This is a genomic window from Streptomyces sp. NPDC001532 (genome assembly GCF_040298625.1).
Classification (GTDB): domain Bacteria; phylum Actinomycetota; class Actinomycetes; order Streptomycetales; family Streptomycetaceae; genus Streptomyces.
Map to the genome: position 1 here is coordinate 1 of NZ_JBEPAL010000006.1, position 57,671 is coordinate 57,671.

The 57,671-nt window shown below is 73.0% G+C and carries 45 protein-coding genes (1 of these 45 running past the window's edge); 16 read left to right on the forward strand and 29 right to left on the reverse strand.

What is annotated here, in order from left to right; translation table 11 throughout:
• The first annotated feature begins 454 nt into the window (after positions 1-454).
• On the forward strand, positions 455-1,465 hold the full coding sequence (locus ABT232_RS07950) for a tellurite resistance/C4-dicarboxylate transporter family protein (protein ID WP_351837453.1): 1,011 nt from the start codon (positions 455-457) through the stop codon (positions 1,463-1,465).
• Here the strand turns inward: ABT232_RS07950 and ABT232_RS07955 are convergent.
• On the reverse strand, positions 1,443-1,796 hold the full coding sequence (locus ABT232_RS07955) for a hypothetical protein (RefSeq protein ID WP_351837456.1): 354 nt from the start codon (positions 1,794-1,796) through the stop codon (positions 1,443-1,445). The genes ABT232_RS07950 and ABT232_RS07955 overlap by 23 nt on opposite strands.
• Positions 1,797-2,163: 367 nt before the next feature.
• On the opposite strand from ABT232_RS07955, the gene ABT232_RS07960 reads away from it, so the two are divergent.
• Positions 2,164-3,228, forward strand: coding sequence for a C40 family peptidase (locus ABT232_RS07960; RefSeq protein WP_351837458.1), 1,065 nt, complete (start codon positions 2,164-2,166; stop codon positions 3,226-3,228).
• A 120-nt stretch (positions 3,229-3,348) separates the two neighbouring features.
• Positions 3,349-3,981 (forward strand): hypothetical protein, encoded by a 633-nt coding sequence (locus ABT232_RS07965; protein ID WP_351837460.1) that lies wholly within the window; start codon positions 3,349-3,351, stop codon positions 3,979-3,981.
• A gap of 24 nt (positions 3,982-4,005) precedes the next feature.
• Here ABT232_RS07965 and ABT232_RS07970 read toward each other — a convergent pair whose 3' ends face one another.
• Together ABT232_RS07970 and ABT232_RS07975 are read right to left on the reverse strand one after the other, a co-directional pair.
• The gene (locus ABT232_RS07970; RefSeq protein ID WP_351837463.1) at positions 4,006-4,752 is read right to left on the reverse strand and encodes a LuxR C-terminal-related transcriptional regulator; all 747 of its coding nucleotides are present in this window, start codon (positions 4,750-4,752) and stop codon (positions 4,006-4,008) included.
• Positions 4,749-6,044, reverse strand: a complete 1,296-nt coding sequence (locus ABT232_RS07975) for an ATP-binding protein (protein WP_351837465.1) — start codon at positions 6,042-6,044, stop codon at positions 4,749-4,751. Before ABT232_RS07975 ends, ABT232_RS07970 begins: the two co-directional genes overlap by 4 nt.
• 179 nt (positions 6,045-6,223) lie before the next feature.
• Between ABT232_RS07975 and ABT232_RS07980 the strand changes: the two genes are divergently transcribed.
• Together ABT232_RS07980 and ABT232_RS07985 are read left to right on the forward strand one after the other, a co-directional pair.
• Positions 6,224-7,807, forward strand: a complete 1,584-nt coding sequence (locus ABT232_RS07980) for a PspC domain-containing protein (RefSeq protein ID WP_351837468.1) — start codon at positions 6,224-6,226, stop codon at positions 7,805-7,807.
• Positions 7,794-8,021, forward strand: coding sequence for a hypothetical protein (locus tag ABT232_RS07985; RefSeq protein ID WP_351837470.1), 228 nt, complete (start codon positions 7,794-7,796; stop codon positions 8,019-8,021). Before ABT232_RS07980 ends, ABT232_RS07985 begins: the two co-directional genes overlap by 14 nt.
• 88 nt (positions 8,022-8,109) lie before the next feature.
• Here ABT232_RS07985 and ABT232_RS07990 read toward each other — a convergent pair whose 3' ends face one another.
• The 3 genes from ABT232_RS07990 to ABT232_RS08000 form a co-directional block, all read right to left on the reverse strand.
• The gene (locus tag ABT232_RS07990) at positions 8,110-8,634 is read right to left on the reverse strand and encodes a DoxX family protein (RefSeq protein WP_351837473.1); all 525 of its coding nucleotides are present in this window, start codon (positions 8,632-8,634) and stop codon (positions 8,110-8,112) included.
• A gap of 189 nt (positions 8,635-8,823) precedes the next feature.
• Positions 8,824-10,113 (reverse strand): hypothetical protein, encoded by a 1,290-nt coding sequence (locus ABT232_RS07995; protein WP_351837476.1) that lies wholly within the window; start codon positions 10,111-10,113, stop codon positions 8,824-8,826.
• A gap of 288 nt (positions 10,114-10,401) precedes the next feature.
• Positions 10,402-11,205: a class II aldolase/adducin family protein gene (locus tag ABT232_RS08000; RefSeq protein ID WP_351837479.1), complete on the reverse strand. Its 804-nt coding sequence runs from the start codon at positions 11,203-11,205 to the stop codon at positions 10,402-10,404.
• A gap of 204 nt (positions 11,206-11,409) precedes the next feature.
• Between ABT232_RS08000 and ABT232_RS08005 the strand changes: the two genes are divergently transcribed.
• Together ABT232_RS08005 and ABT232_RS08010 are read left to right on the forward strand one after the other, a co-directional pair.
• Positions 11,410-12,036 (forward strand): hypothetical protein, encoded by a 627-nt coding sequence (locus ABT232_RS08005; RefSeq protein ID WP_351837482.1) that lies wholly within the window; start codon positions 11,410-11,412, stop codon positions 12,034-12,036.
• 169 nt (positions 12,037-12,205) lie between these two features.
• Positions 12,206-12,682 (forward strand): pyridoxamine 5'-phosphate oxidase family protein, encoded by a 477-nt coding sequence (locus ABT232_RS08010; RefSeq protein ID WP_351837485.1) that lies wholly within the window; start codon positions 12,206-12,208, stop codon positions 12,680-12,682.
• Between the two features lie 3 nt (positions 12,683-12,685).
• On the opposite strand, the gene guaA is transcribed toward ABT232_RS08010, so the two are convergent.
• Positions 12,686-14,266 carry a glutamine-hydrolyzing GMP synthase gene (guaA, locus tag ABT232_RS08015; RefSeq protein WP_351837487.1) on the reverse strand — a complete coding sequence of 527 codons (1,581 nt, stop codon included), beginning with the start codon at positions 14,264-14,266 and terminating at the stop codon, positions 12,686-12,688.
• Between the two features lie 467 nt (positions 14,267-14,733).
• Between guaA and ABT232_RS08020 the strand changes: the two genes are divergently transcribed.
• Both ABT232_RS08020 and ABT232_RS08025 read left to right on the forward strand, forming a co-directional pair.
• On the forward strand, positions 14,734-15,024 hold the full coding sequence (locus tag ABT232_RS08020; protein WP_351837490.1) for a chorismate mutase: 291 nt from the start codon (positions 14,734-14,736) through the stop codon (positions 15,022-15,024).
• An 846-nt stretch (positions 15,025-15,870) separates the two neighbouring features.
• Entirely contained in the window at positions 15,871-16,890 is a 1,020-nt protein-coding gene (locus ABT232_RS08025) for an LPXTG cell wall anchor domain-containing protein (RefSeq protein WP_351837493.1), read from the forward strand.
• 111 nt (positions 16,891-17,001) lie between these two features.
• Here ABT232_RS08025 and ABT232_RS08030 read toward each other — a convergent pair whose 3' ends face one another.
• From ABT232_RS08030 to ABT232_RS08070, 9 genes are all read right to left on the reverse strand, one after another.
• Positions 17,002-18,789, reverse strand: coding sequence for a GMC family oxidoreductase N-terminal domain-containing protein (locus tag ABT232_RS08030; protein ID WP_351837494.1), 1,788 nt, complete (start codon positions 18,787-18,789; stop codon positions 17,002-17,004).
• A 47-nt stretch (positions 18,790-18,836) separates the two neighbouring features.
• Positions 18,837-20,456, reverse strand: coding sequence for a succinic semialdehyde dehydrogenase (locus ABT232_RS08035; protein WP_351837497.1), 1,620 nt, complete (start codon positions 20,454-20,456; stop codon positions 18,837-18,839).
• 143 nt (positions 20,457-20,599) lie between these two features.
• Entirely contained in the window at positions 20,600-22,702 is a 2,103-nt protein-coding gene (locus ABT232_RS08040; protein WP_351837499.1) for a serine/threonine-protein kinase, read from the reverse strand.
• Positions 22,703-22,767: 65 nt separating this feature from the next.
• The gene (locus ABT232_RS08045) at positions 22,768-24,474 is read right to left on the reverse strand and encodes a serine/threonine-protein kinase (protein ID WP_351837501.1); all 1,707 of its coding nucleotides are present in this window, start codon (positions 24,472-24,474) and stop codon (positions 22,768-22,770) included.
• 81 nt (positions 24,475-24,555) lie between these two features.
• On the reverse strand, positions 24,556-25,656 hold the full coding sequence (locus ABT232_RS08050) for a serine/threonine-protein kinase (RefSeq protein WP_351837504.1): 1,101 nt from the start codon (positions 25,654-25,656) through the stop codon (positions 24,556-24,558).
• Positions 25,657-25,934: 278 nt separating this feature from the next.
• Positions 25,935-27,581 carry a serine/threonine-protein kinase gene (locus ABT232_RS08055; protein WP_351837979.1) on the reverse strand — a complete coding sequence of 549 codons (1,647 nt, stop codon included), beginning with the start codon at positions 27,579-27,581 and terminating at the stop codon, positions 25,935-25,937.
• Positions 27,582-27,770: 189 nt separating this feature from the next.
• Entirely contained in the window at positions 27,771-30,422 is a 2,652-nt protein-coding gene (locus ABT232_RS08060) for a serine/threonine kinase C-terminal domain-containing protein (protein ID WP_351837507.1), read from the reverse strand.
• A gap of 167 nt (positions 30,423-30,589) precedes the next feature.
• On the reverse strand, positions 30,590-32,605 hold the full coding sequence (locus tag ABT232_RS08065; RefSeq protein ID WP_351837982.1) for a protein kinase domain-containing protein: 2,016 nt from the start codon (positions 32,603-32,605) through the stop codon (positions 30,590-30,592).
• A gap of 281 nt (positions 32,606-32,886) precedes the next feature.
• Positions 32,887-34,593, reverse strand: coding sequence for a glycerol-3-phosphate dehydrogenase/oxidase (locus tag ABT232_RS08070; protein ID WP_351837510.1), 1,707 nt, complete (start codon positions 34,591-34,593; stop codon positions 32,887-32,889).
• A 272-nt stretch (positions 34,594-34,865) separates the two neighbouring features.
• On the opposite strand from ABT232_RS08070, the gene ABT232_RS08075 reads away from it, so the two are divergent.
• Together ABT232_RS08075 and ABT232_RS08080 are read left to right on the forward strand one after the other, a co-directional pair.
• A complete protein-coding gene (locus tag ABT232_RS08075) occupies positions 34,866-36,074 on the forward strand; it encodes a nucleotide sugar dehydrogenase (protein WP_351837513.1) in 1,209 nt (402 codons plus the stop codon).
• Between the two features lie 128 nt (positions 36,075-36,202).
• Positions 36,203-36,709 (forward strand): hypothetical protein, encoded by a 507-nt coding sequence (locus ABT232_RS08080; RefSeq protein ID WP_351837515.1) that lies wholly within the window; start codon positions 36,203-36,205, stop codon positions 36,707-36,709.
• Between the two features lie 67 nt (positions 36,710-36,776).
• Here ABT232_RS08080 and ABT232_RS08085 read toward each other — a convergent pair whose 3' ends face one another.
• The 4 genes from ABT232_RS08085 to ABT232_RS08100 form a co-directional block, all read right to left on the reverse strand.
• Positions 36,777-37,901 carry a GuaB3 family IMP dehydrogenase-related protein gene (locus ABT232_RS08085; RefSeq protein ID WP_351837518.1) on the reverse strand — a complete coding sequence of 375 codons (1,125 nt, stop codon included), beginning with the start codon at positions 37,899-37,901 and terminating at the stop codon, positions 36,777-36,779.
• A 106-nt stretch (positions 37,902-38,007) separates the two neighbouring features.
• Positions 38,008-39,513: an IMP dehydrogenase gene (gene guaB / locus ABT232_RS08090; RefSeq protein ID WP_351837521.1), complete on the reverse strand. Its 1,506-nt coding sequence runs from the start codon at positions 39,511-39,513 to the stop codon at positions 38,008-38,010.
• A gap of 167 nt (positions 39,514-39,680) precedes the next feature.
• The gene (locus ABT232_RS08095) at positions 39,681-40,268 is read right to left on the reverse strand and encodes a sigma-70 family RNA polymerase sigma factor (protein WP_351837524.1); all 588 of its coding nucleotides are present in this window, start codon (positions 40,266-40,268) and stop codon (positions 39,681-39,683) included.
• Positions 40,269-41,108: 840 nt separating this feature from the next.
• The gene (locus ABT232_RS08100) at positions 41,109-41,720 is read right to left on the reverse strand and encodes a response regulator transcription factor (RefSeq protein WP_003948568.1); all 612 of its coding nucleotides are present in this window, start codon (positions 41,718-41,720) and stop codon (positions 41,109-41,111) included.
• Positions 41,721-42,100: 380 nt separating this feature from the next.
• Here ABT232_RS08100 and ABT232_RS08105 point away from each other — a divergent pair, with 380 nt between their 5' ends.
• Positions 42,101-42,430, forward strand: a complete 330-nt coding sequence (locus ABT232_RS08105) for a WhiB family transcriptional regulator (RefSeq protein WP_351837527.1) — start codon at positions 42,101-42,103, stop codon at positions 42,428-42,430.
• Positions 42,431-42,631: 201 nt separating this feature from the next.
• Here ABT232_RS08105 and ABT232_RS08110 read toward each other — a convergent pair whose 3' ends face one another.
• Entirely contained in the window at positions 42,632-43,528 is an 897-nt protein-coding gene (locus tag ABT232_RS08110; RefSeq protein ID WP_351837530.1) for a LysR family transcriptional regulator, read from the reverse strand.
• Positions 43,529-43,607: 79 nt separating this feature from the next.
• Between ABT232_RS08110 and ABT232_RS08115 the strand changes: the two genes are divergently transcribed.
• Both ABT232_RS08115 and ABT232_RS08120 read left to right on the forward strand, forming a co-directional pair.
• Entirely contained in the window at positions 43,608-44,300 is a 693-nt protein-coding gene (locus ABT232_RS08115) for an MOSC domain-containing protein (RefSeq protein WP_351837533.1), read from the forward strand.
• A gap of 51 nt (positions 44,301-44,351) precedes the next feature.
• The gene (locus tag ABT232_RS08120) at positions 44,352-45,140 is read left to right on the forward strand and encodes an SDR family NAD(P)-dependent oxidoreductase (protein ID WP_351837536.1); all 789 of its coding nucleotides are present in this window, start codon (positions 44,352-44,354) and stop codon (positions 45,138-45,140) included.
• Here the strand turns inward: ABT232_RS08120 and ABT232_RS08125 are convergent.
• On the reverse strand, positions 45,088-48,672 hold the full coding sequence (locus ABT232_RS08125) for a hypothetical protein (RefSeq protein ID WP_351837539.1): 3,585 nt from the start codon (positions 48,670-48,672) through the stop codon (positions 45,088-45,090). The genes ABT232_RS08120 and ABT232_RS08125 overlap by 53 nt on opposite strands.
• 102 nt (positions 48,673-48,774) lie before the next feature.
• Between ABT232_RS08125 and ABT232_RS08130 the strand changes: the two genes are divergently transcribed.
• Positions 48,775-49,482 carry an ester cyclase gene (locus ABT232_RS08130; RefSeq protein ID WP_351837542.1) on the forward strand — a complete coding sequence of 236 codons (708 nt, stop codon included), beginning with the start codon at positions 48,775-48,777 and terminating at the stop codon, positions 49,480-49,482.
• A gap of 163 nt (positions 49,483-49,645) precedes the next feature.
• On the opposite strand, the gene groL is transcribed toward ABT232_RS08130, so the two are convergent.
• From groL to ABT232_RS08150, 4 genes are all read right to left on the reverse strand, one after another.
• Positions 49,646-51,274, reverse strand: a complete 1,629-nt coding sequence (gene groL, locus ABT232_RS08135; RefSeq protein ID WP_351837545.1) for a chaperonin GroEL — start codon at positions 51,272-51,274, stop codon at positions 49,646-49,648.
• Between the two features lie 125 nt (positions 51,275-51,399).
• Entirely contained in the window at positions 51,400-51,708 is a 309-nt protein-coding gene (gene groES / locus ABT232_RS08140; RefSeq protein ID WP_053135717.1) for a co-chaperone GroES, read from the reverse strand.
• A gap of 241 nt (positions 51,709-51,949) precedes the next feature.
• Positions 51,950-52,744, reverse strand: a complete 795-nt coding sequence (locus ABT232_RS08145; protein ID WP_351837549.1) for a polysaccharide deacetylase family protein — start codon at positions 52,742-52,744, stop codon at positions 51,950-51,952.
• Entirely contained in the window at positions 52,741-53,664 is a 924-nt protein-coding gene (locus ABT232_RS08150; RefSeq protein ID WP_351837552.1) for a polysaccharide deacetylase family protein, read from the reverse strand. Before ABT232_RS08150 ends, ABT232_RS08145 begins: the two co-directional genes overlap by 4 nt.
• 102 nt (positions 53,665-53,766) lie before the next feature.
• Between ABT232_RS08150 and ABT232_RS08155 the strand changes: the two genes are divergently transcribed.
• Complete coding sequence (locus tag ABT232_RS08155) at positions 53,767-54,945, forward strand: class I SAM-dependent methyltransferase (RefSeq protein WP_450871666.1); 1,179 nt, start codon at positions 53,767-53,769, stop codon at positions 54,943-54,945.
• A gap of 76 nt (positions 54,946-55,021) precedes the next feature.
• Here the strand turns inward: ABT232_RS08155 and ABT232_RS08160 are convergent, their stop codons facing one another.
• The 3 genes from ABT232_RS08160 to ABT232_RS08170 all read right to left on the reverse strand — a co-directional run.
• Positions 55,022-56,278: an RNA polymerase sigma factor gene (locus ABT232_RS08160; RefSeq protein WP_351837558.1), complete on the reverse strand. Its 1,257-nt coding sequence runs from the start codon at positions 56,276-56,278 to the stop codon at positions 55,022-55,024.
• 48 nt (positions 56,279-56,326) lie between these two features.
• Positions 56,327-56,683: a YciI family protein gene (locus ABT232_RS08165; protein ID WP_351837561.1), complete on the reverse strand. Its 357-nt coding sequence runs from the start codon at positions 56,681-56,683 to the stop codon at positions 56,327-56,329.
• A 118-nt stretch (positions 56,684-56,801) separates the two neighbouring features.
• Positions 56,802-57,671, reverse strand: the 3' portion of a protein-coding gene (locus ABT232_RS08170) for an LCP family protein (RefSeq protein ID WP_351837564.1). Its footprint extends 180 nt past the window's final position; 870 of the gene's 1,050 nt are visible here — the last part of the coding sequence; its start codon lies beyond the right edge, outside the window; its stop codon occupies positions 56,802-56,804.

Consider the following 57,671-nt stretch of genomic DNA (forward strand, 5'->3'; position numbering starts at 1 on the left):
GTGCGGTGAAGATTCGACACCTCCACCACACACGGGGGTCTTCGCCACGATCAAGACCGACCCGTGTCAACAACGCTCGTGATCAATACAGCTAGGCGCTGGAGGCCGGGCATCGGGGGCCGGACGCCCAGCGGCGGGCACTGAAGGCCGGACGCTGGGCGCCGGAGGCCAAGCGGTGGAGGCCGACCGCCGCGCGGCGGGTGCTGAGGGCCGGGCGTCGGGGGCGAACGCCAGGCGTCGGACGCCGGACTCCGGGCGGCGGGCGCTGAAGGCCCGGCACTGAGGGCCGGGCAGCAGGCGCTGGGAGCGGTGCTGGTGCCGTGTGCTCGCCGAGCGTGGGCCTCGGCGCTCGCCGCGGCGTGCGTCTGCCCCGCTGCCCGCGCCCGCGTGGTTTTCACCCCGCCCGCGCGCGTGGCCCGCCCGCGGCGCGCGTGCGGCTCCTTAGCATCGCCCCATGCCCGGCACCTCCCCCCTCCGCGCCTGGTGGGCGCAGCGTCCACCGGCGGCCGGAGCCGCCGTGATGGCGACCGGCATCATCTCGATCGGCCTGGGTCTGACGGGCCACGCGGTGCTGTCGCGCGTCTTCCTCGCGGTGGCCTGCGTCGGCTGGCTCGCCCTCGCGGCGGACTTCGTCGTACGGCTGCTGTGGCAGCGGGAGCGCTGGCTGCGGGAGGCCGGCACGCCCGCCGCGCTGACCGCGGTGGCGGCGACGACGGTCCTCGGAGCGCGCTTCTCGACGCTGGGCCGGCAGCCGGTGGCCGAGGCGATCCTGGCGCTGGCGGCCGTGCTGTGGCCGGTACTGCTCGTGCTGGTCCTCAAGCACCGGCGTCGGCGGATGCCGGGCGCGGTCTTCCTGACGTGCGTGGCGACCCAGGGGCTCGCGGTGCTCGCCGCGACGCTCGCGCAGGCGGAGACGGTGGCCTGGCTCGCGTACACCGCGATGGTGCTGTTCTGGCTGGGGATCGTGATCTACGGGTTCGCGCTGTCGCGTTTCGATCCGCGGCAGGTCGTCGAGGGCGCAGGGGACCACTGGGTCGCGGGCGGCGCGCTCGCCATCTCGGCGCTGGCCGGCGCGAAGCTCATCGCCGCCGACGGGCCGGACCTGTATCTGTGGAACCTCGACGACCTCGGCGTCCTGCGCACCGTGACGCTCACGCTGCTGGTGCTGGATCTGTGCTGGTACGCCGTACTGCTGGCCGCGGAGGTGGCGAGGCCGCGGCCGCGGCACGACGTACGCCGCTGGGCCACCGTGTTCCCGATGGGGATGACGGCGGCGGCGATGCTGTCGGTCGCCTCCGCCCTGGACCTTCCCGGGTTCGAGGTGCCGGGCGAGGTGCTGCTGTGGATCGCGGTGGCCGCCTGGCTCGCGGTCGCCGCGCGCGCGGCCACGGCCGCCCGGGCCGCCGTACGGCCCTCGACCGCGCGGCACCGCGGGCCGAAGCTCAGGTCCAGAGCACCGCGATGAAGATGTTCGCCGTGGTCAGCAGGCCCACCAGGCCGAAGAGGCCCTTGTCCACCCTGTCATCGTCCCGCTTCACGTAGACGAGGCCGAGGATCACGATCAGCAGGGCCAGCTTCACGCCGATCTTGATGTTGTCGACCGGCTGGTCGTCGGCCTGGTTGAGGCCGACCAGCACCACGCCGGTGACCAGCATCGTCAGGGCGCCGTGCAGCATGGCCGGGACGAAGCGGGCGGTGCCCTGCCCCATCGCCTTCATCTGCGTGAGGAAGCCGCCGAGCAGCGCCGCGATGCCGATGATGTGCAGGCCGACGAAGAGATGGATGAGTACGTCCATAGGGCCGGAGCCTAACGAGGTCCCTCCCGGCCGTCCGACACCGGCCCATAGCATCCCGTCAACACACGAGTTCCAGAATCGTCACTTCGGTCAGCTCCCTGCGATGTCGACGACCCCGTCAGGAAAACGCGGTCACAGACGGACACCGGACGGTCCACTCCCATCACTTCCGTACATCCCGTTACCGCTCCGACACACAGCGGCCTAGCGTCCTCCCCCAGGTGTCCGGCCTCCCACCGCCGTCCGGGCCAGGGGCGGCAGCCGGACACCTCCGCCGAGAAGGTCCGGCGGCGGCCCCGCTCCCCTGTACCGGGCCGCCGCCGGACCGCGCAGACCTCCCGGCCGTAGGAAAGGACGTGCAGTCCACGTGGCAGCGCACCGCAAGCTCCGGCACCGCTCGATCGGCGGCCATCGGGCCCGTACGGCGGCGACCATCGCCCTCGCGGGCGCGGCGACCGCGACGGCGTTCGAGGGCACCGGGCAGGCCGCACCGGAGCTGACACCGGCGCAGGTCAAGGCCAGGGTGGACAAGCTGTACCAGGAGGCGGAGGCCGCCACCGAGAAGTACAACGGCGCCAAGGAGAAGGCCGAGGCGGCCGAGAAGCGGCTCGCGACCCTCCAGGACGAGGCGGCCCGTAGGCAGGACCGGCTCAACTCGGCACGGAACGCCCTGGGTTCCATCGCCGCGGCACAGTACCGCGGCGGCGGCCTCGACCCGGCGCTGCAACTGGTGCTCTCCGACGATCCCGACCAGTACCTGGAGGGCGCCGCCTTCGCCGAACGGGCCGGCGACCGGCAGTCCGCCGCCGTCACCGGGGTCCGCGAGCAGCTGCGGGAGATCGAGCAGCTGCGCGGCGCGGCCCGCGTCGAGCTGACGTCGCTGACCTCGCGTCAGGCGGAGCTGAAGCGGCACAAGCAGACGATCACCGGCAAGCTGGACGCGGCCCGGCTGTTGCTGTCCCGGCTCACCGCCGAGGAGCGGGCCCGGGTCACCCAGGACGGCACGGACCGCGCCTCCCGGGGCGCGTCGGCCGCGCGCGAGGCCCTGTCGGCGCCCGGCGGTCCGGGGACGGCGGCGCTCAACTCCCGTGCGGCCGCGGCCGTCTCGTACGCCTACTCCAAGCTCGGCAGTCCCTATGTCTGGGGCGCCACCGGCCCCGACGCCTTCGACTGCTCGGGCCTGGTCCAGGCCGCCTACCGCTCCGCCGGCGTCTCCCTGCCGCGCACCACCTACGCCCAGATCAGCGCCGGCAGCCGCGTCGCACGCTCCGAACTCCAGCCTGGAGACCTGGTGTTCTTCTACTCCGGCATCACCCACGTCGGCCTCTACGTCGGCAACGGCCAGATGGTCCACGCCCCCAACCCCTCCGCTCCGGTCCGGGTCGCGCCGATCGACGAGATGCCGTTCGCGGGGGCCACCCGCGTGGTGTGAGAAGCGCCGCGCACGGGGCATGCGCAATGGCATGAGCACGGCGGCACGGTAGCGTCACACGTCGAAGCGGCGGTGCGCCGCCTCGTACGTCCCCGCCGTCCCGCCTTCCAGAAGGACCTGATGCCCCGCTCGCCGCTGCCCCCGCCGCCTCCGCCGCCGCACGTCCGGACCTGGCCGGACCGGGCGTCGCTGCTGGCCGACCGGGGACGGGCGCTGGAGGAACTGCGGCGGCGCAGCCTCGGGGTGCACCGGATCCTGCTGCTGTGGCTGCTGGCGCTCGCGGCGATCATCGGCTGGTCGCTGCTGGTGCTGCCGTTGCAGCAGATCGAGGAGAAGGACCCCCTCGGATTCATCCTCGGCCCGGTCTTCGGCCTTCTCGGCCTGGCCTCCCTCGCCCCGTCGGTCATCGCGGTGGTCCTCGCCGTCCGCCGCGACCGCCAGATCGGCCAACTCACGGACGCCTGGCTGTCGCTGGACACCCACCCGCCGACCGACTCCCGCCTGCGCTCCCCCGGTCTCAGCCTCTTCTGGCTGCTGTCCTCCTTCGCGGTCGGCGCGATCGGCCTGTGGGCCTCCTTCGCCGCCGCCGCGGAGGCGAGGCCCGGCCGGTCGTCCTACGCCGACGTCACCCTCGGGATGGGCATCGGCATGATCCTCTGGCTGACCGGACTGATCGGCGCAGTGAAGGCCGTACGGCACTACCGGTGGGCGCTGCGCCTGCTGGGACGGGCGGCCCGGCCGAGCCACCACTGACGGGTGCCGCGCCGGCGCGCCCGCTCAGACCAGTCGCCGCGCCGTCGCCCAGCGGGTCAGCTCGTGCCGGTTGGACAGCTGGAGCTTGCGGAGGACGGCGGAGACATGGGACTCCACCGTCTTCACGGAGATGAACAGCTGCTTGGCGATCTCCTTGTACGCGTATCCCCGGGCGATGAGCCGCAGCACCTCGCGCTCGCGCTGGGTGAGACGGTCCAGGTCCTCGTCGACCGGCGGGGCGTCGGTGGAGGCGAAGGCGTCGAGCACGAACCCGGCGAGGCGCGGCGAGAAGACCGCGTCGCCCTCCTGCACCCGGAAGATCGAGTCGATGAGGTCCGAGCCGGTGATCGTCTTCGTCACATAGCCCCGCGCACCGCCCCGGATCACGCCGATCACATCCTCCGCCGCGTCCGAGACGGACAGCGCGAGGAAGCGGACAGGCCGCTCGGCGTCGGACATCAACGGGGCGCAGCGGCGCAGCACTTCCACACCACCGCCGCCCGGCAGATGCACATCGAGGAGGACGACCTCGGGCCGGGTCGCGGTGATGACGGTGACCGCCTGGTCGACGTCCGCGGCCTCGCCGACGACCTCGACACCGGTCTCCTCGGTCCGGCCGATCTCGGCCTGCACGCCCGTGCGGAACATCCGGTGGTCGTCGACCAGGACGACACGCACCCGACGCCCGCCGGTGCCCTGGCCGGCCGTCTCCGCGGTCTCGGCCGGCTGTGCCGCTCCCGCTGTTCCGCTCGTCTCGGTCGGGTCGCTCATGACGTCTTCTCCGCCCTCTCCATCTCCAGCTCGACCTCCGTGCCGCCGTCGGGTACCGCCCGCAGCCGGGCCGTACCGCCGTTGCGTTCCATACGGCCGATGATCGATTCTCTGACACCCATGCGGTCGGCGGGTATCGAGTCGGGATCGAAGCCGGGGCCGCGGTCCCGCACGGACACGAAGACCGTTCTTCCCTCGACTTCGGCGTAGACCTGCACGGCGCCGCCCTCGCCACCGTACTTGGCGGCGTTCACCATCGCCTCGCGCGCGGCCTGCATCTGTGCGCTGGTCCTCTCGTCGAGCGGGCAGTCGCCGACGACCACGACCTCGATCGGGACGCCGTGCTTGTCCTCCACCTCGGCGGCGTTGCGCCGCACCGCGTCGGCGAGGGTGCTGGGCTCGTCCTCCTCGTCCTTGCCGGTGCCCTCCGGTTTGTAGAGCCAGGTGCGCAGGTCGCGCTCCTGGGCGCGGGCGAGCCGGCGCACCTCGCCGGCGTTCTCCGCGTTGCGCTGGATCAGCGTCAGGGTGTGCAGCACCGAGTCGTGCACATGGGCGGCGACCTCGGCGCGCTCCTGAGCGCGGATGCGCATCAGACGCTCCTCCGAGAGGTCCTGGGTCATCCGCACGAGATACGGGCCGGCGAGGAGCGTGATGCCGACGAGGACCGCGAGGGCCGCCTGGAGGACCGAGCCGAGGTGGGCGGCGGAGCCCTGCAGGACGAAGATGCCGGAGACGCCGGCCGTGACCAGCAGGACTCCGCCCACGGCACGCAGCAGGGTGAGCGTGCGCCGACGGCGGCCGACCTCCACCCAGCGGGCCCGGCGGGCGTTGTCCGCCTGGCGCCAGACCAGGGCGACACCGGCTCCGACGAGGACGGCGGGCAGGAGGTAGGCCTTGGCGCCGCTGCCCAGGTTGACGCTGCTGACGAAGACCATGGCCACGACGACCATCAGCAGCAGCGCGACGATCTGGCCCTTGTCGGGTTTGCGGGTGAGTCTGCGGCGGCCGTCGGCCGAGCCGTCGGTGGTGACGAGCGACGGCGGCCTGTCGGCGTCCACACCGCCGACGCCGAGCGGCACGAAGAACCAGAACGCGGCATACAGCAGCGCGCCGAGACCGTCGGCCATGAACAGGCCGACGAACACCAGGCGGACCCAGATCACGGGCAGCCCGAGATGTCCCGCCAGCCCCCGCGCCACACCACCGAGCCAGCGTCCGTCACTGCTGCGGTAGAGCTTGCGCGGCGGCTGCGGTTCGGCGAGTGGCGCTGCTGCGGTTGCGGCTTCCGGCATGCCATCGATGGTCACACGGCGGCCGGGCCCGAGCATCAGGGTCGACCCCCGAGACTCCCCTGATCTTCGGCGGGGCGGCCGGTCGCACGGATCCCACGCCTCGCGTCAGGGGCGATATCAGGGTTCGGCCAGGGTCGTTCCGACTGCCGCCGAGGCCCCTCGACCGTCACCATGGACCCATGACTGATCACCAGCACGCCGCGGATCCCGGGCCCGACGCGGGCGCCGCGTCCGACCCGGCGACCACGGCCTCCGCGGGTGCGGACCCACGCGCACAGGAGCGCGCGGGCTCGCACGAGCGGGCGGGCGGGCGCGATCAGGAGAACGCGCCGACCGAGCTGGGCACGGACGGACAGCGGGGCACACCCGACGAGGCGGGCCGGACCAAAGGAGCGAGGGTGAGCGGGGTGCCGACGACGGACCAGCCCGGAGCACCGGACGACGCCGGACGGCGGACGGGACCCGACGCCTCCGAGGAAGCGGGGGCGGTCGAAGGGCTGCGGCACTTCCGGCGGGACCGGCGGCACAAGACGATCGCCGGCGTGTGCGCCGGGCTCGGACGGCAGTGCGACATGGACCCCGTCATCTTCCGGATCACCCTGGCGGTGCTGGCGGCCACCGGCGGAATCGGCCTCATCTTCTACGGCTTCGCCTGGCTCTTCGTCCCGTACGACGACGAGGACGAGAACGAGGTCCACAAGCTGCTCACCGGCCGGGTCGACGGCCAGGCCCTCGCCGCGGTGCTGTTCGCACTGGTCGGCTGCGGAGTCTTCCTGTCGATGCTGAACAACGGCGGGGTGCTGACCTTCGCCGTCGTCCTCTCCCTGCTGCTCGCCGGCGCCGGATACTGGTCGCAGCGGCGCGGCGCCGAGGACCCGGATCCACTCGCCGCGCAGGCCGCCGCCGACGCCCCGCCGGAGGCGCAGGCCCCGCCGGCGCCCATCGCCTACTCCTGGTGGCGCGACCCGATAGTCAAGGACGGCACGCATGTCGGCGGCACCGGTTATCTGTGGGGCCCGCGCGACTCCAGGGACCGAGACATCGCGCTCACCGTCGCTGTCGACCTCGACTCCTACCCGCACGGCCGCGAGCATCCGCGCGACGTGCGCCGGGAGCCGACGAAGCCGCGCGGCCCCCGCTGGATCGGCGGCTGGGTCTTCCTGCTCGCCCTCGTCGCGGGCGGTCTCGGCGCCAGACTGACGTGGGACGAACACCCGCTCGGCACCAGCCTCCAGACCGGCCTGTCCTGCGCGCTCGCCGTCCTCGGTCTCGGCATCGCGATCAGTGCCTTCCTGGGACGGACGGGCGCGGGGTCGGTGTTCCTGGCGCTCGTCACGGCCGCGCTGCTCGCCGGCTCGGCCGCGCTGCCCAAGGACATCGGCACCCAGTGGGTGCGCACGACTTGGCAGCCCACGGTGGTGGCGGACATACGGGAGAAGTACGACCTCGGCACCGGCGTGGGCACCCTGGACCTGTCCGAGCTCGACCCAGGCAAGGGCCAGACGCTGACCACGGCGGCCGAGGTGGGAGTGGGCCGGCTGCATGTGATCGTGCCGAGGGACGTGAAGGTGACGGCTGACATCGATGTGGGCGTGGGTGACATCCAGCTGCCGGGCGACCGGAAACAGGACGTGGATGTGGCGCCGGGCAAGTACAAGCAGGTGACCCTGGAGCCGGCGAAGGGCACGAAGGGGGCCGGCACGATCGATCTCGACCTCCAGGTCGGGGTGGGACAGGTGGAGGTGAGCCGTGCTGCGTCATGAGTTCCAGCCGGGAAGGCTCGTCGCGGGGTTCTTCCTCGTCGTCGCGGGCGTGGTCTACGCCGGGGACGCGGGCGGCGCGTGGGAGACACCGTGGTTCGCGGTGATCCCGCTGGTCGTCGGCGGCCTGTGCCTGGCCGGCGCGGCAGGCGTCCTGGGCCGGGCGATACGCCGCCGCGACACCGCGGCACCGCGCACGGGCGAGCCCCGGGGCTGACCCGGGCCGGGAAGCCCGGGCTCGCCGGCTCCGGCCACTTCGCTACTGGTGAGGCCGGCCAGAGGCAGCGGCGCGCGGGCGCTCGCGCCTATGCCACCACCTGATCCCGTCGCCGCGCTCGCAAGGCGGCGTCCAGGGAGAGGTACGGGGCACCGGCGAGGACGAGGGGGATCCAGGCCATGAGGTAGGCCAGGTCGTTGCCGTAGTAGTAGGGGTCGGAGGCCCAGCTCACGGTCAGCCACAGGCTGAGGGAGATCAGGGCGCCGCCGAGGGCGGCGATCCGGGCGAGGAGGCCGAGCAGGGTGCCGATGCCGACGGCGAGTTCACCGAGGGCGATGGCGTAGCCGAAGCCGACGGGGCTCTTCAGGGCCAGGTCGACCAGAGCCGGGACGGCCGAGGAGTCACGGACGGTCCGCATCAGGTCGCCGACCGAGCCGGATCCGGCGCTCTGCATGAAGGCGCTGTCGGTGAGCTTGTCGAGGCCGGCGTAGGTGAAGGTGACGCCGAGGAAGATCCGCAGGGGCAGCAGGGCGTAGTGGGTGGCGGTGCTCCGCCAGTCCCCGCCTCCACCGGTCTGCGATGTGTGGGTGTCCGGACGAATACCGTGAGTCATCGCAGATCGCCGCCTCTCGCCCGCCGTGCCGTGACCCCTCATCAGACGATACGTACGAAAGGGAGGAGCCGCTCACTCATGTACCGGACTGTTTCGCGGATCCGCGCGGTCGGCCGCACCGTGCTGCGCCCTCTCCTCCCCTTGCTCCCCCTGCTCGCGCTGCTCTCCCCGCTCCTCCTATTCCGTCATCTACTCCGTCACCTCGATCACGTACGGGTTGGTCTCCGCGCCCGCCGCCGTGACGACCTGCACGGTCACCCGGCCCGGCTCGACGTCGACCGGCACGGGCACGGTGAGCAGCGTGTCCGTGGGGTTGCTGAAGCCACCGGCGACGGGCACGAGCGGCACATGGACGTGGACCGACCCGATCCGTACCGCCATCCGCGACAGCCGGTCGGCGCCCTGGGCGCCCGGCGGGACGAAGCCGGCGCCGCGGATCTCGATGTCCTCGCCGGTGCGGATGGGCGCGTCGAGGTCACCGGCCTCCCGGGCGCGGACGACGGAGAGCACCACGGGCCGGCCGCCCTCGCTGTACTTGCCGGCCAGGTAGGTCGCGGCCGAGATCAGCACAACCACCGCGAGACCCCACGGCAGGTCGGGCAGCTGGTCCGGGCGGCGGGCCAGCCGTACCGCGCCGAAGACGAGGGCGACCGTGCTGATCACCACGTACTGGAGGTCGGCGAAGTTGCCCCGGCCGGCGTCGTCGGTGAGCAGATCGGCAGCCCGTGGCCGGTCCGCGCGGACCTTCTGCAACCGCTGGGACAGCACACGCAGCCCGACCACCCGCCGTACCAGCACCGCGATCCCGCACACCACCGCGAGCACGGTCACCACACCGGCGCCGCGGGCGAGTTCGAGCCCGGCGATCAGCGCGTCCCGCTCGTCGTGGTCCGAGGCGGCCGCCAGCTGTGCGGCCAGCACCAGCACCGCGTAGGCGACGAACAGCACCCAGGCCGCGGCCACGGCACGGGAGGTGGACAGCCGGTTGTCCTCGCCGATCACCGGCGCGAGCGCCCCGCCGCGCGCCCGGTGGAACCAGGAGGCGGCGGTCAGCGCCCCGCCCACCACCAGCGCGGCGAGCAGTCCGGCCGTGCGGGCCGCCGACCAGCCCGCGCCGATCGCCGTGAACGCCTGCACCAGCAGCAACAGCAGGACCAGCGCCCACACCACCGCCGCCGTCCACCGCCACAGCCGGGCCAGCCAGGCCTCGCCCTCGGCGCGGCCGCGCGCGGCGACGAGCTGGGCGGACTGGGTCAGCTCGTCCGAGACCCACTGGCGGGAGGCGGAGACGGAGTGCGCCACCGCCGCCGGCAGCCCTTGTCCGGCCGCGAACTCGTCCCGTTTCGACAGGAACGCGGCGACGGCCCGCCGATGTCCCTCGCGTGCCCCGTGCGGGCAGTCCCCGCAGGTACAGCCGCCCCCATGGGCGCCGCCGTACGTTCCCGGCTCCGCGCCCTGTCTCGCCTCCTGCACCGCCACGCCCGACGCCCGTCCTTCCCGGCCACCGCCCCGCGACGCCCGTGCGACGCCGCCGTACAACTCCGCTTCGACGAGAGCGAATTGTGCCCTACGCCACGCCGTCCGCGTCCGCTCGGTCTGGTCAAGGCGGGTGAATTCGCGCTCGGTGTGTTGACCCGGCTGGAGGAGCTTCGATATGGCCGGGATCGTCCGGCGCGGCGATCCCCCGGTCCTCGGCGGCGGAACGGTGACGGCGAGGCCGCGCGGGTCCGCGGCGGGCGCGCGTCAGGTGAGCAGGTCGGGCACGCGTCAGGTGAGCAGGTCGGGTTCGCTGCGGCTGATGTCCTGCCACAGCGGCTGGTAGTTGATCCACGCCACCAGGTCGCCGCCCAGTTGCTCTCGGGTCGCCACGGCCGCCTTGTGGTCGATCAGCACCGGCCGGCCCGCCGCCCGCGCGGTCAGCTGCACCTGACAGGACCGCTCCATCGACAGGAACCACCACGCGGCCGCGTCGACGGAGTCGCCGACGGTCAGCAGTCCGTGGTTGCGCAGCACCAGCGCCTTGCCGGAGCCGAGCGCGGAGGCGATCCGGCGGCCCTCCTCGGTGTCGACGGAGACGCCGGTGTAGGAGTCGTAGAGGGCGTGGTCCTCGTAGAAGGCGCAGCTCTCCTGGGTGATCGGGTCCAGGAGGTCGCCGAGGGCGGACAGGGCGCGGCCGTGCACGGAGTGGCAGTGGGCGACCGCGACGACGTCGGGGCGGGCGGCGTGCACCTGGGCGTGGACGGTGAAGGCGGCCTGGTTGACGTGGTAGCGGCCCTCCAGGACCTGTCCGTCGGAGTTGGCGAGGACCAGGTCGCTGACGGTGATGTGCTTGAAGGGCATGCCGAAGGGGTTCACCCAGAAGCAGTCGGAGAACTCCGGGTCGCGGGCGGTGATGTGCCCGGAGACACCGTCCTCGAAGCCGGCCCGCCCGAAGATCCGCAGGGCGCCCGCAAGCCGTTCCTTGCGGTGCCGGCGTTCCTCCTCGACCGTCTCGTGCATCGGCGGCATGGCGAACCGCAGCCGATCGGTGGGCAGGGGCGGGGGCGGAGTGGGCCGGGGGGTCCCGTGCATCGCGTCCTCCAGCACTGGTTGCTCTACGGGGCGGAAGTTACCGTCGGTCCGCTCGGAAGGACAGGCCGTCCCGGGAAGATGACGTACGCAACACAGCGACGAACGACGGGACGGCGTGCAACCCTCGCGCGGGTTCACCGGTCTGGTTTCCGGAATCAGAAGTTCAGTGCCATTTTTTCGGCCTTCCAGAGCCAGGAGCCACCCGTGAGTCTCGCCGAGCAGCACATCACGGCCGTCATGCGACAGGTCGCGTCCCAGGACGTCGTCCAGCTGGACCACCCGTTCGCGAAGGCGCAGACCGTCGGGTCGCTCGCGTACCTCGCCGAGGCCTACGGTTTCCGCTACGCGGACGCCCGGGTCGAGGGCAAGGAGAAGACGCTGCGCGTCTATCTCGTGCGGGACGCCGGGGACGCGGCGCGGCAGCGGGCGGCGGCCAACGCGGCGGCGTTCCCGCTGGCCGGCGCGGGCGGTCCGGTGCCGGGCATGCAGCCGGGCACGCTCACCCCGCTGCCCGCGGCGCAGCCGGAGGTCGACCTGCTGATGGCGCTGATCCGGTACGACGCGCTCGGTTCCGCCGTCGACCGCAAGAAGTTCCTGGCCATGTCCTGGTCGTTCCCGCTGGTCCTCCTGCTGGTGGCGGTGCTGACCGGGAAGTACGCCGTGCTGCTGCCGCTCACCGTCCTGCCGCCGGTGGTGCTGCTGGGCGCCCTGCGCATCAACGCGGCCCGGCGCGCGAAGCTGGCCGAGCGCCTCGCGGCGGCGGGGTGCGCCCCGGTGCGGGACGAGACGGGGCGGGAGCGCTTCATACGGCCGGCGGCCCTGAACGCCTGACCGGCAGGCCCGCCTGACCGGCAGGCCCGCCTGGCCGCCCCGCCCCGGCCGACCCACCTTGGGCGACCAGCCCTCGCCGACCCCTCCCGCCCTCTCCTGGCAGGCCACCACCCGACGGCCCGGTGAATACCGGACAGCGGATGTCGGGTATCGGCGCCACACTCGTCGTATGGCAGCGAACAACTGGGAAACCTTCGTCACGGCGGAACCCGAACTGGCGAAGACGGTCGAGGCGCGCTTCGGCGCGTTCACCCATCACGTCCTCGCGACGCTCCGCAAGGACGGCTCGCCCCGGACCACCGGCCTGGAGGTGCGTTTCCTGAACGGCGAGCTGTGGCTCGGCATGATGCCGGGCTCGCTGAAGGCGCTCGATCTGCGCCGCGACGGGCGGTTCGCGCTCCAGGCGAACCCCGGCGAGGGCACCGGGATGGGCGGCGGCGACGTGCGGATCGGCGGGCGGGCGATCGAGGTGGAGGATCCGCGGGTGAAGGCCGCCTACACGAAAGAGGTGGAACCGCCGGAGCCGTTCCACCTCTTCCGCACCGAACTGACGGAGGTCGTCCGGACCTCGGTCGAGGACGACACCTACCTCGTCGTCCAGGTCTGGAGGCCCGGCGCGCCCCTGCGCACGATCAAGCGCACGTAGGGGTCACTCCCACTCGATCGTCCCCGGCGGCTTGGAGGTCACGTCGAGGACGACGCGGTTGACGTCGCGGACCTCGTTGGTGATCCGGGTGGAGATGCGGGCGAGGACGTCGTAGGGCAGCCGGGACCAGTCGGCGGTCATGGCGTCCTCGGAGGAGACGGGGCGCAGCACGATGGGGTGGCCGTAGGTGCGGCCGTCGCCCTGGACGCCGACGCTGCGGACGTCCGCGAGCAGGACCACCGGGCACTGCCAGATGTCCCGGTCGAGGCCGGCCGAGGTCAGCTCCTCGCGGGCGATGGCGTCGGCCTCGCGAAGCAGGTCCAGCCGCTCCTTGGTGACCTCGCCGACGATCCGGATGCCGAGGCCCGGGCCCGGGAAGGGCTGGCGCTGGACGATCTCCTCGGGCAGGCCCAGTTCCTGGCCGACCATCCGGACCTCGTCCTTGAACAGCTTGCGCAGCGGCTCGATCAGCTTGAACTCGAGGTCCTCGGGCAGGCCGCCGACGTTGTGGTGCGACTTGATGTTGGCGGTGCCGGTGCCGCCGCCGGACTCGACGACGTCCGGGTAGAGGGTGCCCTGGACCAGGAACTCGACCGCCGGGCCCTCGTCCGCGATGATCTCGGCCTGGGCCTGCTCGAAGACGCGGATGAACTCGCGGCCGATGATCTTCCGCTTCTCCTCGGGGTCGGAGACCCCGGCGAGCGCCTTGAGGAACCGCTCCTCCGCGTCCACGACCTTCAGCTGTACGCCGGTCGCGGCGACGAAGTCCTTCTCGACCTGCTCGGTCTCGCCCTTGCGCATCAGGCCGTGGTCGACGTAGACGCAGGTCAGCTGGGAACCGATGGCCTTCTGGACCAGCGCGGCGGCGACCGCGGAGTCCACGCCGCCGGACAGACCGCAGATGGCCCGCTTGTCGCCGACCAGCTCGCGGATCGCGGCGACCTGCTCGTCGATGACGTTGCCGGTGGTCCAGTTCGGCTGGAGACCCGCGCCGCGGTAGAGGAAGTGCTCCAGGACCTGCTGGCCGTGCGTGGAGTGCATGACCTCGGGGTGGTACTGGACGCCGTAGAGCTTCTTCTCGTCGTTCTCGAAGGCGGCGACCGGGACGACGTCTGTGGAGGCCGTGACGGAGAAGCCCTCGGGGGCGGCGGAGCAGGCGTCGCCGTGCGACATCCACACGGCCTGCTCGTCCGGGGTGCCCTCGAAGAGGGTGGAGGAGGAGCGGGAGACGTGCAGGTCGGTGCGGCCGTACTCACGGGCGCCGGTGTTGTCGACGGTGCCGCCGAGGGTCTGCGCCATCAGCTGGAAGCCGTAGCACATGCCGAAGACGGGGACGCCGGCCTCGAAGAGGGCGCTGTCGAGGCGCGGGGCGCCCTCCTCGTACACGGACGAGGGGCCGCCGGAGAGGATGATCGCCGCCGGGTTCTTGGCGAGCATCTCCTGGACCGGCATGGTGCTCGGCACGATCTCGCTGTAGACCCGGGCCTCGCGGACTCGACGGGCGATGAGCTGGGCGTACTGCGCACCGAAGTCGACGACCAGAACGGTGTCGGGGGCGGCGGCAGCGGGAGTCGCTGATGACACGGGGGCCTTCCGGCGGTTTGGGCGGGGTCTCTGTGCTGTCCAATTCTACCGAGACGGCCGTCGGACCGATTCCGTCACTTCCACCGAAGGCCGCTGCGGGACCGTCCCGTCACCGATGCCGTGGCCGACGCCGTCGCCCGCCGCGCGGCCCCCGCCCCGTCTCCTCGGCCCTCGGCTCGTCCTGGCTCGCGCGGCGCTGAGAGGTTCGTCTCAGGATCCGAACGGCTTTGGCCGCCGGCCCGGCCCCGTGCATACTGGCCGCATGCTCACGCACCCGACCTTCCTCTTTACCTATGGCAACCGGCCCGCCGGATGCCATGGTCGTGCTGCTTGAGCAACTGACAAGCGACTTCCCAGGCGCCCCGGGCCGACAAGGCCCGGGGCGCCTGGCGTTTTCCGGTTCCTGTCGGCCCGGGGCTCCGCACCCAGCCGGGGCGAGACCCCGAGACCGCGACAAGGAGCCCAGTATGACCGCCACCACCGCCCAGCAGCAGACCGGCGCCCGTACCGCCGAGGCCGCCGATGTGATCACCGGCGCCCGGGAACGCGTGGACGCGCTCGACGACCGGATCATCGGGCTGATCCAGGAACGGATGGCCGTCTCCGCGGTGATCCAGGAGGCACGGATCACGTCCGGCGGCCGCCGGGTGAACCTCTCCCGCGAGATGGAGATCCTGGGCCGCTACCGGCAGGAGCTGGGCAAGCCCGGCACCGCCCTCGCCATGACGCTGCTGGAGCTGTGCCGGGGCAAGATCTGAATCCGCGTTCCTTGCACGTACGTACGCATCCGCTCTCACCCGTACGGCGCGTGACCGCCCGGCGGACCGCTTCGTTGGTCCCGGTGTCCGTGCCAGCCAGGGGCGGGCCCGAAAGAACCACGCGTGGCTCGCTGGAGCGATGAGACGTGCGGATCGTGCCGTGCGTCGTGGGACCTCGCTCCAGGGAAGTGACCGGACGGCAGGGGACAGCAGCCCGGTCACCCAAGAGAACGGTCGGCTCCGGGGACGCCCGGGGTCGACCGGCGGAACATCCGTACGACCCGAGAGCGGCCCTCGTCTCCCTCCCGTCCCGGAGCTGACAGGGCCTCGCCTCTCACCCACCGCTCGCGTCCCATGCAGCCATCCCGCATGCACCGCGAGCACCCGCACTGCGCACTGCGATGTCTTACCGCCGAACATTCGAGACCAGCGGCGCGACCCCCCGGCGCCGCTTCCCAGGCACCGGCGCTGCCCTGACGCCGGTGCTGACGAAAGAAGGGCCCCGCGGCTCCGTCCCGCGGGGCCCTTCGTCATGCCCGCGGCAAGACCCGGCCGACGTCCCATCAACGTCCCCTGAGGTCCCGTCGACGTCCCCTCGGCGTCCCGTCGGCGTCCCCTCGACGCCCCATTGCGGCCCGCCGAGTCTGGCCGAGTCCGGCCGCGCCTCCTGTGATCCAGGACACATAAAAATTCCGTGAGGGGCGGGACAACCTTTCGCCGCGGTCGTGGATCAAACCTCCTGAAATCAAGGGTCACGACGCGCCACACGCGAGGCCCGCCGCCCCACGCGTGCTGCGCCACCGCAGCACCGGACATCTTGAGGTCATCATGAAGCTTCGCCGCGCCATGGCAGCAGCGGCCGCGACGGCAGCGATAGCCCCGCTGGCGCTGCTCGCGGCACCGGCCGCGTTCGCGACCGAGGACCCGTCCTCCGCGTCCCCGACCGTGACCGCGACCGAGACGGTGTCCGAGTCCGCGACCCCGACCGAGATCCCGTCGGCCACGGAGAGCACGCCCGAGGCGACCGCTACCGCCCCCACCGAGACGGCCAGCGAGACCGCTCCGGCGCCGACCGGTTCCGCCTCCGCCACGGAGACGACCGAGCCCACGCAGTCGCCGTCCCCGACCGCCTCCACGTCGGTCTCGCCCTCGCCGTCGGCGAGCGAGTCCACCGACCCGGGCGAGGACCCCGAGCTCTGCACCAACCCCGACGACTCGGTCGGCCTCAGCGAGGACCTGCACAGCGGTCTCTCCGGCCTGGCCGCCAAGGTCGTCGCGGGCAGCGGCTGGGAGGAGTTCTCCTTCGACGTCTCCAACACCGGTGACGAGGAGATCCAGGACATCGTGCCGCTGATCGGCGTCGCCGCCATCGGCTGGGACGAGGAGGACTACTCGGGCGAGATCACCGTCCAGGTCTACGACAAGGGCGCGGGCTGGACGACGATCGCGGGCGCGGCGGGCGAGGGCGGCACGTTCCCCGCCTTCACGCTCGGCGCCGGCCAGTCGATCTCGTACCAGATGCGGCTGAGCGTCAGCGGTGACGTGCCGGACGCGATCGGTCTGACCGGTGGCTTCGCGCAGTACGCGGACGACGAGGGCTGCTGGATCGCCGACGACCCGAACGGCTGGCTCTACGAGTTCGACATCCTGGCCGCCGGCTCCGAGCCCGGTGACACGGAGGACGCCAAGCCGCAGACCGGCGGTTCGACCGAGCTGGAGAGCGTCAGCCAGGTCGAGGCCACCGGCAGCCTCGCCGAGACCGGCGCGGGCTCCGCGCTGCCCATGATCGGCCTGGTCGGCGGTGCCGCCGTCGTCGCCGGTGCGGGCGCGGTGTTCGTGGTGCGCCGGAAGAAGGCCGAGGCGTAAGCCTCGGCGCCGCATCTCACAGACCAAGAAGGACCTGCGCTCGGAGGGGGGCGCAGGTCCTTCTTCATGTCCGCCGTCGGCTCGATTCGCGTCCGTACGGCCTCCGCCTGGCTATACGGCGGTCTCCTTCTTCGGTGGTACCGCCGGCATGCCCAGGAACGGCAGCCGCAGCGCGCCGAACGCCTCCGCCGGCACGGCCGGCTGCTGCGGCTCGACCGGCTTCAGACGCTCGTACGCCGCTCCCTGCCGCGGGCGTGGGTCGGCCTCGCCCTTGTTGGGCCAGAACGACATCGCCCGCTCGGCCTGCGCGGTGATCGTCAGCGACGGGTTGACGCCGAGGTTCGCCGAGACGGCGGCACCGTCGACGACCGAGATGCCCGGGTGGCCGTAGAGCCGGTGGTACGGGTCGATGACGCCGCTCTCGGGGGAGTCGCCGATCGGGCAGCCGCCGAGGAAGTGGGCGGTGAGCGGGGTGCCCATCAGCTCGCCGACGTTGGATCCGGCGAAGCCGTTGATCGAGGCCGCGAGCGCAGAGGCACCCTCGGAGGCGGCCTTGATCTGCTTGGGGTTGGGGGCGCCGTGGCCCTGGCGCGCGGTGAGCAGGCCCTTGCCGACGCCGGCCGGCTTCAGATACGTCGTCAGGGAGTTGTCCAGCGACTGCATCACCAGGCCGATGATCGTCTTCTCCGACCAGCGGCGGTTGGACAGCGAGCGCATCATCTGCACCGGGTGGCGGACGGCGTTGCCGAGCCAGGCCAGGACGCGGGAGGAGCCTTCGGCGTAGGGGACCTGGAGGATCGACAGGCCTCCCATCGAGTTGGAGCCCTTGCCGTAGCGCACCGGTTCGATGTGGGTGCTGTCGTCCGGGTGGATCGAGGAGGTGATGGCGACCCCGCGGGTGAAGTCGGGCTTCGTCCCGCCGCTGACCTTGCGGTAGCGCCGGTCGGTGGTCTGGGCGCCCACCAGGGCCTCGGAGTTGGTGCGGGTCAGCATGCCGAGGCGGTCGGATATGTGCGGCAGCCGGCCGTCGGCCTTCATACGGTGCAGGAGGGTCTGGGTGCCGTAGGTGCCGGCCGCGAGGACGACCTTGCGGGCGGTGAAGACGCGGCCCTCGCCCTTCTTCTGGTTGTCGGTGGGCAGGGTGGCGATCGCGTAGCCGCCCCGGGAGTCGTCGGTGACGGAGACGACCGTGGTCATCGGGTGGACGACCGCGCCCGCCTTCTCCGCGAGGTGGAGGTAGTTCTCGTTGAGGGTGTTCTTGGCGCCGTGCCGGCAGCCGGTCATGCACTCGCCGCACTCGGCGCAGGCCCGGCGGGCGGGTCCGGCGCCGCCGAAGTACGGGTCGGGGGCCTCCTGGCCGGGCTCGGCCGTCACCGATCCGTCGGCGTCCTTGCCGTCGCCGAAGAACACGCCGACCGGCGCCATGTGGAAGGTGCCGCCCACGCCCATGCGCTCGGCGGCGTCCTTCAGGTGCACGTCGGAGGGGGTCATCGTCGGGTTGAGGCGGACGCCGAGCATGCGCTGGGCCTGGTCGTAGTACGGCCGCAGCTCGTCCTGCCAGTCGGTGATGTCCCGCCACTGGGGGTCCAGGAAGAACGGTTTGGGCGGGACGTAGAGCGTGTTGGCGTAGTTGAGGGAGCCGCCGCCCACGCCCGCGCCTGCCAGGACCATGACATTCCCGAGCAGATGGATGCGCTGGAGGCCGTACATGCCGAGCTTCGGCGCCCAGAGGTAGTTCTTCAGGTCCCACGAGTTCCTGGGCAGGGTGTCGCGGGTGAAGCGGCGGCCGGCTTCGAGCACACCGACCTTGTAACCCTTCTCGGTCAGGCGCAGGGCGGTGACGGAACCGCCGAAGCCGGAGCCGACGACGATGACGTCGTAGTCGTAGTCGTTTGGCACGTGCTCTCCTCGTCGAGAACCCTCGGACTGCCGGATGGGACCGGGCTCTAGCGGAACCGGAACGCCTTCATCAGGCGCAGGCTGCGGCTCATGAAGGCCGCGTACTTCTCGTCGTCCATGCCGAGCGACGGCGCCATCGGCAGCAGCCGCTGCTGGGCCACCGTCTGGGCCTCGGTGTACTTGAGGATGCCCTCGGAGCCGTGGCGGCGGCCGAGACCGGAGTCCTTCATGCCGCCCATCGGCGACTGGACGCTGCCGTACGCCGGCGCGTAACCCTCGTTGACGTTGACCGTGCCGGTGCGCAGCCGGGCGGCGACGGCGCGGCCACGGCGGGCGTCCTTCGTCCACACCGAGGAGTTCAGGCCGTACGGCGTGGAGTTGGCGTGGGCGATCGCCTCGTCCTCGGTGCGGAAGCGGTAGAGGGAGACGACCGGGCCGAAGGTCTCCTCGGCGCACACCGCCATGGGCTCGGTCACACCGTCGAGGATGGTCGGCTCGTAGAAGTACGGGCCGACGTCCGGGCGGGCCACGCCTCCGGCGAGCACCTTCGCGCCCTTGGCCACGGCCTCCTCGACATGCCGCTTGACGGTCTCCAGCTGGCGCTCGCCGACCAGCGAGCCCATGTCGGCGCCGTACGCCAGGGACGTGCCGAGCCGCATGGCCCGGGTGCGGGCGGCGAAGCGCTCGGCGAAGGCGTCGGCGACGGACTCGTGGACGTACAGCCGCTCGATGGAGATGCACAGCTGGCCCGCGGAGGAGAAGCAGGCGCGGACGGCGCCCGCCGCGGCCTTGTCGATGTCGGCGTCCGCCAGGACCAGCATGGCGTTCTTGCCGCCGAGTTCGAGGGAGACGCCGACCAGGCGGGCGGCGGCGCCCTGCGCGACCTCGCGGCCGGTGCGGGTGGAGCCGGTGAAGGAGACGTAGTCGGCGTGCCTGACGACCTCGGGGCCGACGACCGGGCCCTCGCCGAGGACGACCTGGAAGACCTCGGCGGGCAGACCGGCCTCGATCAGCAGGTCACGGGCCCACAGTGCGGTGAGGCAGGTCTCCGTGTCCGGCTTCATCACGACCGCGTTGCCCGCGACGAACGCCGGCAGCGCGTCGCCGACCGACAGCTCCAGCGGGTAGTTCCAGGGGGCGATCTGACCGACGACACCGCGCGGGTGGCGCAGTTCGGTGACCTTGGTGAGGGTCGGGACGGCGCCGGCGTGCCGCTTCGGACGCAGGTAGGACGGCGCCTTGCGGCCGTAGTGGCGGGCGGCGACGGCGACGGCCTGCACCTCCTCGTGGGCGTGCAGCCTGGCCTTGCCGGTCTCCAGCTGGATCAGGTCCAGCACCTCGCCCTGGCGTTCGAGCACCAGATCGTGGAAGCGGAGCAGGACGGCCGCGCGGTCGCGCACCGGCGTGCGCTCCCACACCGCCTGCGCGGCGCGGGCCGCCTGGAAGGCCTTCTCCACGTCCTCGGGCGTCGACTCGGGCAGGTCGGCCAGCTTCTCGCCGGTGAACGGCGTGTGGTTGGCGGTCCGCCCGGAGCCGACCACACCCTTGGTGAGCTGGGCGATGAGCTCGGGGGTGACGACGTCCGCGGCGGTGCGGACACCCTCCGGGGCGGGGGCGACGGGGTTGGTGCCGGAAGCGGCCTTCTCAGGAGCCTGCGCGTCGGTCATGAGCCGCAGGGTATGCCGCGGCGAACGCTTTGTGTACCCGTCGGTAATAGGGATTCACCGAGCGCACACATCCCGCCAGTGATCACTGGCGAGAAAGGGCCTGATCAGGGCGTGTTCAGCCGACCGGGACGCCTTACGGCCGATCAGGACGCGGTGATCTCAAGCCGGTCCAGGGCGCCCTGGAAGACGGCCGTCCCCTCCTTCTCATGCGCCGCGCCCTCGGGCATCTCGACGCGCAGCTCGTACATCCGGCCGCCGTCGGTGCGGGCGAACACCTCGACGACCCGGTACCGCAGACCCTCCTCGCCGTAGGTGCTGTCGGACCGTACGGCGTCCCAGCCGTTGAGCGTGGTGGAGCTGTACCGCGTGCGGGCGTTGCCGTAGAACTCGAAGGTCGCCGCGTGCTGTTTCGCCTGGCTCAGAGGGGTGCCCGGTGCCCTGTCCCACTGGGTGAGGCGGACCTGGACGGAACCGGCGGCGTACTCGACCACGCGGGGCTGGTAGTCGGCGTTGCCCTGGCGGGCGAACTCCTGGTACTCCGGCGGGAGCGCGAGGGTCGCGGCCATGGCCTTCTCCGGGTGCGCGATCCAGCCGCCGAGGGCTTGGGTGGAGCCGGGCTCGGGGGCGGTCGGGTCTTCGGCCGAGCCGCCGGTCGGCTTGTCGGTGGGGTTGTCGGCCGAGCCACCGGTCGTGCGGTCGGTGTTGCGGTCGGTCGCGGTGTTCTGCGGGCTTCCCGTGTCGGTCGTGACCGTGCCGTTGGCCGTGCCGCCGCCGGCATGACCGTCCGCGCCGCCGTCCGGGCCGGTCAGCGACACGACGCCGAACCAGGCGGCACCGGCGAGCAGACCGCCGACGAGGGCGAGGGGCGCGGGCCGGCGGTGGAGCGGGCGCCGTGCGGCAGGACGCCCCAGGACGAACCCCGGCTCGACCGCGCCGTCCGATGGCGCGGGGACCGCCCCACCGCCCGCCGACCCGGAGGCCGCCCCACCGTCCGCCGACCCGGAGGCCACCCCGCCGCCAGCCGACCCGGAGGCCGCCCCACCGCCCGAAAGCCCGGAGACGGCGCCGCCCGCCGACCCGGAGGCCACCCCGCCGCCAGCCGACCCGGAGGCCACTCCGCCCGCCGGCCCGGCGGCCACGTCGCCCGAGAACCCCTCACCCGACACCTCGGCCACCGTGTCGCCCGACGACTCAAAGACCCCGTCACCCGCCTGCCGCGGCAGCGCGCCGCGCGACGGCTTCGCGGTGCCGGCCCGGGTGCCGGGCACGGTGTCCGCCTGCGCGTCGACTCCGGAACGGGGCGGCCCCAGCCGCACCGTCCCGACGTCGTCCCCGAACTCCGCGAGGGCGGCGGCGTCCTGCGGTGCCGGGTCCTCCGCCGCCGGCCACTGCTCCGGCTCGGCACCGCGCGCGACCGCCTCCAGCGCCGCCGCGGCCTCCTCGGCGTCCGCGCGCGGGGCGGGGTCCTTCTCCAGCAGCCTCACGAGCAGCGGGCCGAGGGCGCCGGCCCGCTGCGGCTCGGGCACGTCCGTGGTCAGGATCGCGGCGAGCGTCGACTCCACGGTCGTACGGCGGAACGGGGACCAGCCCTCCACGGCGGCGTAGAGCAGGACGCCCAGGGACCACAGGTCGGAGGCCGGGCCCGCGCGCCGGCCCGACATCCGCTCCGGGGCGACGAACTCCAGCGAGCCGACGAACTCGCCGCTGACGGTGAGGGTCTCCTCGCCCTGGACGTGGGCGATGCCGAAGTCGGTGAGGACGACGCGGCCGGTGCGCGCTTCGATGAGCACGTTGGCGGGCTTCACATCGCGGTGCACGATCCCGGCGGCGTGGGCGGCGCGCAGCGCTCCGAGGACCGCGAGGCCGACGCGGGCGGCCTCGGCGGGCTCCAGGGGGCCGCCGCGGAGCACCTCGTGCAGGGACTGGCCGCGGACCAGTTCCATGACGATCCACGGCAGTCCGTCCTCCTCGACGACGTCGTGGACGGAGACGGCGCAGGGGTGGTCGACCCGGGCGGCGGAGCGGGCCTCACGGTAGAGGCGGTGTGCGGCCCGGCGGTACGCCTCGTCCTCGGGATCGCCGGGCAGCCGCGGCTGTTTGACGGCGACATCGCGGCCCACGACGTCGTCGTGGGCGCGCCAGACGGTGCCCATCCCGCCGGACCCGATCCGTTCGATCAGCCGGTAGCGCCCGCCGACCACTCGTGCGCTGTCAGCGCTGTACTGGTGTTCGCCCCCGCCGCTCATGCCCCATGCCTACCGTGCGCCGGGCCCTACTGTCGAAACAGCGCTCCCGCAACCGGTCCGCGCCCTCAGAGCTCGTCGATGGCCAGCCCGGCGATGGCCTGCTGCGCCACCTCCCGGCCGCGCTTGGTGAAGTCGCCCTTGCCCGGGTAGCTGACGATGAGTTTGTACATGTCGCCGCCCTTGGTCCTGTAGTAGAAGATCCGCACCTCGCGGGGGCGGGGGTTCTCGGTGTCGGTGGTCTTGTAGGTGATCGTGTTCTCGGCGGCCTGCCTGCCCTGGTAGGTGGCCCCGTCGTCCGGCCGGGTCTCCGGGTTCTCCGGCATGCCGAGGTCGTAGTCGCCGGACGCCTTGAACTCGGCCTCGTCGTCGTACATCTCGGCCTCGGCGGAGCCCGCGATCTCGTTGCCCGTGTCCTCGGCCTTCGGGTCGAGGGTGAGGCTGAACCAGACGCTGCCGCTCGGGTCGGAGTACGTCACCCAGTGGTCCTCGTCGGTCTCGTCGGGCTCGCTGCGCACATAGCCGTCGGGCACCGTCAGGGTGGCGCCGAGCGCCTTCTCCTGCTGGGTCCGCCAGCCGTCCGGCAGCGGACCCGCGAACGGGTCGGCGATCACCACGTACGCCGCCACCGCCACCGCGACGACCGCCGCGGCGACCGACACTCCCAGCCGGATCAGCGTCCTGCGGCTGATGCGGATCCCGTCGGCGGCCCCGGTCCCTGCCCCTGCCTCGGCGCCTCCGACGGGCACCACCTGCGTCGGCGCGGACACCGGCGCCGGCGCGGGCGGGTTGGCGGCGGCCTCCAGCAGGGCGCGGACGCGCGCGGCGCCGGGCCGGTGCGCCGGGTCCTTCTGGAGCAGGCCGTTGATGACCTCGGCGAGCGGGCCCTGCGCGGAGGCGGGCGGCGCGGGTGTGGCGTTGAGGACGGACTGGAGGGTGGCCGGGGTGTTGCTGCGGCGGAACGGGGAGACGCCCTCGGTCGCCGCGTACAGCACCACACCCAGCGACCACAGGTCGGCGGCCGGGCCGGGCCGCTGGCCCAGCACCCGCTCCGGGGCGATGTACTCGGGCGAGCCGACGAAGCCGCCGGTGTCGGTCAGGTTGGTCTCGCCCTCGATCTGGGCGATGCCGAAGTCGGTGAGCACCACGCGGTCGTGGCGGCCGAGCATGACGTTGTCCGGCTTGACGTCGCGGTGCAGGACGCCGGCCGCGTGGGCGGCCTCCAGCGCGCCGAGCACCTCCAGGCCGATCCGGGCGGCCTCGCGGGCGCCGAGGGTGCCCTCCCGCAGGACGTCGCCGAGGGAGCGTCCCTGGACCAGCTCCATCACGATCCACGGCCGGCCGTCGACGACGGCCACGTCGTGCACGTTGACGACGGCCGGATGGTCCAGCCTGGCCGCGGCGCGCGCCTCGCGGCGCATCCGTTCGAAGGCGTTGGCGCGTTCGCGTTCGGGAAGGTGATCCGGAACGCGCGGCTCCTTGACGGCGACCTCGCGGTCCACGGTCTCGTCCTTGGCCCGCCACACCGTGCCCATACCGCCGTGTCCGAGCTTGGCGAGCAGCCGGTAACGTCCCGCGATCAGGCGTCCGGTGCCGGGATCGGGCGCGGCGGGCGGCACGGGCGGGGCGGGCTGCTGCGGCGGGACGACCCGCGCGGGTGTCGCGTACGGGTTGCCCGGGTGCGGTACGCCGACGGGCGGGTTCGGGTTCGGCGGTTGCAGTCCGAAACTCGTCGGCTCGTCAGCCCCGTAGCGGGCTCCCCCGTTGTTGCTCATGCGTTCATGCATATCGCGCCGAGCGCTCGCGCATCCACTGCGCGGGCGGCGCAGTCACAGAGCCGTGACCGACGACGCCGCTTATCTCCCGTTCGTCCGGGTGTCCGGTGACACCGACGACGTGACGGTGGCCGTCACCGTCACGCTGGGCGCCGGAGTCGTCGTCTGAGTCGTCGTCGGCACCCCGCCGCCGCCCTCGCCGCCACCGGTCATCAGCAGCGCCGCCGCGGACACCCCGGCCGCCGCCATCGCGGCGACCAGCAGCGCGGTCACCAGCTTGTCGCGCGGGGTGCGTCCGGACCGGCGTACCAGCGACAGCGGTGCCGGCACCGGCGGTGCCGGCATCCGGCCCGTCTCGCGGAAGGCCCGCAGCATCCACTCGGCCTGCGCCGCGTCCAGCCGTCGCTCCGGCTCGCGCTCCAGCAGCCCCGCCACGACCGGCAGCAGCGGCCCGGCCCGCTCGGGCGGGCGGATCTCGCCGGACACCACGGCGTGCAGGACGCCGCCCAGGGTGTCCCGGTGGAAGGGAGAACGCCCGGTGAGCGCCGTGCACAGCAGGACGCCCAGCGACCACAGGTCGGAGGCCGGACCGGTGCCGGCGCCGGACATCCGCTCCGGCGCGGTGTACTCGGGCGAGCCGACGAAGGAACCGGACTCGGTGAGGGTCGTGGAGCCCGGCACCTGGGCCACACCGAAGTCGGTGAGGACGACCCGTCCGGTGCCCGCCTCGATGAGCACATTGGCCGGCTTGAGATCCCGGTGCAGGACCCCGGCGGCGTGCGCGGTGCGCAGCGCGCCCAGCAGCCCGACACCGATCCGGGCGGCCTCGTACGCGTCGACCGGCCCGTGGGCCGCGATCCGCTCGGCGAGGGAGCCGCCGTCGATCCACTCCATGACGATGTACGGGCGGTCCTCGTGGACGACTACGTCGTGGACCACGATGACGTGCGGATGGTTCAGCCGGGCGACCGCGCGGGCCTCGCGCAGGATGCGGTCGCACTGGCGCCGGGCCTCCTCCGGGGAGAGGGAGGTGTCCTGGGCGATCTCCTTGACCGCCACCCGGCGCCGCAGCAGCTGATCGGTGGCCTGCCAGACGACGCCCATGCCGCCGCGGCCGAGCAACGCCTCCAGCCGGTAACGCCCGGCGATGACCCGGCCGTTCGCCACCCCCTCGGTCCCCATGCGCCCATGATGCCCCAGCCGGAGGAGCCGCCTCCGGGGGGAAAGACGCAGGTTGGCCGACAACCGACGGTCCGTCAGGCGCCTTCGAGCCACGAACTCCGAGCCGCGAGCCGGGACGTTCGAGCGCCGACGTTCGGGCCAGGAACTTCGAGCGCCGACGTTCGGGCCGGGAACTTCGAGCGCCGACGTCCGGGCCGGGGCCTTGGAGCGCGGACGTTCGAGCCTGGACCTCAGAGCGCCGACGTTCGGGCCGGGACCTACGGGTCGTGGCCGTCGCGTCAGGTGTGGTCCGGCCGCCAGCTCCGCAGCACGGTGGCGAACTGCGCCCTGGTGGTCTCCCAGTCCGACGCCGGGCCGGCCATGTAGATCGCGTACTCCACGCCGTCGCGGGTGAAGTACATCTGGTCGATGGCGCGGCGCGGTCCGACGTACGTGCCGGGGTCGCTCTCCAGCGCGGTCCAGGTGTACTCCCACAAGGAGCCCTTACGGTCCCGGTAGACGTTCTCCTCCAGGGAGACGCGCTGGTACTGGGCGAGCCCTCCGACCTGCTGCTCCAGATCGTTCATGTGCTCGTGGGCGTCGTCGAAGTCGGAGGACAGGTCCACGCCGATGCGCAGCAGGTGCACTCCGCCGTCGGGCGAGTAGTCGACCTGGGTCAGATCGCCGTCGGAGCTGTACCCGCTGGCCTTCCAGTCCGCGCTGGGCACGGAGAGGCCGAAACCCGCCGCGTGGTCGACGCGTACCCAGGTGTCGGGGAGGGGCGTGTCGGGGCTCTCGGAGCCGCCGTTGCCGTTGTCGCCGCCGCCATTGCCCTTGCCGCCGCCGTCGCTGCCGGAGGGGTCCGGCGTCGGGTCCGGCGAGGCGGAGGCGGAGACGCCGTTCCGCGCGTCGGTGCCGCTCCCGCCGCCCCAGGTCTGCCACGCCGCCGCGGCACCGCCGCCGACGACCGCGGCGAAGGCGACGACCAGGGCGAGAGTCCGCAGCCGACGGCGCCGGGGCGCGGGCGGTGCGGGCACCGGGCCGCCCGGCCGCGTGTGGGCGCGGGTGTCCCGGGCGGTCGGGCGGTGCTGCGCGGGGCGCGGCGCGCCGTACGCCGGCGCGACGTGCGGCAGGCGTCCCTCGGCCGCCTCGGTGAGCAGCCGCTCGGCCTCGGCGGAGTCGGGCCGGGTGGCGGGGTCCTTGCGCAGCAGTGCGGCGATGACGGGCGTGAGCGGTCCGGCGTGGCGCGGCTCGCCGGGCTCCTCCTCGACGACGGCCTGCATGGTGGACAGCGGTGAGGTGCGGCGGAACGGCGAGTTGCCCTCGACCGCCGTGTACAGCGCCGCGCCGAGCGCCCACAGGTCGGAGGCGGGTCCCGGATCGTGGCCGCGGACGCGCTCCGGGGCGAGGTAGTCCACCGAGCCGACGACCTCGCCGGTGCGGGTGATGGTCGTGTCGCCCTCGATCTGCGCGATGCCGAAGTCGGTGAGCAGCACCCGGCCGTCGTGGGCGAGCAGGACGTTGCCGGGTTTGACGTCGCGGTGCAGGACACCGGCGGTGTGCGCGGCGCGCAGCGCGCGCAGCACCCACAGGCCGATCCGGGCGGCCTCGGCCGGTTCCACCCGGCCGTCCGCCTTGACCGCGTCGGCGAGCGAGCGGCCCTCGACCAGTTCCATCACGATCCACGGCCGTCCGTCGTGTTCGAGGACGTCGTGGACGGTGACGACGGCGGAGTGGTTGATCCGGGCGGCCGCGCGCGCCTCGGCACGGGTGCGGGCCAGCAGCACGGCCCGGTCGCTCTCGGAGACGTAGAGCGCCGCGGTCAGTTCCTTGATGGCGACCGACCGGTGCAGCACCTCATCGTGGGCACGCCAGACCCGGCCCATACCACCGCTGCCGATGGTGTCGTTGAGCCGGTAGCGGCCACCGAGGAGCAGGCCCTGCATCTGATACACGTTTCCCCGCAATGTTCTTGACAGGGTCAGCGTAAGGACCGGCCTCGCTCCGGGGAACCGTGACGGCGGCTCGGAGACCGCACTGTGACGGTTTTCGCTTTCGGCAACCGGCGGGAACCGAACGGCAAACCCCCGCAAACGCGAGGGGAAACGGCCGTCCGATGCCGGATGCGCGGACGATCAGCCGGTGAACTGGTAGGTCGCCGAGGCCTGTTCGTACAGCCGGGTCACCTCGTCGCGCTCGGAGTCCGGTCCGCGCACCTGGAGTACGTGGTACCGCCCGTCCACGAGGATCGCGAGGTTGCGCACGAACAGTTCGCCGCCGGACTGGCCGGTCCAGGTGAACTGCCCCTCCGCCATGAGGCGTCCGCCGATCTGGATCGACTTCAGCCCGGTCGCGGTGGCCCAGCTCGACTCCCGGTAGGGCCGCAGCTCCGGCTCGCTCTCGCGCTGGTAGGCCATCGGGTCGTCGCCGTACTCCTCCGCGGTGTCCCGGCCGGGGACGACGATCAGCTCGAAGTCGCCCTTGCCGTAGACGACCTGACCGCTGCCGTTCTTCGGGGTGCGCTGCCAGCCCTCGGCCACCGCGACCTTGAAGCCCTCCTGGTCGGTACGGAGCGTGAAGCCGTCGCCTGCCTCCGGTCCTGTGCTCTGGGTCTGCGTCGAGTCCGCCGAGCCGGAGGGGCCGCCGGTGGTGGGCGTGACCTGCTCGGGCCGGGGTTCGCTGCTCGCGTCCGGTGATCCCGCGGGCGGCGCCTGGCTCACCTGCCCGGCCGCGCCGGTCCGCTCGACGCCGTCCGCGCCGCCGCTCTCGTCGGCCTTCGGCATGAACAGCATCGCGTACGCGACCGCCGCGCCCAGGCCGAGCAGCACGAACAGCAGCAGCGCACGGCCCAGACTGCGCGGTGAGCGCTCCTTCTCCCGGTCCCGCTTGTGCCGTCCGTGGTGCACCGGCAGCCCGGCCCGCCGCCTGCGCACCAGCTCGCCCCGGCGGCGTACGACCGGCAGCCGGCCGGTGTCGGCGGGCGGCACGGCGACGACGTGCACCCCGGCCTCCGGCTCGGGCGCCGAGCGCACCAGCGAGCGCAGCCAGCCGCGCAGATCCTCGAAGTCCAGGCGCTCGGTGGGGTCCTGACGCAGCAGCGACTCCACCACCGGGCGCAGCGGGCCGCACTCCTCGGCGAAGGCGGGCGGTTCGGCGCACACCATCTGCACCAGTTCGGCCGTCGACTCCTCCGGGTACGGCGCGTGTCCCTGGACGGCGCGGAACAGCAGCGCGCCCAGCGCCCACAGGTCGGTCGCGGGGCCGATGGGCGCCGCGAGCTGCCAGTTCTCGTGCACCGGGCCGGCCTGCTCGGGCGCCCAGCGCTCGGTCACCGGGCCGACCACCGCCATCCGCGCCTGCCGCGCCCGCTCGGCGGCGAGCGCGGTGCCCGGCCCGCGCCGCGCGGGCGCACCGGCCACCGGTTCGTCCCAGCCGCCGTCCTGTCCCGGACCGCCCGCGACCGCGCCGGACGGCAGGGCGGTACGGCCCTGCGGAGCCGGCGCCGGGACGCCTTGCCGGGGGGCGGGCGGCTGCGGGAGGCCGGTGTTGTACGGCTGCCCGTAGGGGGCCGTCCGCCTGCCGCCGGGCTGGTCGTAGGCCTGCGTCTCACCCTCGGCCTGGCCTCGGCCGGGGCCCGGGGTGCGCGGGGACGCGCCGTGCCAGCCGGTCGCGCGGACGCCGTAGGGGTCGGCGATCTGGCCGGGCGGGGTGCTGCCGGTGCCGGAGGGGGTCCCGGCGGTGCGCGGGGTGCCGGGCGCGTAGGGCCGGCCCTGCGCCGCCGCGGGTCCGCTGTCGCCGTCGGGGGCGGGCCGGGCGCCGGGCAGCGCGGCGCGGCCGCTCTGCTGGGCCTCCTGGACCCGGGCCGCGGCGCGCGCTCCGGCGCGGTACGCGGCGATCGCCCCGGCGCGCGCGGCCCGGATGTCGCCGCCGCTCTCCGGTGCCCGCCGGGCCGGTACTCCGGCGCCGCCCGAGGGGCTGCCGCCGCCGGCCGGGTCGGCGCTCGGCAGCGCTCCGGCCGCCCGCGCCTCGATCGCGGCCCGCCGCGCCGCCTCGGGGTCGACGCCCGTGCCGGTGGCGCCGCCCGCCGGGCCGCCGTGGCCCGCGGGCGCGGGCGGACCGGTCCAGCCGGGGCCGGCGGGGCCGGCGCTGTCGTCGGTGTCCTCCGCGGGCACCGGGTCGTACCCGCACAGCGCCTCTTCCGCGGCGCCGACCGCGAGCCCGGTCAGCATGACCCGGCCGTCGTCGCAGACGAGCACCGTGCGGGCGGTGATGTTGCGGTGCACCCAGCCGTGCGCGTGCAGCACCCGCAGCGCCATGAGGACGTCGGAGGCGACCTCGGCCGCCCGGTACGGCGTCAGCGGCTTCTCGGCGAGCAGCGCCGCCAGCGGGCGGGCCGGGACCAGTTCACTCACTATCCACAGCGAGCCGCCCTCGGCGAACACGTCGAAGACCTGGTCCAGCCGTGGATGGTCGGGGATGCGGGCGGCGGCCTGTGCGGCCTCCACCGCGCGGCGCACCGCGGGATCGGCCGGCCGCCGCGCTCCGGCGCCGGAGCGGCCCGCCGCGGGCCGGCGCGCCCCGCGGTCACGGGCCGTGAAGCCCTCGGGGAGCCCTTCGGCGTCCAGCACCTCCGCCTCGACGATCTCCGGCAACGGCACCTGGCGGACCAGGACTTCCTGGCCGCTGTAGGTGTCGAAGGCGCGGGTCTCGGTGAGTTCGTACTCGTCGGCGGGGGGCAGGGGCAGGCGGTAGCGGTCGGCGAGGACCCGTCCGGCATAGTCGTCCACGTTGCCTCCCCCGGCCGCCCTGCTGGTCAATTCCGTTCGTCCGGCGTCCCGTTCCGGAAATGCCGGTTCCGGATGCGTACGGTTCGCAGGCACTCACGATACGTGCCGGAGGCAACCCGCACCGAGGGGATGCGAGATCTCACGTCACCGACCGGGCCGCGGCCCGGTCACTCCTTCGGTTCGAAGGTCTTCGTGAGCGTCCGCCAGGTGGTCCTGCGCTGCTCGCTGTCCCACTTGGCGGCCTTCGCCGTGTACATCAACGCGTAGCCCTGGTCGTCGTCCACGACGAAGCCGCGGTCGATGGTCCGGTACCCGGTTCCGCCGTCGGTATAGGTGAATTCCCAGTCGGCCGTGTTCCAGCCGCGGTAGTCCACCTTCTCTATACGGATCCGGTCGTACTGCGAGCGCGTCATGTAGCCCTCCTGGCGCTCCCAGTCGGCGACCGGGTCGTCCTTGGGCGTGGTGGTCCAGCCGATGAGCAGCTTCTGCCCGTCGGGGCCGGTGAACCGGTCGCCGGCGGCGTCCGACGACTGGTACTTCCAGCCCTCGGGGAGGCCTATCGAGTAGCCCTGCCTGCCCTGGTGCGTCGAGTCGACGTCGAGGTCGTCGTCCTGGCCCGTGCCCTTGCCGGAGTCGTCGCCGGACCCGCTCTCCTCGCCGGAGCCGTCCGCGCCCGCCTCGCCCTCGGACGCGTCGGCGCTCGGGGTGCCCTCCGGTGTCGAGCCGGCCGACGCGGAGCCGGTCGCCGCGCCGTCCGTGTGGACGCCGTCGCTGGGATCGTCCTTGGGGTCGGCGCCGGAACTCGCCCCGGTCGTCGCCTTGTTCCCGCCCTGCGACTGGTCGGAGCCGTCGTCGCCGCCGAGCGTGAGGGCCAGGACGACGCCGAGGACGGCGACGACCACGGCCACCGCGATGATCACCAGCGTCCGCCGGGGCACCACGTCGGTGAGGGGTGCCCGGGGCACGGGCCGCGGCGGCAGGTCCGCCGGCGGGGTCATCACGGGCCAGCCCGAGGAACCGCGGGCGCCGCCGCCGTTCGCCGTGCCGGAGGTGCCCGGCGCGTCCGAGGGCGAGGCCGCGGTCGAGGAGACCGCCGCGGAGGCCGCCGACGGCGAGGCCGCCGCGGGCGAGGTGCCGGGTGTCGCGGCCGGGTCGCCGGCCGGCTTGCCGCGGGTCGCCGCCGAGGTCGCCGAGCCCGCCGCGGCCTTGCGCGCGGAGCGCAGGGCGCCACGCAGCCGGTCGACCGGGGCGTCCGGCTGGACCGGCAGCGGGACCAGCTTGGTGGCGTCCTGCGGCTCCGGCCCGGTCTCCTTGGTGTCGGGGGCGTTGATGACCGCCTTGAGCATCGCGCGGGCGCCCGCGTCGTCGAGCCGCTGGGCGGGGTCCTTGCTGAGCAGGCCGTAGATGACGTCCCGCAGCGGGCCCGCGTTCTTCGGCTCCTCCAGGGGCTCGGTCATCACCGCGGTGAGCGTGGCGATCGCGGAGCCCTTGTCGTACGGCGGGGTGCCCTCGACCGCGGCGTACAGCAGGCCGCCGAGGGACCACAGGTCGGCCGCGGGGCCGGGCTTGTGGCCGCGGGCGCGCTCCGGGGAGATGTAGGAGGGGGCGCCGACGAGCATGCCGGTGGAGGTGATCGAGGGGTCGCCCTCGACCTGGGCGATGCCGAAGTCGGTGAGCACGACCCGGCCGTCGTCGGCGATGAGCACGTTGGACGGCTTCACATCGCGGTGCAGGATGCCCTCGCGGTGCGCGGAGCGCAGGACGTCGAGGATGGCGAGGCCGACCTCGGCCGCGCGCCGGGGCTCCAGCAGGCCGTCCTCGCGGATGACCTCGGCGAGCGACTTGCCCTCGACGAGCTCCATCACGATCCACGGCCGGTCGTCCTCGTCGACCACGTCGTAGACCGTCACCGCGCTGGTGTTGCGGATCCGCGCGATGGCTTTCGCCTCGCGCAGTGTGCGCGTGATCAGCCGGCGCTTCTCGTCCTCGTCGATGTTCGACGGGAACCGCAGCTCCTTGACGGCGACCGTCCGGCCCAGGGTCTCGTCCTGGGCGCGCCAGACCGTGCCCATGCCGCCCCGGCCGAGCACGTCTCCCAGCCGGTACCGCCCGGCGAGGAGACGCTCGCTGTTGTCCTGACGAGTGTCCTGACGGGATGTCCCCGCCCGCTCCGCCTCCGACATGCGTCCCCTCATGCAACCCGCCCTGACAGAGGCTCCATTGTCCCTCACCCGACAAGTGCCCGACGCCCAGGGTGGCTCCCCGCCCCACGCACCCCGGGGTTCTGTCCCCGCACCCGTAGAACGCGCCGGTTCCGAACAGAGATCCCGTTTCGCGCCACTCGTTCGAGTGAGATCCACGTGGGATCCAGGTGAGACCTGGCCGATAGACCCGCGCGACGTCCTGATGCGGCACCACGAGAGGCACTAAGGGGCCCGTGAGCATGGGGACTTGTGAGACCCGGTCACAGCGGCACGATGTCCGGCGCGCCCAGCCGTGCCGCGTCCGCCGTGAGGTCGTCCGGCTGGCGCTGGGACTCCCGTTCGGCCTGCACCCGCTTCTCGTAGTGCTCGACCTCGCGTTCGACGTGGTCCTTGTCCCAGCCCAGCACCGGCGCCATCAGCGCGGCGGCCTCGCGGGCGCAGCGGGTGCCCCGGTCGAAGGTCTCGATGGAGATACGGGTCCGCCGGGTCAGGACGTCGTCCAGGTGGCGGGCGCCCTCGTGCGAGGCGGCGTAGACGACCTCGGCGCGCAGATAGTCCTCGGCACCGGTCAGCGGCTCGCCGAGGGCGGGGTCGCCGGCGATGAGGTCGAACACCTCCTCGGCCAGCGAGCCGTACCGGTTCAACAGGTGCTCCACCCGCACCACATGGAGGCCGGTGCGCTGGGAGATGCGCGCCCGCGCGTTCCACAGCGCCCGGTAGCCCTCGGCGCCGAGCAGCGGGATGTCCTCGGTGACGCACTCGGCGACCCGCACGTCGAGCGCGTGCACCGCCTCGTCCACCGCGTCCTTGGCCATGACCCGGTACGTCGTGTACTTGCCGCCGGCCACCACGACCAGCCCCGGCACCGGGTGCGCGACGGTGTGTTCGCGGGAGAGCTTGCTGGTGGCGTCGGACTCGCCGGCCAGCAGCGGGCGCAGGCCCGCGTAGACCCCCTCGACGTCGTCCCGGGTGAGCGGGACCGCGAGGACGGAGTTGACGTGCTCCAGCAGATAGTCGATGTCGGCGCTGGAGGCGGCCGGGTGGGCCTTGTCGAGGTCCCAGTCGGTGTCGGTGGTGCCGACGATCCAATGCCGGCCCCAGGGGATGACGAACAGCACGGACTTCTCGGTGCGCAGGATCAGCCCGGTCGCGGAGTGGATGCGGTCCTTGGGCACGACGAGGTGGATGCCCTTGGAGGCCCGCACGTGGAACTGGCCGCGCTCGCCGACCATGGCCTGGGTGTCGTCGGTCCACACACCGGTGGCGTTGACGATCTGCCGGGCGCGGATCTCGTACTCCCCGCCGCCCTCGACGTCCCGCACGCGCGCGCCGACGACCCGTTCGCCCTCGCGCAGGAAGCCGGTGGCCCGGGCGCGGTTGGCGGCCTTCGCGCCGTAGGCCACGGCGGTGCGCACCAGGTTGGCGACGAAGCGGGCGTCGTCCATCTGGGCGTCGTAGTACTGAAGGGCGCCGACGAGCGCGTCCTTCTTCAGACAGGGGGCGACGCGCAGGGCGTGACGGCGGGTCAGGTGGCGGTGCATGGGCAGGCCGCGGCCGTGGCCGCGGGCCATCGACATGGCGTCGTAGAGCGCGACGCCGGAACCCGCGTACAGCCGCTCCCAGCCCTTGTGCTGGAGGGGGTAGAGGAACGGCACCGGCTTCACCAGGTGCGGGGCCAGCCGCTCCAGCAGCAGTCCGCGCTCCTTCAACGCCTCGCGGACGAGCGCGAAGTCGAGCATCTCCAGATAGCGCAGGCCGCCGTGGATCAGCTTGCTGGACCGGCTCGACGTGCCCGACGCCCAGTCGCGCGCCTCGACCAGGCCGGTGGACAGGCCGCGGGTGGCGGCGTCCAGCGCGGTGCCGGCACCGACCACTCCGGCGCCCACGACCAGGATGTCCAGTTCGCGCTCGGCCATCGATGCCAGTGACTCGGCGCGCTGCGCCGGTCCCAGGGTCCCTGTCCTCACCGCTGCCTCCCGCTCGTCGCGTCGCGTCGGCCGCACCCGTGGGGACAGCCCGGTTCGGTGCCCCTGCCCAAAGTCTGACCGCGATGCCCGACTTCAGCCACCACTCGCCCCCACCCTGTGGACAACACTCACGGAAACACTCACCGAAACTCGGGCGCCCAATCCCACAAATCGGTCATATTTACTCCTAGTCTGACATTGCGCTCGCCCATCCTGTCCACAGGGCTTGCGCACCTGTCCCGCTTCGGTTACTGGGAAGGACGGCCCACGCCATGCCCGCAGATCTCGCCGTCATCGGACTCGGCCCGCTCGGCCTGCCGCTGGCCCAGGCCGCCGTCGCCGCCGGCATCCCCACCGTCGGCTACAAGACGGGTCCGGAGCCCGCCTCCCTCAGCCCCGCCGAACTGCGCCGGATGCTCTCGGGGGGCTTCCGGCACGCCGTCGGCCCGGCCGACCTCGGCCGGGTGCGCACCGCGGTCATCTGCGCACCCACCCCGCGGGCCGCGGACGGCGGGCTCGACCTGAGCCAGGTGGAGGCGGCGGCCCGCACCCTGGCCGCGCGGCTGCGCCCGCACACCACGGTCATCCTGGAGTCGCCCGTGCTCCCGGGCACCACGGAGGAGTTCCTGCTCCCGCTGCTCGAGAAGGGCTCCCGGCTCCGCGCGGGCCGCGACTTCCACCTCGCCTACTCCCCCAGCCGGGTCGACCCCGGCAACCGCGGCTTCAGCCCGGCCAACACCCCCAAGGTGATCGGCGGCCTCACCCCCGCCTGCACCGAGTCGGCCGCCGCCTTCTACGGCCGGCTCACCGACAAGGTGGTCCGCGCGCGCGGGACGCGGGAGGCGGAGGCCGTGCAGCTGCTGGAGACCAACTACCGGCATGTGAACATCGCCCTGGTCAACGAGATGGCCGTGCTCTGCAACGACCTCGGCGTCGACCTGTGGGACGTGATCCGCTGCGCGGAGACCAAGCCGTTCGGCTTCCAGGCGTTCCGCCCAGGCCCCGGCGTCGGCGGCCACGCCGTGCCGCAGGACCTGACCGGCGGCGCGGGCCGCGGACTGCGCATGGTGGAACTGGCCCGGCAGGTCAACGACCAGATGCCGCGGTACGTCGTGCAGCGCGCGGCGACCCTGCTGAACGAGCACGGCAAGTCCGCCCGCGGGGCGCGGGTGCTGCTGCTCGGCGTCACCTACAAACCCGACCTCGGTGACCAGCAGGGCACTCCCGCGCGGGAGATCGCCGTACGGCTGATGGAGCTGGGCGCGGCGGTCAGCTACCACGACCCGCACGTGCCGTCCTGGAACGTCCTGGACCGTCCGGTGCCCCGCGCGGACTCCCTCTACGAGGCCGCCGCCGACGCGGACCTGACGATCCTGCTCCAGCAGCACCGGACGTACGACCTGCAGGGCCTGTCGGTGAAGGCGCAGCTGCTGCTGGACACCCGCGGGGCCACTCCGACGGGGGCCGCGCACCGGCTCTGAAGGGGCCCGGCCCGCCGCGGAAATCACTGGTGGCCGGATCCGGTCGGCCTGCTAACCTTCGGCGTCCTCGTCGCACAGTCGTGCGCAGACTCCGCTCGTCACACCCGTCCCGTGGGGGGATTCCTGTCATGACCCAGTCAGTTCCGCCGCAGCCGGCCGAAGGCAACCCGTTCGCCCAGAAGTCCGACGCCGTTCCCCCGGCCCCCGTTCCCCCGGCCCCCGTCGCCCCGGCCGGAGGCAACTTCGTCCTCGGCGTCGTGGTCGCCGTCGTGGTCGCCCTGGTCACCGCCGGTGTCTACGGCGCGATCGTCGGCGCCACCGAGTACGAGATCGGCTACGCGGCCGTCGGCGTCGGCTTCCTGGTCGGCTTCGCCGCCGGCAAGGTCGGCGGCGCCCACCCGGCGCTCCCGGTGATCAGCGCGGTCCTCTCACTGGGCGCGGTCTACGTGGGCCAGCTCATCGGCGTCGCCGTGCTCGGCGCGGACATCGCGGGCATCTCGGCCACGGAGATGTTCGTCGACCACTTCGACCTGGTCACCGAGGCCTGGAAGGAGACGGCCGACGCCATGACCTTCCTCTTCTTCGCGATCGGCGCCTTCGCGGCGTTCTCCGGCGCGAAGAAGGCGGCCGCCTGAGGCATCCCGGCAGCGCGAAGGGGCCCGTCCACCCGAGGTGGACGGGCCCCTTCGTCGTGAGTGCGGGTCAGCGGCGGTGCTGGGAGTCCGCGACCGTGACCTCGACGCGCTGGAACTCCTTGAGCTCGCTGTAGCCGGTGGTGGCCATGGCGCGGCGCAGGGCGCCGAAGAGGTTCATGGAGCCGTCGGGGGTGTGGGACGGGCCGGTGAGGATCTCCTCGACGGTGCCGACGGTGCCGAGGTCGACCTTCTGGCCGCGCGGCAGCTCCTCGTTCACGGCCTCCATGCCCCAGTGGTGGCCCTTGCCGGGCGCGTCGGTGCCGCGGGCCAGCGGGGAGCCCATCATGACCGCGTCGGCGCCGCAGGCGATCGCCTTGGGCAGGTCGCCGGACCAGCCGACACCGCCGTCCGCGATCACGTGCACGTACCGGCCGCCGGACTCGTCCATGTAGTCACGGCGGGCCGCCGCCACGTCGGCGACCGCCGTCGCCATCGGGACCTGGATGCCCAGCACGTTGCGCGTGGTGTGCGCGGCGCCGCCGCCGAAGCCGACCAGGACACCGGCCGCGCCGGTGCGCATCAGGTGCAGGGCCGCGGTGTAGGTGGCGCAGCCGCCGACGATCACCGGGACGTCCAGCTCGTAGATGAACTGCTTCAGGTTCAGCGGCTCGTGCGAACCGGAGACGTGCTCCGCCGACACCGTCGTACCGCGGATCACGAAGATGTCCACGCCGGCGTCCACGACGGCCTTGGAGAACTGCGCGGTGCGCTGCGGGGAGAGCGCGGCGGCGGTGACCACGCCCGAGTCGCGCACCTCCTTGATGCGCTGCCCGATCAGCTCCTCCTTGATCGGCGCCGCGTAGATCTCCTGGAGACGGCGGGTCGCCGCCTCGGCGGGCAGGCCGACGATCTCGTCCAGCAGCGGCTGCGGGTCCTCGTAGCGCGTCCACAGGCCTTCGAGGTTCAGCACCCCGAGGCCGCCCAGCTCGCCGATCCGGATCGCCGTGGCCGGCGAGACGACCGAGTCCATGGGGGCGGCCAGGAACGGCAGCTCGAAGCGGTAGGCGTCGATCTGCCAGGCGATCGAGACCTCCTTCGGGTCCCGCGTACGGCGGCTGGGGACGACGGCGATGTCGTCGAAGGCGTACGCCCGGCGGCCGCGCTTGCCGCGCCCGATCTCGATCTCAGTCACGTGTGTGGCCTTTCCCTGATGCGTTTCAGCGCCTTCCAGTATCCCCGACGGGCACGACAAGGGCGGCCCCGGAGCTCCCGGAGCCGCCCTCGGTACCGCCTGGTGCCTACTTGCGGCTGTAGTTCGGCGCCTCGACCGTCATCTGGATGTCGTGCGGGTGGCTCTCCTTGAGGCCCGCCGAGGTGATCCGGACGAAGCGGCCGTTCTCCTGGAGCTCCGGCACGGTCTGGCCGCCGACGTAGAACATCGACTGGCGCAGACCGCCCACCAGCTGGTGGACGACGGAGGCGAGCGGGCCGCGGTAGGGCACCTGGCCCTCGATGCCCTCGGGGATCAGCTGCTCGTCGGAGGCGACGCCCTCCTGGAAGTAGCGGTCCTTGGAGAACGACTTGCGGTCGCCGCGCGTCTGCATGGCGCCCAGCGAGCCCATGCCGCGGTACGACTTGAACTGCTTGCCGTTGATGAACATCAGCTCGCCCGGGGACTCCTCGCAGCCCGCGAGCAGCGAGCCCAGCATCACCGTGTCGGCGCCCGCGACCAGGGCCTTGGCGATGTCGCCGGAGTACTGCAGACCGCCGTCGCCGATGACCGGGACACCGGCCGCCCTGGCGGCGAGCGCGGCCTCGTAGATCGCGGTGACCTGCGGGACGCCGACGCCGGCGACCACGCGGGTGGTGCAGATGGAGCCGGGGCCGACACCGACCTTGATGCCGTCGGCGCCCGCGTCGACCAGCGCCTGGGCGCCGTCGCGGGTGGCGACGTTGCCGCCGATGACGTCGACGCCGGAGGAGTTCGACTTGATCTTGGCGATCATGTCGCCGACCAGACGGGAGTGGCCGTGCGCGGTGTCGACGACGATGAAGTCGACGCCCGCCTCGATCAGCGCCTGGGCACGCTCGAACGCGTCACCGGCGACACCGACCGCGGCGCCCACGATCAGCCGGCCCTCGGCGTCCTTGGCGGCGTTCGGGTACTTCTCGGCCTTGACGAAGTCCTTGACCGTGATCAGGCCCTTGAGGACGCCCGCGTCGTCGACCAGCGGCAGCTTCTCGATCTTGTGCTTGCGCAGCAGCTCGATGGCGTCCGCGCCGGAGATGCCGACCTTGCCGGTGACCAGCGGCATCGGCGTCATGACCTCGCGCACCCGGCGGTTGCGGTCGGTCTCGAAGGCCATGTCGCGGTTGGTGACGATGCCGAGCAGCTTCTTGTCGCCGTCGGTGACCGGGACACCGCTGATGCGGAACTTGGCGCACAGCGCGTCGGCCTCGCCGAGCGTGGCGTCCGGGTGGATGGTGATCGGGTCGGCCACCATGCCGGACTCGGAGCGCTTGACCAGGTCGACCTGGTTGGCCTGGTCCTCGATGGACAGATTGCGGTGCAGAACGCCGACGCCGCCCTGGCGGGCCATCGCGATCGCCATCCGCGATTCGGTGACCTTGTCCATGGCGGCGGACAGCAGCGGGATGTTGACCCGCACGTTCTTGGAGACGTACGAGGCGGTGTCGATCTCGTCGGGTGCCATGTCCGACGGGCCCGGCAGCAGCAGCACGTCGTCGTAGGTCAGCCCGAGTGTCGCGAATTTTCCGGGCACTCCGTCGACGTTGGCAGTCATGACACCTTCCCCAAATGGCCTTGATCGGTGCGGATGTCCATGCTAACGGGAGATGAACCCGTCTCATTCCACGGTAGGAGGCCACCTTCGGCTTCGTATGTTCGTACGGAAAGAGGACCGGGCCTGTTCATCACGGGCCGGTACGGGGCCGCTTCGCGGCTCTGGCCCTACTGCTCGGCGAGGGCGCGCAACCGGCTCAGGGCGCGGTGCTGCGCCACCCGGACCGCGCCGGGTGACATTCCCAACATCTGGCCCGTCTCCTCGGCGGTGAGCCCCACCGCGATGCGCAGCAGCAGCAGCTCGCGCTGGTTCTCCGGGAGGTTGGCCAGCAGTTTCTTGGCCCACTCGGCGTCGCTGCTGAGCAGCGCGCGCTCCTCGGGCCCGAGGGAGTCGTCGGGGCGCTCCGGCATCTCGTCGGAGGGGACCGCCGTCGAACCGGGGTGGCGCATCGCGGCCCGTTGCAGGTCGGCGACCTTGTGGGCGGCGATGGCGAAGACGAACGCCTCGAAGGGGCGGCCGGTGTCCTTGTAGCGGGGCAGGGCGAGGAGGACGGCGACGCAGACCTCCTGCGCGAGGTCCTCCACGAAGTGCCGGGCGTCGCCGGGCAGCCGGGACAACCGGGTGCGGCAGTAGCGCAGCGCGAGCGGATGGACGTGGGCCAGCAGGTCGTGCGTGGCCTGCTCGTCCCCGTCCACGGCGCGATGGACGAGCGCACCGATCGACCCGGGGGCAGTGACCGCCTCGTCGTCGCGCATCTGGCCATGGTGCCCTGCGGTCGCGCGATCCGCGGCACGGCCTCCGTTGTTGTGCACCGAAGCGTTATGAGCAGGTGCGCCGGAACTCATCCCCTGCGCCCTCCCCTTCCGCTCGACCGACTCGTCCCCGAGGAACTCCACACCTCAAGGATGCGGCATCCGCGGCGAAACGAGCAGCGGGCACCCGTGGGACGTCTGTGCCCACTCCGCCCGCGGTGCGCCGGCCGGCGGCGTCGGTGGACCCGCCGTGGGGCTGCGACCAGCGGCCTTCCGCGTCTTTCGCGGCGATCCGGGACGTGGATCGCCGTTCCCGTCGGTCCATCGCGCGGATGTCGGAATCCGCCGCTCGGAGCACGAGGAGAGCGGCCGTGTCGGCGGCGGGGCGCCGCGGGCGGACGTCTCGCGAGTTCCCGCGTCCGGGTGCGGCCACTGCCGGGACCCGGCCGCCGCACACCGCGGAGCACCGGCGGATCCGGAGCGAACCGGCGGCTGCGGCCCGAACCCACCGGGCGACCGCTTCCGGCGGGGCAAGGGCTCGCGGAAGACACCCGGCCGCTCTCACTCCGCGGTCGGCTCGTCCTCGTCCCGCGGTGCCACGTCCGGCTCGGGTCCGGTTCCGGCCTCCCGCCCCGCGCGGGCCGGCGTCGGTCGTCGACGCGCCCCAGCTCGCGGCAGGGCCGGCGCAGGGGGATGTCCCCATCGCGTCGACTCCCTCCTCCGCCTCACGGCCGGATACTCCAGCGCCGCCGGACCGCCCGCGCGGGGGTGGCGCCCCCGCTCGGCGGCTCGGCCGGGCGCCGCCGGCCAGGACCCGCCGTCGGTCCGGCCGGCCGTGGCGCCTCAGCGCACCAGACCCCAGCGGAAGCCGAGCGCCACCGCGTGAGCCCGGTCCGAGGCGCCGAGCTTCTTGAAGAGCCGCCGGGCGTGGGTCTTGACGGTGTCCTCGGAGAGGAACAGCTCGCGGCCGATCTCGGCGTTGGAGCGGCCGTGGCTCATGCCTTCGAGCACCTGGATCTCACGCGCGGTGAGGGTGGGCGCGGCGCCCATCTCGGCGGAGCGCAGCCGGCGCGGGGCGAGTCGCCAGGTGGGGTCGGCGAGGGCCTGCGTCACGGTGGCCCGCAGCTCCGCGCGGGATGCGTCCTTGTGCAGATAGCCGCGGGCTCCGGCGGCGACCGCGAGGGCCACGCCGTCCAGGTCCTCGGCGACGGTGAGCATGATGATGCGCGCACCGGGGTCGGCGGACAGCAGTCGCCGCACGGTCTCGACGCCGCCCAGACCGGGCATGCGTACGTCCATCAGAATCAGGTCCGAGCGGTCGGCACCCCAGCGGCGGAGGACTTCCTCGCCGTTGGCCGCCGTCGTCACGCGCTCCACACCGGGCACGGTCGCGACCGCGCGGCGAAGCGCCTCTCGGGCAAGCGGGGAGTCGTCGCAGACGAGGACGGAAGTCATGGCCGCCCTCCGCAGCTGATGCGCGTCACCTTGAGCCTCCAGGCTGGTACGAAATCGTCACCTGTGCGGTCGACCGTCTCGGACGCCTGCCCGAGCGCTTGTGTTTTCAACCGCCTCCGCCCTCTCAACGATGGTCACTCGAAAGAGTTACGGGGCTGTGTGTCATCTTCGGCACTCTACGTGAGGGCGCGGACACGGTGCAGACACGCACGGCAGACCCTCAAGCTTTCATCACAACCATGCCCCATTTAGCCCTATTTCTTCCCATCTGCTGGTGTCTGAGGCTAGATTCGCAATGAGTCATATTTTCATCTCCTTAGATCGTAGATGTACGGTCGTGGGCACCGTATCCGCTCGAAACGGCTACAAGGGGTCACGCAATGGCAGATTTCTCCCGCCTTCCCGGACCGAACGCGGACTTGTGGGACTGGCAGCTCCTGGCTGCCTGTCGCGGGGTGGACAGCTCGCTCTTCTTCCATCCGGAGGGCGAGCGCGGGGCGGCACGGAGCGCTCGCGAGAACTCGGCCAAGGAGGTCTGCATGAGGTGCCCGGTCCGCGCGCAGTGCGCGGCGCACGCACTGGCGGTGCGCGAACCGTACGGCGTGTGGGGCGGGTTGACCGAGGACGAGCGCGAGGAGCTCATGGGGCGGGCCCGCCACCGGCTGGTGTCGGCGTCCGCGTCCGGCGGGAGCAGCGCTTCGAACAACTGAAGGAACGTTTCTGCAAAAAGCTTTCGGCATGCACGAAGGGCACGCACACGCGTGCCCTCGCTTCTTCCGACCCCTTTTCCTTCTTCTTCGCGACCCCGCCGGCCCGCGCCCCCTCGACGCGTCGGCCCCTCGCCCCGTCGACCCGGCGGCCGGTGAGCGCGCGGGCCCGTCAGCGCGCGGGCCCGTCAGCCCGCGGGCCCGTCAGCGTGCCGCCGCCTCCGCCAGCCGGTCCAGGGTGGCCGCCACCGCCGGCACCTGCGCCAGATCGGGCAGGGTGAGCGCGACGACCTCCCGGCGCACCGCCGGTTCCAGCGCCACCGTCCGCGCGCCCCGGGGCCGTACGGACTCGATCGCGAGCTGGGGCAGGACGGCCACTCCGAGGCCGGCGCCGACCAGGCCGACCACCGCGGGATAGTCGTCGGTGGCGAAGTCGATGCGCGGGGTGAAGCCCGCCGCCTCGCACACCTCGACCAACTGGCCGCGGCAGCGCGGGCAGCCCGCGATCCAGGGCTCGTCGGCGAGTTCGGCGATCGGGACGGAGGCCGCGCCGGACAGCCGGTGCCGCTCGGGGACGAGGACGACGAGCGGGTCGGTGAGCAGCGGCCGGACGACCAGGTCGTCCCACTCCTCGGCGCCCGCCGCCCCCTCGTACCGGAAGGCGAGCGCGATGTCGCAGTCGCCCTCGCGCAGCATCTCCACCGACCGCGGCGGCTCGGCCTCCTCCAGGGAGACCCGGGTGCCGGGGTGCGCGGCGCGCAGTGCGGCGAGGGCGGTGGGGACGAGGGTGGAGCTGCCGCTGGGGAAGGAGACGAGCCGTACCCGGCCCGCGCGCAGGCCGGCGATCGCGGCGACCTCCTCCTCCGCGGCGGTGAGCCCGGCGATGATGCCGGCGGCATGCCTGACCAGCGCCTCGCCGGCCTGGGTCAGCCGCATCTCGCGTCCGCTGCGCACCAGCAGCGGGGTGCCCACGGAGGATTCCAGGGCCTTCATCTGCTGGCTGACGGCGGGCTGGGTGCAGCCCAGTTCGCGCCCAGCGGCGGAGAAGGAGCCGGTGGCGGCGACGGCGCGCAGCACGCGCAGATGACGAGCCTCGATCACGCTTCGAGCATAAGGGAGACTTGGGTACGGAAGCGAATAATGCGTCGACACTTTGACCGCGGGGGCCTACCGTGCCGCCATGGAGCTTCTGTCAGTGAACCTGGGCCGTGCGCGGAGCGTGTCGTACACCGACCAACCGCAGGGGCTGACCGGTATCGACAAGCGGCCGGTCGACGGGCCGGTGCGGGTGGCGGCGCCGGGGCCGAAGGGCGTCGGGGCGAGCGGGCTGGCCGGGGACGCGGTCTGCGACACCCGCCACCACGGCGGCGACGACCAGGCCGTGTACGCGGTGGCCCGCGAGGATCTCGACGACTGGGAGCGCGAGCTGGGACGGCCGCTGGCCAACGGCGCGTTCGGCGAGAACCTGACCACCTCGGGCCTCGATGTATCCGGCGCCCTGATCGGCGAGCGCTGGCGGATCGGCCCGCGGGTCGTGCTGGAGGTGACCAGCGGCCGGATACCCTGCCTCACCTTCCAGGGCCATCTGGGTGAGCGGGGCTGGGTCAAGCGGTTCACGCGGCGCGGGGCACCCGGCGCCTATCTGCGGGTGATCGAGCCGGGCGAGATCCGCGCTGGCGACGCGGTGGAGATCGTCCACCGCCCCGGCCACGACGTGACGGTCGCCCTGCAGTTCCGGGCGGTCACCACCGAGCGGGAGCTGCTGCCCCGGCTGCTCGCGGCGGGCGAGGCGCTGCATCCGGAGGAGCTGGCGGCGGCGCGGGCGTACCTGGCGAAGTACGGCGCGAAGCACCGGGCCGAAAGCGGCTCCTGAACGGCCGTCACGCGAGCGGACGGCTTCCGTCCGGGTCACTACCCTTGCTGCATGACAACGGCTCTGATTACGGGATCGACCGCGGGAATCGGTGCCGCCTTCGCACGGCGGCTGGCGGCTGACGGGCACGACCTCGTCCTGGTGGCGCGGGACACCAAGCGCCTTCGGGAGCAGGCGACCGAACTGCACGACCGGCACGGCATCGAGGCCGAGGTGCTGACGGCGGACCTCGCCACGGACGACGGCATCGAGACGGTGGCCGCCCGCCTCGCCGACCGCAAGAACCCCGTCGACCTCCTGGTGAACAACGCCGGGTTCGGCAACAAGGGCCGCTATCTCGACGTGCCGATGGCCGACGAGCTGAAGATGCTGAAGGTGCACTGCGAGGCGGTGCTGCGCCTCACCTCGGCGGCGACGGACGCGATGCGCGAACGCGGACGGGGCGGTGTCGTGAACGTCGCCTCCGTCGCGGCCTTCGTCCCGCGCGGGACCTACGGCGCCTCCAAGGCGTGGGTGGTCCAGTTCACCCAGGGCGCCGCGAAGGACCTGGCGGGCAGCGGCGTGCGCCTGATGGCCCTGTGCCCCGGCTTCGTCCGCACCGAGTTCCACCAGCGCGCCGGAATGGGCACGGACAACATCCCGGGCTGGATGTGGCTCGACGCCGACAAGCTGGTCGCGGCGGCCCTGTCCGACCTGGCCCGCGGCAAGTCCCTGTCGATCCCGGACCCGCGCTACAAGGTCCTGATGGGCGCGGCGAAGCTGGTGCCGCGCGGCATGCTCGGGGGCCTCAGCTCGCGGGCCGGCCGGAAGTACGGGCCGGAGCACCGGGCTCGGGGCTGAGCGGTGCGCGGGCCGCGTGCAGCGCCTCGGTGACCAGGGGGACGACACCGGGGTCCAGACGCACCAGCGTGCGCAGGCACTCTCCCAGCGTCTCGTGCCGCACCGCGCGGGCCAGGAGCTTTCGGCCCCGCGGGGCGGGCACCACCGGGGCGAGCGCCAGCCAGATCTGGACGCGGTCGCGGTCCGGCATTTGGGCCGTCTCCGCGATGCGCGCCTGTTCGTCGGCCATGGCGGCCCGTCCGGCCTCCGCCAGCGCGCGCACCAGGGCCTTCCGCGCGTCCCGGTGCGGACGTTCGGCAGCCAGCCGGTCGACGAACCGCACCGCCCGCTCGTGTTCCCCGGCCCGCACCAGAGCGTGGACGACCTGGCCGTGGACGCCCGACAGCGGCTGCCCGGCGTCCTCCCACCGGGACAGCAGCGCATCGCCGTCGGTGCACAGGCCCAGCGTGAACTGCGCGTGCAGGATCTCCGGGAGCGCGGTGAAGGAGTCGGATCGGTGCTGGTTCGAGAGCGCCGTGTCCAGCGCCTCCCGCGCGGCCGGGTGATCGCCGGCCCGCGCCAGGGCCGCGGCCGTCCTCGCCCAGGCGCTCGCCCGGCGCTTCGGGTCCGCCGTCCCGTCCGCGAGGGCGCGGGCCCGGGCCGTGTCACCGGCGTCCGCCGCGCTCACGACGATCTCGTCCCGCAGCACGTCGCCCAGCGACGGCTCCACGGCCGCCGCCAGCGCCTCCGCCCGGTCGAACTCCCCGGCCGCGCACAGTCGCTCGTTCAGCGTGAACCGCGCGAAGGTTCCCGCGGGTGAGTCCTCCAGCCGCCGCACCAGTTCCTCCGCGGCGTCGAAGCACCCGGCCCATGACAGCGCCTCGGCCAGCCGGCCCGTCTCCACCTGCCAGGTGACGGTCATCGCCGGCTGCTCGTCGGGCCCGGGCCGCGGCACCTCGCGCTCGGCGAGCGTCAGCGCCGACCGGGCCTCGTCGAGGAAGCCCTCCGCCGCGAGGCTCTGGGCCACATGGGTGGGGTGGAGGCTGCCGCCGCGGCGGGAGCCCCGGATCCTCCCTTGCGTCTCGGACACCACCGCTTCGACCGCGTCGGCGCTCGCGCGGCCGGACCCGGCTGCCGCGACGGCGCCTCGGACGAGGGCGTCGTGCGCGTGGAGTGTGTCGGCGTCGTGGGCCAGCCGCCGGGCCCGGTCCAGCTCTCCCAGCCGTGCCCACGCCTCGATCACCCGGCCCACCGGATGAAGGCCCGCGTCGACGTCACCGGCGTTCAGGGCGAGGTGCTCCGCCCGCTCCGTCCGGCCCGCCGAGATCAGTGCGTCCACCAGCGCGTTCATGGCCATCGCGCGGTGGAACGCGTGCTTGATGCCCTCCGCCGTGGCCAGCGCCCGCCGGTAATCGCCCGCCGCGGCCAGCCCGGCGACCAGGTCCACCGGCAGCTGCTCGCGCGTCTGCGGGTCCTCGATCCGTTCGGCCAGGTCCCGCGCCCGGGCCTCGTCCCCGGCCGCGGTCAGCGCCCGCACCACCCACCGCAGCGACTGGTCGGTGTCCGCGTCCGGCCCGGCTTCGCGGATCAGGGCCAGGGCCCGCTCGCACTCACCGGACTCCGCGAGCGCTTCGACCACGTCCGGCAGGAACATGGGCCCGACCTGGTCCGCGTCCGGTCCGGCCAGGACGTCCCGCGCCTCGCGCGGCCGGCCGGAACGATGCAGTGCCCAGGCGACCCGCGCCAGGACCAGGGCCCGGCCGCCGGCGGCGGAGGCGGCCAGCGCGCGGGCCCGGTCCAGCAGGCCCCGGATCGCGGCGACGACCGCCACGGCCGCCAGCCCGACAGCGCGCGTCCACTCGTCCGTCTCCTGCCGGCAGAGCGCCTCGGCCCGGTCGAAGTCTCCGCTCTCCGCGTGCGGTCGGGCCAGGTCGGACAGCAGTTCCGCCCGGACCTCCCGGTCGAGGACGACGCTCAGCAGGCGCTCGGCACGGTCGAGCCGGCCGATGAGCGTCCAGCCCCGGCCGATGTCGGCCAGCGCCTGGTCCCTCTCGTCCCCCAGCGCGAAGCGGTCGTCGAAGGCCCAGCCCTCCGCCTCCACGAGGAGTTCGGCGGCCTTCGCGCGCTCGCCGCGTGCGGCGTGCTCGCCGCTGATGTCCGCCAGGGCCAGTGCCCGCCAGTCCAGGCTCGGGATGCTGCGGGCCAGGGCACCCGCGCGCTCGAACCGCCCGAGCGCCGCCCAGGCCCACGGCACCACGCGGGTCATGAAGTCGTTGCGGTTCTCCAGCTCCTCGCGGCGCAGCGCCAGGCGGAACACGTCCCGCAGGTCCGGCACCCCGGCTTCGGCGACCAGGTCCTCGGCCGCGCGGATCTCGGCGAGCGCCGCCGCGTCACCGCCGGTGACCTGGAGCATCCGCTCGTGGCGCGACAGGTCGACGACGCAGGCGACCAGCCGCGGCAGGTCCTTGCGGGCGCGGAGCATGCGGAAGTAGCCGTGGAGCAGATAGCGGGGCGTCTCCTCGGGCCAGCCGCGCTCCCGCCACGCGTCGGCCCAGCCGTGCAGTCTCTCCCGGCACCGCCCCAGCTCCTCCTCCCCCAGCATCTCCACCGCCTGCCGCTGCAACTCCTCGTGGCCGAGGAGGTACTCGCCCGCGCGCGCCGCGAAGGTGCGGCCGGCGCGGGTGCGCAGGGTGTCCTGGACGCGGTACGGCACCGCGCCGGTCAGGGCCGTCAGGTCGGCCGCGGTGAGGCCGCCGCCCGCGGCGGTGACCAGGGCCAGCAGGTCGTGCTCCAGTCCGCCGGCCGCGATGAGCTGCTTCAGCTCGCGTTCCGCCTCGGTGCGCACGGCCTGCGCGTACGGCGACGGGGCCAGCGTGCGGACGGTCGCGGGGTCGTGCAGTGGGTGGCCGGCGGGGACGTCGCCGGGCAGGGGCGGGTCGAGGCGGCCGGCGACCAGGACGCGCATCGGCGGGTCGGGGCGGGCGGGCAGGAGGCTGGCGATGCTGTGCGCGTCCGGCCCGGTGGTGACGCCCCGGTCCTCGTCCAGGCCGTCGACCAGGAGGACCAGGCGTTCACCGCGGGCGGCGCAGGCCCGGGCGGCGGCGCCGTAGAGGTGGAGGAGGTGGGCCTCACGGGTGGCGTCGGTGAGGTGGGCGGGCAGCGTCTCACCGGCCAGCTCGGCAAGCTGTTCGAGGACGACGTCGACGTAGGCCGTCACGTCGTTCTGGGCGCCGAGGCGGGCCGTGACGAAGAACGGGACGATCCGCACACCGGTCGGCGGACGCAGCGCGAACCAGGCGAGCAGTGCCGTCTTGCCCGCCCAGGCGCCGGCGCGCCACCAGGCGTACGCGGGCCCGGAGTCGGCGCAGCAGAAGGCGGCCAGTTCCGTCAGCTCGCTCTCACGGCCGACGAGTTCCGGCGGCGCGATACGGCGGACCTGTTCCCAGTACGCCGAGCGGACGGGCGGGGTCAGGTGGACCTGGTTGCCGTCGCCGGTGACCGCCACCCCGATGTCCCGGCCCGCGGCCACCGACCGCCTCCCCCACCAGCGCATGGCGTCATGATGCCAAACCAGGCGCCGCGCAAGGGGCGCGTCGGCGTCGCGGTGGGAGAATGTAGACGTTCAGCCGGACCCAGGGGGGCCGGAGGCGGCGACATGACTTTTGTGCAGGTCATCGACTGCAAGACCAGTCGGTTCGAGGAGATCGACCGGCTGATGGACAGGTGGGTCGACCAGACCAAGGGGAAACGCACGGCGACGCACAGCCTGATCGGCAAGGACCGCTCGGACGCGTCGCACTTCATCGAGATCGTGGAGTTCCCGTCGTACGAGGAGGCGATGCGGAATTCCAATCTGCCGGAGACGGACCGGATCTTCCGGGACATGGTCGCGCTCTGCGACGAGATGCCGACGTTCACAGATCTGGACGTGGTGCGGGACGAGCAGTTGTCCACCGGCACGGTGCGGCGGTTCTTCGAGCTGCTGGGCAGGGCCGGGGAGCTGCCGCCGCTGGACGAGGTGATGGCGGAGCACTACCACGACCACGATCCGGCGAACGACCAGGACGTGATCGGGATGGATCACATGCGGCGGCAGCTGCGGGTCTGGCGCGACGGCTTCGACTTCCGGTTCAGCGTGGAGGATCTGATCGCCGAGGGCGACCGGGTGTGCGCGCGGTGGTTCTGGAAGGCGACGCACAAGGGTGAGTTCCTGGGCATCACGGCCACCGGGCGGGAAGTCACCATGAGCGGCACGACCGTCTTCCGCTGCGGCAAGGACGGGAAGATCGTCGAGGGCTGGTGGGAGTACGACCGGATGGGGCTGATGGAGCAGCTGGGGATGTTCGAGGAGCTGGAGCGTTAGCGCCTCAGCGCCTGCGCTCACCCCGACCCGCTCCCGTCGACCCGCGGTGCTTCCGTCGACCCCGGTGCTTCCGTCGACCGCGGTGCTTCATGACCCGCGAGGGGAAACGGGAAGGCCCGGCACCCATCGGGTGCCGGGCCTTCCTGCTGACCGCGGTGTCGCGTCAGTGCGCGTGGCCGTGGCTGTGGCCGTGGCCGGCGGCCTCCGGCTCCTCTTCCTTCTTCTCGACGACCAGGGTCTCGGTCGTGAGCAGCAGGGAGGCGATGGAGGCGGCGTTCTCCAGGGCGGAGCGGGTGACCTTGACCGGGTCGATGACGCCGGCCTTGACCAGGTCGCCGTACTCACCGGTGGCGGCGTTGAAGCCCTGGCCCTTGTCGAGCTCGGCGACCTTGGAGGTGATGACGTAACCCTCCAGGCCGGCGTTCTCGGCGATCCAGCGCAGCGGCTCGACGGCGGCGCGGCGGACGACGGAGACACCGGTGGCCTCGTCGCCGGTCTTGCCGAGGTTGCCCTCCAGGACCTTCACGGCGTGGACCAGAGCGGAGCCACCACCGGAGACGATGCCCTCCTCGACCGCGGCGCGGGTCGCGGAGATGGCGTCCTCCAGACGGTGCTTCTTCTCCTTCAGCTCCACCTCGGTGGCGGCGCCGACCTTGATCACGCACACGCCGCCGGCCAGCTTCGCGAGGCGCTCCTGGAGCTTCTCGCGGTCCCAGTCGGAGTCGGTGTTCTCGATCTCGGCCTTGATCTGCGCGACGCGGCCCTGCACGTCCTCGGACTTGCCGGCACCGTCGACGATGGTGGTGTCGTCCTTGGTGACGGTGACGCGGCGGGCGCTGCCGAGGATGTCCAGACCGACCTGGTCGAGCTTGAGGCCGACCTCCTCGGAGATGACGGTGGCGCCGGTGAGGACGGCCATGTCCTGGAGCATCGCCTTGCGGCGGTCGCCGAAGCCGGGCGCCTTGACGGCGGTGGCGTTGAAGGTGCCGCGGATCTTGTTCACGACGAGGGTGGAGAGCGCCTCGCCCTCGACGTCCTCGGCGATGATCAGCAGCGGCTTGGAGGCGTTCGACTGGATGATCTTCTCCAGCAGCGGCAGGAGGTCCGCGATGGCGGAGATCTTGCCCTGGTGGATGAGGATGTACGGGTCCTCCAGGACCGCTTCCATGCGCTCCTGGTCCGTCACGAAGTACGGGGACAGGTAGCCCTTGTCGAAGGCCATGCCCTCGGTGAAGTCCAGCTCCAGGCCGAAGGTGTTGGACTCCTCGACGGTGATGACACCGTCCTTGCCGACCTTGTCCATCGCCTCGGCGATGAGCTCGCCGACCTGCTGGTCCTGGGCGGACAGCGCGGCGACGGCGGCGATGTCGGACTTCTCGTCGATCGGGCGGGCGGTCGCCAGCAGCTCGTCGGAGACGGCCTTGACCGCGGCGTCGATGCCCTTCTTGAGGGCGGCCGGGGAGGCGCCGGCGGCGACGTTCTTCAGACCCTCGCGCACCAGGGCCTGGGCCAGGACGGTGGCGGTGGTGGTGCCGTCACCAGCGATGTCGTTGGTCTTGGTCGCCACCTCCTTCACCAGCTGGGCGCCCAGGTTCTCGTACGGGTCCTCGACCTCGACCTCGCGGGCGATGGTGACACCGTCGTTGGTGATGGTGGGGGCACCGAACTTCTTGTCGATGACGACGTTGCGGCCCTTGGGGCCGATCGTCACCTTCACCGTGTCGGCAAGCTTGTTGACGCCGCGCTCAAGGGCGCGACGGGCGTCCTCGTCGAACTTCAGGATCTTCGCCATGGCAGCGGGAGCCCTCTCGGAAAGTCAGGGGTAAAGAAACTGCGCCCCGGGCGCCCGGCTTCTTAGGGGTCGCGGGGGGCCAGGGGCGCAGCTGAAGCAAAGTGCCTCGGGTGAAGCCGGTGGGACTACTTCTCGATGATCGCGAGAACGTCGCGGGCCGAGAGGACGAGGTACTCCTCGCCGTTGTACTTCACCTCGGTGCCGCCGTACTTGCTGTAGAGCACGACGTCGCCGACGGAGACGTCGAGCGGAAGACGGTTGCCGTCCTCGAAGCGGCCCGGGCCCACGGCCAGGACGACGCCCTCCTGGGGCTTCTCCTTGGCGGTGTCCGGGATGACCAGGCCAGAGGCGGTGGTCTGCTCGGCGTCGAGCGGCTGGACCACGATGCGGTCCTCGAGCGGCTTGATGGCAACCTTGGAGCTGGTGGTCGTCACGATCCGACCTCCCCCTTCGGAGATCTCACGGGGTTAACTGTCTGAGGTGGCGACCAGGTGGATCCGTCGTCGCGGGTGCCGGACCTGCCCGTCGCGTGTTTGGCACTCTCCAGGGGGGAGTGCCAGACCTGAGACTATGACCGCGATTAGCACTCGGTCAAGCGGAGTGCCAATTGCCGTGCGTCGCGCCCGCGGAGTTCACCTGTGAGCGTGGGTTCTCCTGGGCTCCCGCCCGGCTCTCCTACAGGTAGTGCTCCAGGTTTCCCACCGTCAGGCCCGCCTCCTGGATCCGCCGCAGCAGCCGCACCGTGCGCTCCTTGAGACTCGGCGTCAGGGTCTCCGTCGCCGGGACGGCGATGATGTCGCCGGGGCGCAGTCGGCGGGCGCCGGTGGTGTAGGCGAGGTCGGCGGCGGTCATGGTGGCGCGCCAAAGGACCACCGCGCGCACACCGCAGTCGGCGGCCGCCCGGAGCGTGGTGGCGTCGTAGGTGCCGTACGGCGGCCGGAAGAGGTGGGGGCGCAGGCCGAAGCGGGCCTGGAGCTTGCGCTGCTGGCCGCAGATCTCGGCGCGCTGGCCGGCGTAGGGCAGGCCGCGCAGGGCGGCGTGGTCGAGGGTGTGGTTCTGCAGGCCGGCGCCGACCGAGCGCAGACGGGCGAAGTGGGCGTAGCCGGGGCCGGCGACGCTGTCGGTGAGGAACATGGTGACCGGCAGGCGCAGTTCGCGGACCAGGTCGACGAAGCGGGGGTCCTTCTCGGCGCCGTCGTCGTAGGTGAGGAAGACGACCTTGTCGCGGGTGGCGACGCGGTCGACGACCGGCGGTGGGCCCGGTGCGGGCGGGGCGGGCCGGGCCGGGGGCACGGGCGGTGGGGCCAGCGGTTCGGCGAGGCCCCAGCGCAGGTACGGCGGCGAGGACGGGTCCCGGCGGTCCGGTGCCGAGCCGGGCGCCCCGCGCACTCCCGCCGTGGCGGCGCAGCCGCTCACCAGCAGGAGGAGCAGGGACAGCGCCGCCGCGGCCGTCCGCCGGCCCGGCCTCACAGGTAGTCCTCCAGGCGGGCCACGGCGTACCCCTCGGCGGTGACCTTCTCCAGGAACCGGCGGACCATGTCGGGCATGGTGCCCTGCCAGTCGCCCTTGCCGCGGAAGTGGCTGAGGACGATGTCGCCGCGGCGGATCCGCCGGTCCCACTCGCGGTACTCCCAGCGATCGACGAAGACCTCCTCGTTCCACAGCGGCGCGTACCGCACACCGCAGGTCTTGGCGGCGCGCAGGGTGTCCTGGTTGTAGTTGCCGAAGGGCGGGCGGAAGAGCAGGGGGCGCTTGCCGTAGCGCTCCTCGATGACGTCCTGCATGCCGCAGATCTCGCGCTTCTGCTGCGCGTAGGACAGCCCCGGCAGGTACGGGTGGTGGAGGGTGTGGTTGTTGAGCGGCGCTCCGGCGTCCTGCATCCGCGCGAAGTAGCCGTAGTCCTCCTTCACCAGGTAGTCGCTGAGGAAGGCGGTGTACGGGATCTTCAGCTCGCTCATCATCCGCAGGAACGCCGGGTCCTTCTCGGCGCCGTCGTCGATGGTGAGGAAGACGACCTTGTCCTCGGTGGGGACGGTGGTGAAGACCGGGGGCAGGCCCAGCTCCCGGTGCCGGTCGACTTCGAAGCCGTCGCGGGTGGTGATCCGCGGCTTCTTCGCCGGGGGCGGCGGGGCCTTGAGCGGGACCCGCGTCAGGCCCCAGCGCTTCGCGGCGGCCGCGCGGGCGGCGTGCTCGGCCTGCAACCGGGAGGCGTAGGCGTCGAGCGCGCGGGCCGCGGGCGCCTGGAGGGGCCGCTGCTGGCCGGAGGCGGGTTCGGCCGCCCCGCCGCCGCCCAGGGCGCAGCCGGAGACGAGAGCCGCGGCGGCGAGGGCGACGACGCCGGTACGGAGACCAACCACCCCGCGCTTTTCATTTTGTACGACTTGTCGCATGCTGCCGGATCTTCTCAGCCGCCGGCCCCGCACCCCGGCCGACACCGCCACCGGCGGCACACCGTCCACCGACTGGCCGACAATGAGCCGGTGAACAACCCGGTGAACGACCTGAACGCCCTGCGCACCCCCGAGGGCCGCGCCCTCCTCGACGAGGTGCGCGGCACCGACCCCGCCCGCGAGCTCGCCGTCGCCACCCGGCTGCGCCGCGACCACCCGGCCGAGCTGGTGTCGGCGGCGCTGGGCCAGGCGCGGCTGCGGCAGCGGGCCGTGGCCAAGTTCGGGGCCGCGGACGCCGAGCGGATGTTCTTCACGCCCAACGGGGTGGAGCAGTCGACCCGGGCGAGCGTCGCCGCGTACCGGGCACGGCGGATGCGCGAGCTCGGCGTGACCTCGCTGGCCGACCTGTGCTGCGGGATCGGCGGGGACGCGATCGCGCTGGCGCGGGCCGGGATCCGGGTGCTCGCCGTCGACCGGGACCCGCTGACGGCGGCGGTCGCGCGGGCCAACGCCGAGGCGCTGGGGCTGGCGGAGCTGATCGAGGTGCGGGAGGCGGACGTCACCGAGGTGGACACCGCCGGGCACGACGCCGTGTTCGTCGACCCGGCCCGGCGCGGCGGTGGCCGGGCGGGCGGGCGGATCTTCGACCCGGAGGCCTACTCGCCGCCGCTGTCCTGGGCCGTGGAGACCGCCCGGCGGGCCCCGCACGCCGCCCTCAAGGTGGCTCCCGGCATCCCGCACGAGGTGGTGCCGGAGGCCGCCGAGGCCGAGTGGATCTCGGACGGCGGGGACGTGAAGGAGGCGGTGCTGTGGTTCGGCACCGAGCCCGGACGGGTGCGCGCCACCCTGCTGCCCGGGCCGCGCACCCTGCTCTCGCGCGGCCTGCCGGACCCGGCGGTGCGACCGCTCGGCCGGTACCTCTACGAGCCCGACGGCGCGGTCATCCGGGCGCATCTGGTCGCCGAGGCGGCCGCCGAACTGGACGGCGGGCTCCTCGACGAGACCATCGCGTACATCACGGCCGACGCGCTGCGGCCGACCCCGTACGCCACCGCCTACGAGATCACCGACCGGCTGCCCTTCAACGTCAAGAAGCTGAAGGCACTGCTGCGCGAGCGCCAGGTCGGCGTCCTCACCGTCAAGAAGCGCGGCTCGGCGGTCGAACCGGAGGAGCTGCGCCGCAAGGCCCTGCCCAGACCCCATGGCAAGAACGCCGTGACGGTCTTCCTGACCCGGGTGGCGGGAGCCCCGACGATGCTGCTGGGCCACCCGGCGGCGTAGCCACGTCGGTGATTCGGCAACGCGGCGAGCGCGCGTGCCAGGCGCCGCGGAGCAGGCGGGAATCGTCAGACAGGCCCTAACCGCACTCGCGGGCCCGGCGCTCCAGCAGTTCGCGCTCGCGGGTGTTGCGGGTCAGGGTCGCCGCGCGGGCGAACTCCGCGCGGGCCTCCTCGGTGCGGCCGAGGCGGGCCAGGAGGTCACCGCGGACGCTCGGCAGCAGGTGGTAGTCGCGCAGGGCGGGGGCGAGGGTGTCGACGAGGGCGAGGGCGGGTCCGGGGCCCTCGGTCATGGCGACGGCCACCGCGCGGTTGAGTTCGACGACCGGGGAGGGGGCGCGGGCGGCGAGCAGGGCGTACAGGGCGGCGATGCTGCGCCAGTCGGTCTCCTCGTACGTGTAGGCGCGCGCGTGGCAGGCGGCGATGGCGGCCTGGAGGACGTACGGTCCCGGCGCCCCGCCCGCGGTGGCCTCGGCGCGGGCGAGCGCGGTCACGCCGCGGGCGATGAGCATGCGGTTCCAGCGGCGCCGGTTCTGGTCCCGGAGCAGGACGGGCTCGCCGTGCGGGCCGGTGCGCGCGGCGGTGCGGGACGCCTGGAACTCCAGCAGGGCCGTCAGCCCGTGCACCTCCGGCTCCTTGGGCATCAGCGCGGACAGCACCCGCGCCAGGCGCAGGGCGTCCTCGCACAGGGACGGACGCAGCCAGTCGTCGCCGGCGGTGGCCGCGTACCCCTCGTTGAAGATCAGGTAGATCACGTCGAGGACCGAGCCCAGCCGGGCCTCGCGTTCGGGGCCGTAGGGCACCTCGAAGTCGACGTTGCGCGCGGCGAGGGTCCGCTTGGCGCGCACGATCCGCTGGGCCACCGTCGCCTCCGGGACCAGGAACGCGCGGGCGATCTCCGCCGTGGTCAGCCCGCCGAGCAGCCGCAGGGTGAGGGCGATGCGGGCGTCGGCGGACAGCGCCGGATGGCAGGCGGTGAAGACCAGGCGGAGCAGGTCGTCGTCGATGTCGTCGGGGTCGGCGGGCTCCTGCGGCGGGGCCGTCTCCGTCAGGTCCCGGCCGATCTCGGCGAGCTTGCGGGCGTAGGTCTCCCGGCGGCGGACCAGGTCGACGGCACGGTGCCGGGCCGCGGTCGTCAGCCAGGCGCCCGGGCGGTCCGGCACCCCCTCGCGCGGCCACTGCTCCAGCGCGGCGACCAGCGCGTCCCCCGCCAGTTCCTCGGCGATCCCGACGTCCCGGACGACGCGGGCGACGGCGGCGACGACCCGCGGGTACTCCATGCGGAAGACGGTCTCGATGGCCCGCCGGGTGGCCTCGGCGGTGGGCTGTGCGGTCACAGCCCACCATCAGACACCCGTACGGCGGCACGGCCAAGCAGGCGCCGCTCAGCCCTCGTCGACCTCGCGCACCTCACAGGTGATCGTCCAGTGCGGCTCGTGGACCTTCAGGAACCGCTTGGTCCACTCCAGGGCCTCGGCCCGGTCCTTGCACTGCATCAGCGCGTACCCGCCGATGACCTCCTTGGCCTCCGTGAACGGTCCGTCGGTGACGGACAGCTCGCCGCCCTGCCAGTGCACGCGCGTGCCCTGGGCGCTGGGTGTCAGTCCGGCGGTGTCGAGCATGACGCCCGCCTTGGTCATCTCCTCGATCAGCTCGCCCATCCGCTGCATCAGCTCGGGGCTCGGGCCCTCGGCGGGCGCGTTGTCCTCGTCCACACGGATCAGCGACAGATAGCGCGGCATGGTGACTCCTCGATTCGACACGTGGGGGCGGGTCGTTCCCGGCCTCTCACCCCTGCGTCGATCGGGAGACACCCGGATCGACACGCTCGCCGGAAAAACTTCCGCGAGGTGCCGCCGCTCAGCGCAGCGACTCCCACAGCTTCCCGGCCTCCGGCTCGTCGGCCACCACCCGGTTGCGGTCGGACGGGGCCGGGACGACCGGCATGGTGACTGTCGTGACGCCGTCCGCCGAGAGGCCGTGCACACTGCGGCCGAGGTCGATCAGCTCGCCGAGCGAGTCGAGGCCGGTGTCGGTGGTGAGGCTGCCGGTGACCGCGTCGGCGACGTCGTAGAGCCGGGCGGGGTCGGTGAGCAGGCTGGTGTCCGACATCCGCTCCAGCAGCGCCTTGACCAGGAGCTGCTGGAGGCCGATCCGGCCGAGGTCGCTGCCGTCGCCGATGCCGTGCCGGGTGCGGGCCAGTCCGAGGGCCTGCTCGCCGTCGAGGTGGTGGGTGCCGGCGTCCAGGTGCAGATGGCTCTGGTCGTCGTCGATGTCCTCCTCGGTGGTGACGGTGACCCCGCCGAGGGCGTCGACCAGAGCCGCGAAACCGGCGAAGTCGATCTCGACGAAGTGGTCCATGCGGACGCCGGTCAGCGACTCCACCGTCTTCACCGCGCAGACCGGACCGCCCACGCTGTAGGCGCTGTTGAACATCGCGCCGTACGCCTCGGCCGTCTCGCCGCCGGACTCCAGCGGGCAGGACGGCCGGGTGACCAGGGTGTCGCGCGGGATGCTCACCACGGTGGCCGCGGTGCGTCCCGCGTCCAGGTGGACGACCATCGCGGTGTCGGAGCGGGCGCTGCCGGCCTCGCCGCCGCCCAGTTCCCGGTTCTCCTCGCCGTCACGCGAGTCGGAGCCGAGGACCAGGATGTTCAGTGCCTCGCTGGGCAGCGCGGAGGCGGAGGCCCCGGCGGACGGGGTGGTCACCGCCCGGGCGGGGCGGTCGTC

Coding starts and splice junctions, on each gene's coding strand:
- ABT232_RS07950 (WP_351837453.1), top strand. CDS start 455: ATGCCCGGCACCTCCCCCCTCCGCGCCTGGTGGGCGCAGCGTCCACCG.
- ABT232_RS07955 (WP_351837456.1), bottom strand. CDS start 1,796: ATGGACGTACTCATCCATCTCTTCGTCGGCCTGCACATCATCGGCATC.
- ABT232_RS07965 (WP_351837460.1), top strand. CDS start 3,349: ATGCCCCGCTCGCCGCTGCCCCCGCCGCCTCCGCCGCCGCACGTCCGG.
- ABT232_RS07970 (WP_351837463.1), bottom strand. CDS start 4,752: ATGAGCGACCCGACCGAGACGAGCGGAACAGCGGGAGCGGCACAGCCG.
- ABT232_RS07975 (WP_351837465.1), bottom strand. CDS start 6,044: ATGCCGGAAGCCGCAACCGCAGCAGCGCCACTCGCCGAACCGCAGCCG.
- ABT232_RS07980 (WP_351837468.1), top strand. CDS start 6,224: ATGACTGATCACCAGCACGCCGCGGATCCCGGGCCCGACGCGGGCGCC.
- ABT232_RS07990 (WP_351837473.1), bottom strand. CDS start 8,634: ATGACTCACGGTATTCGTCCGGACACCCACACATCGCAGACCGGTGGA.
- ABT232_RS08000 (WP_351837479.1), bottom strand. CDS start 11,205: ATGCACGGGACCCCCCGGCCCACTCCGCCCCCGCCCCTGCCCACCGAT.
- ABT232_RS08010 (WP_351837485.1), top strand. CDS start 12,206: ATGGCAGCGAACAACTGGGAAACCTTCGTCACGGCGGAACCCGAACTG.
- ABT232_RS08020 (WP_351837490.1), top strand. CDS start 14,734: ATGACCGCCACCACCGCCCAGCAGCAGACCGGCGCCCGTACCGCCGAG.
- ABT232_RS08025 (WP_351837493.1), top strand. CDS start 15,871: ATGGCAGCAGCGGCCGCGACGGCAGCGATAGCCCCGCTGGCGCTGCTC.
- ABT232_RS08035 (WP_351837497.1), bottom strand. CDS start 20,456: ATGACCGACGCGCAGGCTCCTGAGAAGGCCGCTTCCGGCACCAACCCC.
- ABT232_RS08040 (WP_351837499.1), bottom strand. CDS start 22,702: ATGAGCGGCGGGGGCGAACACCAGTACAGCGCTGACAGCGCACGAGTG.
- ABT232_RS08045 (WP_351837501.1), bottom strand. CDS start 24,474: ATGAGCAACAACGGGGGAGCCCGCTACGGGGCTGACGAGCCGACGAGT.
- ABT232_RS08050 (WP_351837504.1), bottom strand. CDS start 25,656: ATGGGGACCGAGGGGGTGGCGAACGGCCGGGTCATCGCCGGGCGTTAC.
- ABT232_RS08055 (WP_351837979.1), bottom strand. CDS start 27,581: ATGCAGGGCCTGCTCCTCGGTGGCCGCTACCGGCTCAACGACACCATC.
- ABT232_RS08065 (WP_351837982.1), bottom strand. CDS start 32,605: ATGTCGGAGGCGGAGCGGGCGGGGACATCCCGTCAGGACACTCGTCAG.
- ABT232_RS08075 (WP_351837513.1), top strand. CDS start 34,866: ATGCCCGCAGATCTCGCCGTCATCGGACTCGGCCCGCTCGGCCTGCCG.
- ABT232_RS08080 (WP_351837515.1), top strand. CDS start 36,203: ATGACCCAGTCAGTTCCGCCGCAGCCGGCCGAAGGCAACCCGTTCGCC.
- guaB (WP_351837521.1), bottom strand. CDS start 39,513: ATGACTGCCAACGTCGACGGAGTGCCCGGAAAATTCGCGACACTCGGG.
- ABT232_RS08095 (WP_351837524.1), bottom strand. CDS start 40,268: ATGCGCGACGACGAGGCGGTCACTGCCCCCGGGTCGATCGGTGCGCTC.
- ABT232_RS08100 (WP_003948568.1), bottom strand. CDS start 41,720: ATGACTTCCGTCCTCGTCTGCGACGACTCCCCGCTTGCCCGAGAGGCG.
- ABT232_RS08105 (WP_351837527.1), top strand. CDS start 42,101: ATGGCAGATTTCTCCCGCCTTCCCGGACCGAACGCGGACTTGTGGGAC.
- ABT232_RS08115 (WP_351837533.1), top strand. CDS start 43,608: ATGGAGCTTCTGTCAGTGAACCTGGGCCGTGCGCGGAGCGTGTCGTAC.
- ABT232_RS08120 (WP_351837536.1), top strand. CDS start 44,352: ATGACAACGGCTCTGATTACGGGATCGACCGCGGGAATCGGTGCCGCC.
- ABT232_RS08125 (WP_351837539.1), bottom strand. CDS start 48,672: ATGCGCTGGTGGGGGAGGCGGTCGGTGGCCGCGGGCCGGGACATCGGG.
- ABT232_RS08130 (WP_351837542.1), top strand. CDS start 48,775: ATGACTTTTGTGCAGGTCATCGACTGCAAGACCAGTCGGTTCGAGGAG.
- groL (WP_351837545.1), bottom strand. CDS start 51,274: ATGGCGAAGATCCTGAAGTTCGACGAGGACGCCCGTCGCGCCCTTGAG.
- ABT232_RS08150 (WP_351837552.1), bottom strand. CDS start 53,664: ATGCGACAAGTCGTACAAAATGAAAAGCGCGGGGTGGTTGGTCTCCGT.
- ABT232_RS08165 (WP_351837561.1), bottom strand. CDS start 56,683: ATGCCGCGCTATCTGTCGCTGATCCGTGTGGACGAGGACAACGCGCCC.